Raw genomic sequence first — 56333 nt, forward strand, 5'->3', positions numbered from 1 at the left:
CCGGCCCTTCCGTCCGGCCCTTCCGTCCGGCCCTTCCGTCCGGCCCTTCCGTCCGGCCCTTCCGTCCGGCCCTTCCGTCCGGCCCTTCCGTCCGGCCCTTCCGTCCGGCTGGCGAGGGCGGGACGGAGACCGGGGCGGCAAGGGTCACCGGCTGGCGGGAGTGGAACGGGAACCGGGGCGGCAAGGGTCAGCGGCTGGCCAGGTTGAGGCGGGGGCGGGAGGCGGCGTTCTGGAGGAGGGCGCGGCAGAGGTCGCCGAGGTCCTGGCCCGCAGCTTCCGCTGCCATCGGCAGAAGGGAGGTCTCCGTCATGCCCGGGGCGACGTTCACCTCCAGGAAATAAGGCGTGCCGGTGGCGTCGACGATGAGGTCGGTGCGGGAGATGTCGCGCAGGCCCAGCGCCGTGTGGGCCGTGACGGCAGTTTCGGCGCAGGCGGCCGCGGCGGCGGGGGAGAGGCGGGCGGGGGAGAAGAACTCGGTGTGGCCGGCCGTGTAGCGCGCGGCGTAGTCGTACACGCCCTCGTCGGGGACGATCTCCACGGCCGGGAGCGCGACGGGACCGTCGCCCACGTCCACGACGGAGACCGCGACCTCGACCCCTTCGATGTACCGCTCGATGAGGGCGGTGTCGCCGTACGCGAAACAGCCGACCATCGCGGCCGGGAGCTCTTCGGCGGTACGGACGATGGACGCGCCGAGGGCGGAGCCGCCGCGGGCGGGCTTGACGAAGAGGGGGAGGCCGAGCTGGTCGACGATGCGGCCGAGGACGGCCGTCGCGCCGAGGTCGTGGAACGTCTCCTTGGGCAGCGTGATCGAGGCCGGGGTGCGCAGGCCGACGGAGCGGACGACGGCCTTGGCGGTGGGCTTGTCGAAGGCGACCCGGCAGGCGTCGGGGTCGGCTCCCACGTACGGGACGTCGAGGAGCTCCAGCACCGAGCGGATCGCGCCGTCCTCGCCGGCGCCGCCGTGCAGCGTCACGAACACGGCGTCCGGCGGGTCGGCCAGGATCGACGGGACCAGGGACGCGTCGGTGTCGCGGGCCTCCACATCCATGCCCGTCGCCCTGAGCACCTCGCTGACCCGGCGGCCGGAGCGCAGGGACACCTCACGCTCGTAGGACAGGCCCCCGGCCAGCACGAGCACGTGGCCCAGGTCGCTCATCTCGTCTCCTCCACCGATCACCGTGGGACAGCGGCCGTGGTCAGCCGTCGTTCGGGCATGGTCCAAAGTGGTCCGGCCTGGTCCAACCGTACCGGCGAGAAGGGGCGATGGGGTACGACGGGCGACACGCGACCTGAGGGTGGGTTGGGCCCTTCGAGGGCGCGGGTCAGGTCACGTCCCGGCATGTCGACGTGGCTCCGAGCGTTGCCCGATCCCCCAGACAGCGAAGGCAGGCGGCTCGACGGACACGGGGCGTTCGACGGCGCGGGTCAGAGCAAGTCTCGCGTGTCGACGCCAGCGTGGCTCCGAGCGGACGGGTGCCCCTGGATGACGAAAAGCAGGCGTCTGGACGGCCGCCCACTCCTCGAAGTCACGGGCCGGCGTCCATAGACACGGCCCGGGCGAAGCCGGTGCCCCTGCACGACGAAAGGCCGGCGCCTGAAGGGGCGCCGGCCTTTCGGAGGGTCAGGCCAGGTCCGGGCCCGGCGTGTCGACGCCGGCGTGGCCCCGGGTGGAGCCGGTGCCGAACGTGTCGCGCAGTTGCATTTCCTGCTCGATGACGCCCGCCAACCGGCGGACGCCTTCACGGATGCGGTCGGGCTGCGGGTAGCAGAACGAGAGCCGCATGTGCCGGGACCCGCTGCCGTCGGCGAAGAAGCCGGTACCGGGCACGAACGCCACCCGCTCGGCCACGGCACGCGGCAGGATCGCCTTGGAGTCGAGCCCTTCCGGGAGGGTCGCCCAGACGAAGAACCCGCCTGCGGGCCGGGTCCAGGTGACCTCGGGAGGCATCAGCGATTCGAGGGCGTCGAGCATGGCGTCGCGGCGCTCGCGGTAGAGCTCCTTGAACGTCTTGATCTGCTCGCGCCACGGCTGGGTGGTGAGGTACTGGCCGACGGCCAGCTGGGTGAACGACGAGTGCGACAGCACGGCCGACTCCATGGCCAGCACGAGCTTGTCGCGGATGGCGTGCGGGGCGAGGGCCCAGCCGACGCGGAATCCCGGGGCGAGCGTTTTGGAGAACGACCCGAGATAGACCACGCCGTCGGGGTTGTCCGCGCGGAGCGCGCGCATCGGCTCGCCGTCGAAGCCGAGCAGCCCGTACGGGTTGTCCTCGACGATGAGCACCCCGGCGCGCTGGCAGATGTCGAGCACCTGCTGGCGTCGCGCGGCGTTGAGCGTGACGCCGCCGGGGTTGTGGAAGGTCGGAATGGTGTACAGGAACTTGATCGGAGCTCCCGCCGTTTCCAGGGCGTAGATCGTCTGGGCGAGGGATTCGGGCACGATGCCCTGATCATCCATGGCGATATGCACCACTTTGGCCTCGTATGCGGCGAAAGTGCCGAGGGCGCCCACGTACGAGGGCCCCTCCGCCAGGATCACATCGCCCGGGTCGATGAAGATCCGCGTGATCAGGTCGAGCGCCTGCTGTGAACCGACGGTGACGACCACGTCGTTGCCGCCGGCCTGGATCCCTTCCAGCGCCATGACCTCGCAGATCTGCTCACGCAGATGCGGGTCGCCCTGGCCGGAGCCGTACTGGAGCGCGACGGGCCCGCGCCTGGTCACGAGATCCGAGACCAGCTCGCCGACCATGTCGAGGGGAAGCGCCGTGACGTACGGCATGCCGCCGGCGAGCGAGACCACCTCGGGCCTCGACGCGACGGCGAAGAGAGCTCGGATCTCGGAGGCGACCATCCCGGTAGCTCGCGCGGCGTACCGGTCGACGTAGGCGTCGATGCGCGACCCTTGGGTCGCGGGCGTCTGACCGTGATCCTGCTCTTCTGTCACGGCCCACCTCCTAGGTGTATATCGATCCGAGACTCCAGGTTACGCCAGTCGGACATGTCGCCCGTGACGGGGCCAGACGGCCGTGGTGCCCGCTGATGGCGCTATCCCTGGGCTACGATGCCAGCTGGGGACGCGGTTTTCCCGCGCTTTTCCGGGTCTACGATTGGGGCCGTAGTTGTCGCGTCGGCTGGTCAATATCACCCTGGACAATGTGGAAGATCTTCCCAGGCGCTGCCGCCAGTGCGTTTTCTGGGAGCTCGACCCCGTCAGCGGGGAGCGGGCGGTGAAGACGGGTGACCCGGGCCTGGAGAAGGAAGCCTGGATCTCCGGCACGCTGCTCGAATGGGGCAGCTGCGGGAAGATCGTCTACGTCGACGGCGTGCCCGCGGGCTTCGTGCTCTACAGTCCTCCGCTCTACAGCCCGCGTTCGGTGGCCTTCCCCACGTCACCGGTCAGCGCCGACGCCGTTTTGCTGATGACGGCGCACATCGTGCCCGAGTTCTCCGGTGGCGGGCTGGGGCGGATGCTCATTCAAGGGGTGGCGAAGGACCTCACGCGTCGCGGCGTGAAAGCGATCGAGGCCTTCGGGGATCTCAAATGGGAGGAGCCGAGTTGCGTGGTTCCTGCCGAATATCTGCTTTCTGTGGGTTTTAAGACCGTACGTCCGCATTTGCGATTTCCGCGGCTACGGCTGGAATTGAAGACCGCCGTCTCGTGGCGCGAGGACGTGGAGGTCGCCCTGGAGCGGCTCCTGGGCTCCATGAGCCCGGAACGCGCCCTCCGCCCGGTCTGACCCCACCTGACCCCGTACGAGCCTTCCCAGGGCCCTTCAGAGCCCTTCTATGACCGCGCGGTCGATGTCCGGCATCCACTGGCGCGCCGGGTCGAACGGCCGGAACCCGTCCGCGACGAACTCGACCAGCGCGGCCAGCATCGGGTGACGGTTCTGCCGGTGGTAGAGCAGCGAGCACGGGTAGACCGGCACGGGGTCGATCACCGGCAGCCGGACGACCCCCGCGTGCCAGGGCAGCCGGCAGCCCTCGCCGACGAACCCGGCCCGTTCACCGGAGGCGATCTCCGCCACGAAGTGCTCCCAGCCGAAGTCCGGCCCCGACGCGTCGATCCGTAGGTCGAACGCGTCGCCCAGGAGCCGGTAGAACTCGGCCCACTCGCTGCCGGGCGCGTTGCCGGGCATCCAGACCGTCGATCCCGAGAGCCGTTCCACCTGCACGGCCCGCAACCCGGCGAGCGGGTGGTCACGGCTGACCAGCAGGTGCACCGGGTCGAGATAGGCGGGCACATGCCGCAGATCCTCCTCCGGCGCCCCGCCGACCCGGGCCGATCCCGGCGTCCCGCCGACGCGGGCCGACCCCGGCGTCCCGCCGACCCGGGCCGACCCTGGTGCCCCGCCGACCCTGACCGACCCCGACTCCCCACTTACGCGGGCGAAGGCGGCGTCGACCGATCCCTCGGCGAGCGCGCCGCGGGCTGACCTGAGCCCGTTGGAGGTGGTGACGTCGACGTGGACGTCTCCGGCGGCCTGATGGAACGCGCGGACCAGCTCGACGGAGGCCAGCCGTGTGTCGAGCACGTCCACCCGGAGCGAGCGCAGCCGTCCGCGCAGCACGCCGAGCGCCTGGTCCGCGATGCCGACCAGGCTCCGCGCGTAGTGCAGGAAAGCCCGGCCGTCCGCGGTGAGCCCGGCCCCGGTGCGCGAGCGGTAGAACAGCCGCACGCCGAGGTCCGACTCCAGCTTGGCGATCCGTTTCGACACGGCCTGCTGGCTGATCTCCAGCCGGGCGGCGGCTTCGCTGAAGGAGCGGTCCTCGGTGACGGCGACGAAGGCCCGGATCGTACCGAGGTCGAGATCCACAACCGGTGAGTGTGGCGGATCGGCGTGTCGGTTGTTGGACAACCCTGCTGCCTCTCGGGTCGAATGCTCGAGTTCGCGGGCGATCCTACAACCAGGAGGCGTGGTGTCCTTCGTCCATCTGCATGTGCATACGGAGTACAGCATGCTCGACGGCGCCGCCAAGGTCGGTCTGTTGATGGACGAGGTCGCCCGCCAGGGGATGCCCGCCGTGGCGATGAGCGACCACGGCAACGTGTACGGGGCGTACGAGTTCTTCCGGAAGGCGCGCGCCACGGGCGTCAGGCCGATCATCGGCATCGAGGGCTACGTCGCCCCGGCCTCCCGGCGTCACCGGCAGCCGGTGTACTACAGCGACGACCTGGCGTTGCGGCGGTCCGACGACGAGACCGGCACGGGCGGCGACGTCTCGGGGCGCGGGCTCTACACCCACATGACCATGTGGGCGACCGGGGCCGACGGGCTGCGCAACCTGTTCCGGTTGCAGTCGCGGGCCTGGCTGGAGGGGCATGTCCAGAAATATCCGCGCATGGATGATGAGCTGCTGGCCGAACACGCCCCCGGCCTCATCGCCACCACCGGCTGCCCGTCCGGCCAGGTGCAGACCAGGCTCCGCCTCGGCCAGTACGAGCAGGCCGTCGAGGCCGCCGCCCGCTACCGCGACCTGTTCGGCCCCGACAACTACTTCCTGGAGCTGATGGACCACGGCCTGGCCGTCGAACGCCGGGTCCGGGAAGACCTGCTGCGGCTCGGCAGGCGGCTCGGGCTGCCGCCCCTGGCCACCAACGACTCCCACTACGTCACGGAGGACCAGGCCGGGGCGCATGACGCGCTGCTCTGCGTGGGCACCGGCAAGCGCCTGGCCGACGCCGACCGCTTCCGCTTCGGCGGCAGCGGCTACTTCATCAAGTCACCCGCCGAGATGCGCGCGCTGTGGGACGCCGAAGTGCCCGGCGCGTGCGACAACACGCTCCTGATCGCGGAGCGGGTCGGCGACTACGACGAGGTGTTCGCCCACCGTGACCTGACGCCGCGCTTCCCCGTACCCGAGGGCGAGACCGAGTCCAGCTGGCTGCGCGCGGAGACGCTCGCGGGCGCGCGCCGCCGCTACGGCGGCCACCCGCCGCGGGACGTGCTCGACCGCATCGACTACGAGCTGTCTGTCATCGACGCGATGGGCTTCCCCGGCTACTTCCTGGTCGTCGCCGACATCTGCCGGTACGCGCGAGAGAACGGCATCGGCCTGGGCCCCGGCCGCGGCTCGGCCACCGGCTCGATGGTCGCGTACTGCACGGGCATCACCCAGCTCGACCCGATCGAGCACCGGCTCATCTTCGAACGCTTCCTCAACCCCGAGCGCGTCACGATGCCGGACGTCGACCTGGACTTCGACGACCGGCGGCGGGACGAGATGATCGACTACGTCACCCGTACGTACGGCGACGACCGGGTCTGCCAGATCGTCACCTTCAGCACCATCAAGGCCAAGGCCGCCATCAAGGACTCCTGCCGGGTCCTGGGCCTGCCGTACGCGCTCGGCGACCGCATCACCAAGGCCTTCCCGGCTGCGGACGGCGGCAAGGAGATCCCGCTCGCCGCCATCCACGACCCCGGCCACCCGCGGCACGGCGAGGCGAGCGAGCTGCGCCAGATGTACGAGCGGGATCCCGACGTCAGACGGGTGATCGACGCCGCGGTCGGCATCGAGGGGCTCACCCGGGGCACCGGTGTCCACGCCGCGGGCGTGATCCTCTCCAGCGAGCCCCTGATCGACGTGATCCCGCTGGCCAAGCCCAAGGCCGACGGCCCGGTCATCACCGGTTTCCCGTTCACCCAGGCCGAGGACATGGGCCTGCTGAAGATGGACTTCCTCGGCCTGCGCAACCTCACCGTCATCGGTGACGCGATCGCGGGCGTCCGCGCCAACAAGGGCGTCGACCTCGACATCCTGGAGATCCCGCTGGACGACGCGGCCACGTACGAGCTGCTGGCGCGCGGCGACACGCTCGGCGTCTTCCAGCTCGACAGCGGCGGGATGCGGGTGCTGCTGAGGCTGATGCGGCCCACCACGTTCACCGACATCGCCGCGGTGAACGCGCTCTACCGTCCGGGCCCGATGGAGATGAACGCGCACACCAACTACGCGCTTCGCAAAACCGGCCGGCAGGCGGTCGAGCCCATCCACCCCGAGCTGGAAGGGGCCTTGGAGCCCATCCTGGGCGACACCTACCACCTGGTCGTCTTCCAGGAGCAGGTCATGGCCATCGCCCAGCAGCTGGCCGGCTACTCCCTGGGCGCCGCCGACATGCTGCGCCGGGCCATGGGCAAGAAGAAGAAAGAGGTCCTGGACGCCGAGTGGGGGCGCTTCTCCGCGGGGATGCGCGAGCGCGGCTTCTCCGGCGAGGCGGTCGAAGCGGTCTGGGACGTGCTGGTGCCGTTCAGCGGCTACGGCTTCAACAAGTCGCACACCGCTGGATACGGCCTGGTCTCCTACTGGACCGCCTACCTGAAGGCCAACCACCCGCAGGAGTATCTCGCGGCCCTGCTCACCTCCGTCGGCGACGACAAGGACAAGATGGCGGTCTACCTGGCCGACTGCCGCCGGCTGGGCATCAAGGTGCTGCCGCCCGACGTCAACGCCAGCCGGCTGGACTTCGCCGCCGTCGGCTCCGACATCCGCTTCGGGCTGGGCGCCGTCCGCAACGTCGGCGCCGGCGCCGTGGACGCGATCGTCGCCGCCCGGGAGACGGCGGGGCCCTACGCCGACTTCGACGACTTCCTGGCCAAGGTCCCCGCCGCCGTCTGCAACAAGCGGGTCATCGAGTCGCTGGCCAAGTCCGGCGCCTTCGACAGCCTCGGCCATCACCGCAAGGCCCTGGTCGAGGTGCACGAGCAGGCCGTCGACCTGGTCGCCGACGTCAAACGGAACGAGGCGCGCGGCCAGGACTCACTCTTCGGGGAACGGGGCACGAGCGCGGCGTTCTCCATCACGATCCCGGAGGGGGAGTGGGACAAGGCCACGCTGCTGGCCTTCGAGCGCGAGATGCTCGGCCTCTACGTCTCCAGCCACCCGCTCGACGGCGCCGAACACGTCCTGGACGCCCACCGCGACACCACGATCGCCGAGCTGCTGGCCTCCGGACGGCAGGACGGGGCGGCCAGGGTCAGCGGCATCGTCTCCGGCCTGCAGCGCAAGGTCACCAAACAGGGCAGCCCGTGGGCGATCGTCACGCTGGAGGACCACGACGCGGCCGTCGAGTGCCTGGTCTTCCCCAAGACCTACCTCCTGTACGAGGAGACGCTGGCCCAGGACCGGGTGATCTCCGTACGCGGGCGGGTCAACGTGCGCGACGAGACGACGAGCGTCTACGCCGAGGACATCATCCTGCTCGACGTCTCCCTGACGGACACCGAGCCACCCGTGGTGATCTCGATCAGGGAGAGCCGGCTGAACCCGCGGCTGGTCCGGGAGTTCAAGCACATCCTGACCGCCCATCCCGGCGGGGCGCCGGTGCACGTGCGGGTGCGCCGCCGCGGCGCCGGGACCGTCCTGCTGGACCTCCGGCCGTTCCGGGTCGCCGCCGACCCCGCCTTCTACGGCGACGTCAAGGCGCTGCTCGGCGCCGACGCGATCGGCGGGTCATGACGCCGGCCTGCCCCCGGTGCCGCACCGGCGAGGTCCTGGCCGTGCTGCGCCTGCCGCACGCCTGGACGAACGCCTCGGGGAAGGAGGTCAGGGTCGTCAGCGAGGTGCTCCTGTGCGCCCGCTGCGACGCGGGCCACCCTCTCGTCGCGTCCTTCGCACCTCCGTACGATCCGGACCGGTTCGTACGGGCCCTGACCGCCTGGATCGCCGGGGCGCCGTCCCCGGAACCGGACGAGAGGGCACTGAGAGCCGAGGCCGACGCCTGGTACCGGGGTGAGCTGTGAAAACGCGAAAGCCCTCCGCACCAGGGCGGAGGGCTTTCGGCGGACGGGCCTAGATGATGCCGTCGAGCTCCCGCAGCAGCATGGCCTTCGGCTTGGCGCCGATGATCTGCTTGACGAGCTCGCCGCCCTTGTAGACGTTCATCGTCGGGATCTGGAGGACACCCGCCTGGCGGGGCACCTCGGGGTTCTCGTCGATGTTGAGCTTGACGATCTCGAGCTTGTCGCCGTGCTCGTTGGCGATCTCCTGGAGAATGGGCGCGACCTGCCGGCACGGGCCGCACCACTCGGCCCAGAAGTCGACCAGAACGGGCTTGTCGCTCTTGAGGACCTCGGCCTCGAACGTGGCGTCGGTAACTGCCTTCACGGATGCGCTCCCTTACTTCTCGTTTGAGGCGAGCCAGCGCTCGGAGTCGAGCGAGGCCGAGCAGCCGGTGCCCGCCGCGGTGATCGCCTGACGGTAGATGTGGTCGACGACGTCGCCCGCGGCGAACACGCCGTCGATGTTGGTGGCGGTGCTCGGGTGGGCGACCTTGATGTAGCCCTCGTCGTCCAGGTCGATCTGGCCCTTGACCAGGTCGGTGCGCGGATCGTGGCCGATCGCCAGGAACAGCGCGTCGGTGGCCAGCTCGCACTCCTCGCCCGTCTTGACGTTGCGGAGCTTGACGGCCTCCACCTTGGTGTCGCCGAGGACGTCCACGACCTCGCTGTCCCAGATGAAGCGGATCTTGTCGTTGGCGAACGCCCGATCCTGCATGATCTTGCTGGCCCGCAGCTGGTCGCGGCGGTGCACGACGGTCACCATGCGGCCGAAGCGGGTCAGGAACGTCGCCTCTTCCATGGCGGTGTCGCCGCCGCCCACGACCACGATGTCCTTGTTGCGGAAGAAGAAACCGTCACAGGTGGCGCACCAGGAGACTCCGCGGCCGGACAGGCGCTTCTCGTTCTCCAGGCCGAGCTCGCGGTAGCCGGAGCCCATCGCCAGGATGACCGACTTCGCGTAGTAGGTCTTGTCGTACGTCTTGACGACCTTGGGCTCGGCGTTGAGGTCGACCTCCACCACGTCGTCGGCGATCAGCTCGGCGCCGAACCGCTCGGCCTGCTTGCGCAGGTTGCCCATCAGGTCGGGGCCCATGATGCCGTCGGGGAACCCGGGGAAGTTCTCCACGTCGGTGGTGTTCATGAGCGCGCCGCCGGCGGTCACGGAGCCTTCGAAGACCAGAGGCTTGAGTTCGGCGCGTGCGGAATAGACGGCCGCGGTGTAACCGGCAGGGCCGGAGCCGATGATGATCACGTTCCGAACGTCGTTCAACGCTCCCACGCCTCTCTAGTCTGATGGTGCCGTTGGCGTCAACAGATCCTAAGCCGTCGCCATTCCCGGGCTCACGGCGCACACGCGAAAGAGCCCGCCGAAGCGGGCTCTTCGCAGGTTACGGACTACCAGCGGCCCAATGTGGGCTTGCGGAGGTTCTTGCAGTTGAACGGGTCGACGACGTCGATGCGGAGCCGCTTGGTCTCCTTGTTCTTCCACGACGCCACCAGGATGGCCTCCTGGCCGTTGTACTGACCCTGGTCGACGGCGAAGACCTCCAGCTTGGCCCGGCTGGACACCTTGCCCACACAGTGGTCGACCTGGTCGCCGTCGGAGTCGCCGCCGACGATCGGGGCCGGTGCGAGGAAGTCGCCGAGGTTCTGGCGCAGCTCCTGGTCGCTGTAGTTGTAGCCGCTGTCGGTGAGCGTGTAGGCCCTGGCCCTCGTCTCCTGCCGGGTCGGCTGGCTCGACGCCGCGAGCTGCGACTGCCGGGCCGACGGCTCGCCGCCGCCGCCGGAGGCGAGCAGGCTCGCCGACACCGCGGCGGTGCCCACCACCGCGACCGCGGCCGCGGCCGCCACCGCGGGCATCGCCCACCTGCGCCGCCGGGTCGTGCGCGTCCGCGCCGGGACCACGGTGCCGTCGTCGGAGACCACTCCGAGGCGCACGGGCTCGGGCTCCTGCCGCTCCCATGGAGCGTCACGCATGAGCTCGTCCCAGTCAGGCTCCTCGGCCAGACCGATCCCGCCGCGGCGCGACTCCGCCTCGGCGGCCAGCGCCTTGTCGATGCGCAGTGCGACACCCATCGGCATGGCCGGCGTGGGGGTCGCCGCGAGCACCTCGCGAACCGCCGCCAAGTCGGCCAGCAGCTCCCCGCATGGGGGGCACACCGCGAGATGGTCGCGGATCCGGCCGGCGCTGTCGGCGTTCAGGAGACCCTCGGCGAAATCGGCGAGGGCGTCCAGATCGTAGTGCGTATCACCCGTCACGAAGTTCTGCTCCCTTCGCGGATGAGACGCGACTCAAGTCAGATCGGTTCCGCAGATGCGAAAGAATCGGGGCAAGTTTCGCGCGTCCTCTGGCGCAGCGGCTCTTCACCGTCCCGCTGGGCACCTGCAGCACCTGAGCTGCGTCTTCGACCGAGTAGCCCATCATGTCGACCAGGACGAGGGCCGCCCGCTGGTCGGCGGGGAGCAGTTTGAGCGCGGCCGAAACCTCCATCGACACCTCGCGCTCGACCGTCTGGTCGGGCAGCTGGGCGTCGCGCTCCGCGGCCTCGATCAGCTCGTCGTCGGCCACCGGGCGCACGGACTTGCGGCGCATCCGGTCGAGGCAGGCGTTGACGACGATGCGGTGGAGCCAGGTGGTGACGGCGGCCTCGCCGCGGAACGAGCCGGCCTTGCGGTAGGCGGAGACGAAGGCGTCCTGAACGGCGTCGGCGGCCTCGTCAGGGTCGCCCAGCGTGCGCAGCGCGACGGCCCACATCCGGTCACGGTGCCTCTTGACGATCTCGCTGAAGGCGTGAGGATCCCCCTTGATGTGCGCGGTCAGCAGGTCGGCGTCGCTGACCGCTGGCCGATCCGCTGGCGAGGGGGTCTCGGGTGGAGAGTTCACAAGAGGGGTTCCTGGTTATGCCGATCCTGGAGAGTGCACCACTACTTCATAGATGGTGCCATGAAACTTGCCCGCGTCTGCCGGAAGGCGCGTAAACCAGATCAAAACGTACTGGCCGCTTGCCGCCTGATCAGGCTTGAAGGTCGTCTTCCCAGAAGCGCCCTTCGCCTTGGCCACGGTCTTCAGCGACGAGAGATCGGCCTCGTCGCCGACCTTGAGCTCCACATTGGCGCCCGAGGACTCGCCCAGCGTAGCGACCACGTCGCTGATCTGCATGGACTTGCCCATGTCGAGGAGCAGACCCACCCCGTCCTTGAGGTTGCCCAGCTCGGCGCTGTTGTAGTTGTCGGTCTTCCAGAACGTGCTCGGCTTGCCGTCGATGGTGAGGGCGGCCAGCTCGGCCTTCTCCTCCTTGTCGCCGAGCGGGTCGAACCCGGTCGCCTCCTCGGGCTTGACCTCCTGGACCTGAGCCGGCGCCGAGGTGGCGGGGGTGGTGGGGGAGGCCTGCGCCTCGCGGCCGTCGGGGCTGCCCAGGCTGCGGCCGATCGTCCAGGCGCCGATGCCCACCGCGACGATCACCAGCAGCACCACCGCGGTCATCAGCACCCGGTTGAGCGTGTTGCCGCCGCCCTGCGGGACGGTCTGGAGGACCGGCTGCGCCGCCGGCGGCCTGTGGCGCGCCTCGGTCTCCAGGCCCTCGCTGGGGGAGGCCGACGTCACGGACGGCGGTGAGGACGAGTACGGGATCGAGATCGGCATCGGCCTGGCCACGTCGGCGAGCGCCTCGGCGATCTGGGCCGGGCTGGACAGCGAGCCCTGACCCTTGCGCGACTCGGGAAGGCAGGCCCGGATCGTGACCGTATCGAGATAACCGGGCACGCCCGCGGTCACCTGACGGGGCGTGCAGAAGTGGCCGTCGGTCATCGGCGCGGCCGGGAGCGTGCCCTCTTCCTCGTCACCCGGCCAGTGGCCGGTCAGGCCCGCGTAGAGCAGGCGGCCGAGGCCCTCGGCGTCGTCGAGCGCGGGCTGGTCGGTGGTCAGCCCGTAGAGGGCGGAGTCGACGGCCACGCCCAGCACCTTGACCGTGTTGCCGGTGGTCCACACCAGGTTTCCGGGGCGCAGGCACAGGTGGTAGAGGCCGGCCTCGTGCGCGTGGGCCAGCGCCTCGGCCGCCTCGGCGACCAGCCCGGCGGCCCGCTCCGGCTCCAGGGGGCCGGAGGACAGCAGGTCGGCGAGGGTGTCGCCGGTGACCCACTCGCTGACGACGTAGGCGTGCTCGGCGTCCTCGCCGGCGTCGAAGACCTGGGTGAGGCGGGGGTCGGTGAGCCGGCTCGCGGCCCTGGCGGCGGTGACGACCTCGTGCACCCGCGGAAAGTCGGGCGCGAAGGTCAGGACGGCGACGGGACGGGCGAGGATCTCGTCGATGGCCTTCCAGTAGGTGGCGCCGTCGGACTCGCTGACCCGGTCTTCCAGCCGGAACCGCTGGGCGAGGCGGGTGCCGGGCTCGACTGCCGATGTGCTCACTGGCTCACCCCGCTGGCCCGATCATCCCTGGTCACCGTTGTACGCGCCTGCGTGACGGGGTGGTGCGCAGGCACGCTATGCCGGATGAATCCGCCCACGCCCCTCCTGCTTCCATTCGCGCGTGTCGGCACCATGCTAGTGCCCGGCGAGGTTGCTCCCCCCGCTCTTTAGCGGCGTACCCGCCCGGCGACCATCCCAACGACCGAGCTGACCTCCGGAATGCGCGCGCGGTGGGCGACCCACAGATAAAGGAGCATCCCCACCCCGCCGCCCACGGTCAGGATGATGGCCGAGTTGAGGAAGCCCAGCCCGCCGAAGATCTCCTGCACGGCCCACACCGTCGCCAGGGCCAGCACCGCCGTCGGCAGGGCGGTGAGGTACATCTTGGTCATCGCCATGCCGACCTGCCAGCCGCCCAGCCCGCCGACCCGGCGGCTGGCGAGCATCCAGGCGGCCACCGCGCCGAGCGCGTACGCGATCGCGTAGGCCAGTGCCAGCCCCATGACCGCGTAGCGGGCCGGCAGCAAGGTGTAGAACAGCACCATCAGACCGGCGTTGACCGCGGTGGTGCCGGCGCCCACGAAGACGGGCGTGCGGGTGTCGCCGAAGCTGTAGAAGACCCGCAGCAGCAGCTGGAACACCGCGAACGGCACCAGCGCGAGCCCGTAGACCTGCAGCACGTTGCCGATGTAGATGGCGTTGGCGACGGTGTTGGCGCCGTGACCGTACAACGGCACGGTGATCGCCGGCCCGAGGACCATGAGCAGCAGCGACACCGGCACCATCACCGCGCCGATGAGCCGCACGCCGGAGCTGAACTCCGTGCGCACCTCGTCGAAGCGCCCGGCGGTCACGGCCCTGCTCATCCTGGGCAGCATCGCGGTGATCACCGAGACGCCAACGACCCCGTACGGGAGCTGGAAGAGCTGGAACGCCAGGGTGTAGGGGGAGATGCCGTGGCCGGGCACCTCGTCGCCGGCGGCGCTGGAGAGGTTGGTGGTGAGCAGGAACCCGAGCTGGGTCACGACCACGTAGCCGATCGTCCAGACACCGGCCCTGGCCATCTCGCCGAGGCGGGCGTTGCGCAGGTCGAAGCGGGCGACGAAGCGGAACCCCGCCCGCTTGAGCGCGATGACCAGCACGGTGGCCTGGGCGATGATGCCGGCCGTGGTGCCGAGGCCGAGCAGGGCCAGCTCGCCGTTGGAGACGCTGTCGAGGTCGGAGCCGTCGGTGACGATGATCGCGTAGGCCACCAGGACGCAGATGACGACCAGGTTGTTGACCACCGGCGCCCACATCGGGGCGGCGAACCGGTCGCGGGTGTTGAGGATCGCCCCGGCCACCGCGCCGATGCCGAAGAAGGCGAGCTGCGGCAGGATGAACTGCGCCAGCCGGACGGCGACCTCGAACTTTTTCTCGCCGCGGTCCCAGCCGGTGTAGAGGTCGATGAGCAGCGGGGCGGCCAGCACGGCCAGCGCGGCCACGACGATCAGCGTGATGGTGGCGATCGTCAGCAGCCGCTGCTCGTAGGCGCGGCCGCCGTCGGGGTCGTTCTGCTGCGCCTTGACGATCATCGGCACCACGACGCTGCTGAGCACGCCGAGCAGCAGCAGGTCGAGGATGCTGTAGGGGATGGCGTAGGCGGCGTTGTAGGCGTCGCCGAGGAAGGCCGTGCCGATGGCGTAGGCCAGCACCATGGTCCGGATGAACCCGGTGACGCGCGACACCATCGTGCCTGCGGCCATGATGGCGCTGGCCCGCAGCAGGCGGCTCATACGGTCTCACTTTCACGAGTCCTGGCGGCCCGTGCGCCGCGTCGCTGCGACCTGCGCCGGAGTATCCGGGTCACCACCGCCGCCAGCATGACGGTCAGCGCGCCGCCCACGATGACGAGCGCGATGCCGGTGTAGCCGGTGGTGCGCACGATCAGCTTGACCGGCTCGCCGTAGGGCCGGCCGTCGAGGGTCATCAACTGGACGGTCAGGGAGGCGTCGCCGCCGCCGGGGGATGTCACGGTCATGGGGATCTGGACGGTGCCGCTCTGCTCGCCGTCGATCTGCAGCGGGTGCCGGAAGTCGCTCTCCAGCAGGTCGGGGTCGTCCGACTTGGCCTGGACGAGCAGCGAGACGGGAGTGGCGAGCTCGTTGCGCACGCTGATCGGGACCTCGCCGTCGCTGCCCGCGAGCGTGCGCGGCCGGTCGGGGCCGGCGCCGGTGATCGACACCAGCCGCGTCCGGCTCTCGACCGCGTCGCTCACCTCTTCGACGACGGCGCGCCCGGCCTTGGTGTTGCCCCGCCAGGCCGAGGAGGTGAGCCTGAGCACCGCGGCGTCGAAGGACGACTGCTGCTGACCGGTGATGCGGGCGGTCAGCTCGGCCTGCGCGGCGACCTCCCGCACGGGTTCGAGGTATTTACCGCTGAGCTCCTGCTTGCGGTCCTTGTCGGAGTAGGTCAGCCCGGCGCGCGGCACCTGGGAGCCGGGCGCCTTGAGCGCGTCGAGAGGGGTGAGCGACAGCCACGGCAGCGTGCCGGCGGTCTTCAGCAGCGTCGAGACGATCGTCGGGCTGGGGTTCCAGCGCCGGGACGGGGCCACGACCAGGGACCGCGCCCGGGTCTGGCCCGGCTCGGCGGAGATCGTCGCAGTCTCCGCGATGAACCGCTGCTTGCTCAGCAGGGTCGCGCCGCGGGTGCCGGGGGCGGGCTCCAGGACGCGGCTCAGCTCGGCGTCGGCCACCAGCGCGGTGACGGGGCCCATGACGGTGTCGAGGGTGGTGGCGGCGTCGGGGGTGGCGGTGGCGAGCGTGGCGGCGGCCGCGGCGGTGTCTTGCGCCGTCGGCAGGCTGGCCGGGTCGAGCAGCACCTTGTCGACGCGGGTGCCGCCGGCCGTGCCGACCGCGAGCAGGTCGAGCGCGTCGGCGTCGAGCACGCCGCCGACCGGCCAGTAGGTCGTGGCCGGCACGTCGTTCTTGATGAGCGAGGACTTCTGCCGGGTCAGCTCCAGGGCGCGGGCCGGCAGCCGGTCGAGGCCCCGGTGGGCCAGCGCGGTCACGTCGGGGTCGGCGTACGGGGTGGCGATGACGGCGTTGTCGGCCAGCGCCGCGCGCATCGAGGTGAGCCACTGGGAGGCGGCGGGCTCGGCGGGCCGCTCGTCGGTCTTGTCGCCGTCCTTGACCCGGAACGGCTTGGTCATGGCCTCGACGTCGTCGAAGAGCGCCGGGTCGACGACCCAGGTGACGCTCTCCGGCGCGATCTCGGCGATACGCGCCAGGTCGGCCAGCCGGCCCTTGCCGGTCAGCGCGGCGCCCAGCTTGTCGTCGACGAACGTGCCGTCGTCGGCCCGGCGCGGCTGGTCGATCACCGGGAGCACGAACGACAGCCGGTTGCGCACCGGTTGCGGCTGCGCGGTCGCGGGCGCGTACGTGAGGAAGGTGCGCTGGGAGGCGAGCTGCACGGCGTCCCACTGCACCACCTCGACGGCGAGCGGGTAGGCGCCGAACGAGGTCAGCCCGAACTGGGCGGGCGACATGGTCAGCTCGAACGGGACGGAGGAGCCGGCGGCCATCTCGGGGATGACCATGCTCGACTGGGTCGAGACGTTGGACGGCTGGGTGGCGGTCGTGGTGTCGCCGGCGAACGTGCTCATCGCGGCCCGGTCGGTGAAGCGCTGGGAGGAGTAGCGCACCCTGACCCGCAGGCCCGGCAGCGGGGCGGAGCCGCCGTTGCGCACGGTGCCGGTGACCTTGATCTCGGTCGCCCGCTCGGTGGCGTAGTCGGGCGTGACGGAGGTGAGGGTCAGGTCGACGCCCTGCCTGGTCGCGGTGCTCGCGGCAGCCGCGCCCGGCGCGGCCGCCACCGTGCAGGGGGCGAGCAGCGCGGCCGAGAGCACGGCGAGCAGCGTGGCCTTTCCGATCACGCTTCTGCCCGGGCTGGAGTACGACGCACGCCCGCAATGGTACGGGCTCAGTGCCCCGGCGCGACCGCCTCCAGGGTTCCCCGGGGGCTCGGCACCCGGAGGTCGACGGTCTTCCCTGACAGGAGCGCGAGCAGGTCCAGGGCGCGCATGGTGAGCACCGCGTGACGTTCGCCGGTGGCGGAGAACACCGGATCGGTGTCGGCGCTGAACCTGTCGTCGATGAACAGCGGCAGCTCTTCCGGCAGCAGCAGCGGGCCGACCAGCCCGGCCGCGTAGTCTGTGGCCTCGTTGACCAGGTGCGCGGGCGCGGCGCGCACCGTGCGGACGCCGAGCAGGCCTCCGACGGCCCCCGGCCGCGGAGGAGTGGCGAGCGTGTGGACGACGGCGACGACGAACTCGCGCCCTATCCTCGGAGCGACCTCGAACACCGTGACCGTCACGCACCGCTCGGGTGCGGCGGAGATCGTCTCGGGAAGCTCGTCCGCGCAAGTGATGGGGCGCGGAAGGCGTACGATCTCATGGTGGACCTGGTGTGCGAGGAGCCAGCGGTGGATCGCGAGGGCGTCCTTCATAAGACCTCCTTGCCTCGTTCCATCGCGCCGTCGGTCCCCTGACCGAAGGTAACCCGGACCCGGTGTGGCTCGGGGGATATGTTCCGGAATCGAAGGACCTACCCAGCTTGTCCGACTCAAATCTGACCGAAAACCAGCAGCGGGCCATGCGTGACCTGTTCCGCAAGATCGCCCCCGTGGCCGACGAGCTCGGCCGCCTGTTCGCCGACGGCGGCCACGAGCTGGCCCTCGTCGGCGGCCCCGTGCGCGACCTCTTGCTCGGCCGGGTCGGCAAGGACCTCGACCTCACCACCGACGCCCGCCCCGAACGGGTGCTCGACCTCGTGCGCGACTGGGCCGACTCCGTCTGGACCATCGGCATCGACTTCGGCACGGTCGGGTTGCGCAAGGGCGGCTGGCTGATCGAGATCACGACCTACCGCAGCGAGAGCTACGACCCCAAGTCGCGCAAGCCGGAGGTCATGTACGGCGACACCCTGGAGGCCGACCTGGAGCGGCGCGACTTCGCGGTCAACGCGATGGCGATCCGGCTGCCCTCCCACGAGTTCGTCGACCCCTACGGCGGCCTGACCGACCTGGCCGCCAAGCGGCTGCGCACCCCCGGCCCGCCCGAGCGGTCGTTCGACGACGACCCGCTGCGCATGCTCCGCGCGACCAGGTTCGCCTCGCAGCTCGGCTTCACCGTCGACCAGGCGGCGGTCACCGCGATGACCGAGATGGCCGAGCGCATCGAGATCGTCTCGGCCGAGCGCATCCGCGACGAGCTCGACAAGCTGGTCTGCGGCGGCCGCCCGCGTGACGGGCTGCGCCTGCTCGTCGACACCGGCCTGGCCGCCCACGTGCTGCCCGAGCTGCCCAAGCTGCGCCTGGAGATCGACGAGCACCACCGCCACAAGGACGTCTACGAGCACACGCTGACCGTGCTCGACCAGGCGATCGCCCAGGAGGACGACGGCCAGCCCGACCGCATCCTGCGCTGGGCGGCGCTCATGCACGACGTCGGCAAGCCCAAGACCCGCCGCCACGAGCAGGGCGGCCGGGTGTCCTTCCACCACCACGAGGTGGTGGGCGCGCAGCTGACCAAGAAGCGGATGACCGAGCTGCGCTTCCCCAAGGACGTGGTGGCCGACGTGTCGCGCCTGGTGGAGCTCCACCTGCGCTTCCACGGCTACGGCACCGGCGAGTGGACCGACAGCGCCGTGCGCCGCTACGTGCGCGACGCCGGCCACCTGCTGGCCCGGCTCCACAAGCTGACCAGGGCCGACTGCACCACGCGCAACAAGCGCAAGGCGGCCGCCCTGTCGCGCACCTACGACCAGCTGGAGGAGCGCATCGCCCGGCTGGCCGAGGAGGAAGAGCTGGCCAAGATCCGCCCGGAGCTCGACGGCAACGAGATCCAGCGGGTGCTCGGCGTCGGCCCGGGGCCGGTGGTGGGCAAGGCCTACAAGTTCCTGCTCGACCTGCGGCTCGACAAGGGCGTGATCGGCAAGGAGGCGGCCACCGAGGCGCTGCGCGACTGGGCCCGCGCCAACGTCACCGGCTGACGGGCTCCCGCGACCGGGTGATCATCGCGTAGGCCAGGGCGCTCAGCAGGTAGCCCGCCGTGATGATCACCACGGCGGTGTAGGACTTGCCGTTCGCCGGCAGGATGGCCGCCGACAGGGCCGCCGCGAGCACGTACATGCCGTTGAAGAGCATGTCGTAGACGGAGAACGCGCGGCCCAGGTAGGCGTCGTCGAGGTCGCGCTGCACCGTCGTGTCGGCGCAGATCTTGACGCTCTGCCCGGCCAGGCCGAGCACGAACCCCGCCACCGGCAGCCCCCACTCCTGGAACGGGGCCACCAGCACCCCCGCCAGCAGCCCGGCCGCGACCAGCGCCATCGGCACCCAACGGGTGATCGTGAACCGCTCGGTCGCGTACGGGGTGATGATCACGGCGAGGAAGTAGCCCACCCCGGAAGTGGCCACCACCAGGCTGGCCCCGCTCAGCGCCGCCTCCGGGTCGCCGTCGGTGAAGTAGTAGCGGTAGAGGATGATGCCCAGCGCGGTGGCCATGCCGTAGAAGAAGCGGTGGGCGGCCATGGCGCCCATCGTGGCGGCGGCCACCCGGTGCCCGACCAGGTGGCGGGCGCCGTCGGCCAGCCCGGCCACCACGTTGCGCAGCGCCTCGCGCGTCTGCGGCCGGTCGGGGTCGTGCACGGGGCCGAGCAGCGAGCGCTCCATCGTGCGCGCGATCAGCGCGCTGAACCCGAACACCACGCCGGAGGTCGCCAGCAGCAGCGCCACCCCCGCGTCGCCGCTGCCGAACAGCCCGCGCAGCAGGAACCCCGCCCCCACGCCGACGAAGGTGACGACGGTGCCGGAGGTCGGGGTGACCGCGTTGGCGGCCATCAGCCGGTCTCTCGGCACCACGTGCGGCAGCGAGGCGCCCAGCGCCGCCAGGAAGAACCGGTTGACGCCCAGCACGGCCAGCGCCGCCACGTAGAACACCGGGTCGGGCACATCGGCCGCCACCAGCGCCGCCGCGCCGAGCAGCAGGCCGCCGCGGACGATCGGCGCGATCATCAGGATCTGCCGCCGCGACCAGCGGTCGATGAACACCCCGACGAACGGCCCGAGGACGCTGTACGGCAGCAGCAGGACGGCCAGGCCGGCCGCCACGCCCAGGGCGGTGGTCTGGCTCTCCGGGTTGAAGAAGGCGAACCCCAGGACGCCGAACTGGAAGATCCCGTCGGAGAACTGGGAGACCAGACGCGTGCCGAAGAGCCGTCGGAAATCGCGCCCCTGGAGGACCACGCGCAGATCGGCGACGAAAGACACCTCGCCAGCCTAGCCCGCGCCCGCACGCGCGGAGACGGGAGAGGTTGGCGCATCAGGTGGGCGTTCGGGTTCTGGTGACGCACATGATCACGTACGCTTCATAGCGTGACGACTGTGGAACACGTGGTACTCGTGGACGGCTCCGGCCATGCGCTCGGCACCGCGCCCAAACTGTCCGTGCACGGCCGGGAGACTCCGCTGCACCTGGCCTTCTCCAGCTACGCCTTCGACCGCGCGGGCCGCGTGCTGCTGACCAGGCGCGCCGGTCACAAGCTCACCTGGCCGGGGGTGTGGACCAACAGCTGCTGCGGCCACCCGCTGCCGGGCGAGCGGCTCGACCAGGCGGTCCTGCGCCGGCTCTCCTTCGAGCTGGGTCTGACCGTCGAGCGGGCCGACCTGGTGCTGCCCGGCTTCTCCTACCGCGCGGTCATGGGCAACGGCATCGTCGAGCACGAGCTGTGCCCCGTCTACCGCGTCCTGGTCGACGGCTCCGCCAGCCCCAACCCCGACGAGGTGGGGGAGACGCGGTGGATGCCGTGGCCCGAGTTCGCTGAGGGCGTGCTCAGCGGCCACATCTCCATCTCGCCGTGGTGCCGCGAACAGGTGCCGCTCCTGTCCGCCCTCGGCCCCGACCCCCTCCGATGGCCGACGGCCCCCCTCGCCGATCTCCCCCCGGCCGCCCGCCAGCCGTACAACCCATAGAAAGCGCCGCCGTACGGCGCGCAGCACCGTCAAGGCAGGGTGAGGGTCGGGCCGCCGCACGGGGCGCAGCACCGTCAAGGCGGTGGGTGTGAGACGCGCCGTCGTACGAGGTGCGGCGGCGTCAAGGCAGGGTGAGGGTCGGGCCGCCGTACGGGGCGCAGCACCGTCCAAGGGGTGTGAGACGCGTCGTCGTACGGGATGCGGCGCCCGTCGGGGCGGGGGTGTGAGGCCCGCTGCCGCGGGTGGGCGGGTCAGATTCGCGACGCCGCCGTACGTGGTGCGGCGCGGTTGAGCCGGGGGCGAACGCGGCGATGCCGCCGCACCGGGGTGCAGGGCCGTGAGGGGGAGGCCGATCGCGCGACGGCGCCGCAGGGAGTGCGGCCCTGTCACGACGGGACCCCGGACGCGTGACGGCGTTGCACGGGGTGCGGGCCGTGAGGGCGGGGGTTCGAACGCGCGACGGCGCCGCACGCGGGGTGCGGCGCCGTGAAGGCGGGGTCAGATGCGACGGCGCCGCAGGGTGCGGCGCCGTCGGGGTGGGGAGGTCAGCGGTCGACCTCGCCGCGGATGAACTTCTCGACCTGCGCGTGGGCCTCGTCGTCGGAGTACTGGACGGGCGGCGACTTCATGAAGTACGACGAAGCGCTCAGGAGCGGGCCCCCGATGCCGCGGTCGAGGGCGATCTTGGCCGCGCGGACGGCGTCGATGATGATGCCGGCCGAGTTCGGCGAGTCCCACACCTCGAGCTTGTACTCCAGGTTGAGCGGGGTGTCGCCGAAGGAGCGGCCCTCGAGGCGCACGTAGGCCCACTTGCGGTCGTCGAGCCACGGCACGTGGTCGGACGGGCCGATGTGCACGTCGGGCTTGGCCATCTCGTGCGGGATCTGCGAGGTCACCGACTGCGTCTTGGAGATCTTCTTCGACTGGAGGCGCTTGCGCTCCAGCATGTTCATGAAGTCCATGTTGCCGCCGAAGTTGAGCTGGTAGGTGCGCAGCAGCTCGACCCCGCGGTCCTCGAACAGCTTGGCCATGACGCGGTGCGTGATGGTGGCGCCGACCTGCGACTTGATGTCGTCGCCGACGATCGGCAGGCCCGCCTTGGTGAACTTCTCGGCCCACTCGGGGTCGGAGGCGATGAACACCGGCAGCGCGTTGACGAACGCCACCCCGGCGTCGAGTGCGCACTGCGCGTAGAAGCGGGCGGCATCCTCGGAGCCCACCGGCAGGTAGGAGACGAGCACGTCGACCTGGTTGTCGCGGAGCACCTGGACCACGTCGGCGGGGGCCTCGTCGGACTCCTCGATGATCTCACGGTAGTACTCGCCCAGGCCGTCGTAGGTGTGGCCACGCTGGACGATCACCCCGGTCGGGGGCACATCCGTGATCTTGATCGTGTTGTTCTCGCTGGCGACGATCGCCTCCGAGAGGTCGCGGCCGACCTTCTTGGCATCCACGTCGAAAGCCGCGACGAACTCGACGTCACCCACGTGGTAGTCGCCGAACGTCACGTGCATCAGGCCCGGCACACGCACCGCCGGGTCAGCGTCCCTGTAGTAGTGGACGCCCTGGACCAGTGACGCCGCGCAGTTGCCGACACCGACAATGGCCACGCGAACCGAACCCATCGCACTCGCTCCCTTACTCATTATGTGACGTCGTATCTGTTGCGGGGCCCTCCTGGGAGGCCCGTCTCTCGGTGGCGATCAGCTCGTTGAGCCAGCGGACCTCGCGCTCGACGGACTCGAGCCCGTGCCGCTGGAGTTCGAGGGTGTAGCTGTCGAGCCGCTCCCTGGTGCGGGCCAGGGCGGTGCGCACGCCTTCGAGTCGCTCCTCCAGGCGGCTGCGGCGGCCTTCGAGGATGCGCAGGCGGACTTCGGCCTCGGTGTGACGGAAGAACGCGAAGTGGACGCCGAAGCTCTCGTCTTCCCAGGCGGACGGACCGGCCTGGGTCAGCAGCTCCTGCAGTCGCTCCTTGCCCTCCGCGGTGAGCTTGTAGACGATCTTCGATCGGCCGCCCACGATCGTGGGCTGGGCCGGCTGCTCCTCCGCGATGAGCCCCTGCTCCAGCAGCGAGCGGAGGCACGGGTACAGGGACCCGTAGGAGAACGCGCGGAACATACCCAGTAGCGTGTTGAGCCGTTTGCGCAGCTCATAGCCATGAAGCGGCGTCTCGTGCAGCGACCCGAGCACGGCCAGTTCCAGCACCCTGCGTTGTCCGCCGGCCATGGGAACCGCCCTCCTCTCGCGTCGATGTATCGAGCCGATACATCCAGAGGATACGTCGTGCCGCTATATCGAGCAATCGACGACTTCCCCAAGTCGTTGGGATCAATCGGAAAAAAGCCGTAGTCTGGCGCCCATGTGGTCACAGCGAAGGGTGGTGGATTACGGCCTCGCGAAGCGGGCGGTGGTTCACGCCGTGCGCGCCGGGCGGACTCCGCCTGGCGACGTCTGTGACGCACAGCCGTACCTCCTCCGGGCAGCCCGCCACTTCGGCGAGCCGACCGACCGCCCCTGCCCTGTGTGCGAGCGGGGGAACGTCACCAACGTGACCTATGTGTACGGGGACTCTCTCGGGCGTCATGCCGGTCAGGCAAAGGCCGCGTCAGAGCTGGCCGAGATGGCTCATGATTACGAGGAGTTCCGGGTCTACGTGGTCGAGGTCTGCCAAGGTTGTTCCTGGAATCACCTGACGGTCTCGTTCGTCCTCGGGAACGGGCCGCCGGACACTGTCGGCCAGAGCTGAGCAAGCGGCCGCACAACACAACCCGAGGACGGCGAGGAGTCACGCCCCAATCCGCCGTGATATCCGACGACGATGCGAGGACGCGTGAGTTACAGCAGCAATGAAGGGACGGCCCGCCAGGGAAGGCGCCGCCGCTCCGGCTCAACTCGTTCCGTGCCCCAGGAGCCTCCGCCGCAAACCGGCGAATCCAGCTGGGACGGGTCGTCGCCCGCCCGTCGTCCCGAGGCCGCGTACGAGCAGACCGGCGCCATGGCCGCGCAGCCGTACAACGAGCCGCCCGCCCGCACCCCGCGCCAGCCGCCCGCCCGGGGCGGCTACCCGGTCGAGCCGGGCCCGCGGCCAGGCCCCCAGCCGAGCCCTCCCGGACAGCGCCCCGCCCAGCAGCCGGGCCCGCAGCCGGGTCAGCACCCCGGCCCGCAGCCAGGTCCGTACCCCGGCCAGCCCGGCCCCCAGCCTGGACAGCCAGGCCCGCAGCCGGGCCAGCAACCGGGTCAGCCCGGTCAGCCCGGGCGCCGGCGCGCGCCCGGCTCCCGGCGCCGGGCCGCCGACCAGGAGACCCGCGCCCGCAGCAACGAGGAGACGGCCGTCAGCGACGGCCCGCGGCGCTCGCGGCGGGCCGGCGGCGGTCCCGGTGGCCCAGGTGGTCCAGGTGGCCCCGGCGGTCCGGGCGGTCCCTCCGAGCCGCCCGGCGGCCCCGGCAAGCCCGGTGACGAGCGGCCCAAGTGGCGGCGCTTCCTGCCGAGCTGGAAGATCGTCGTGGCCAGCTTCGTGGTGCTGTCCGCCGGTCTCTTCGGCATGATCGCGGTCGCGTACGCCAACACGCCCGTCCCCACCCAGGACCAGGTCCAGGACGGCGTGGAGGACCAGGAGAGCGTCATCGTCGACCGGCACGGCACGGAGCTGGCCAGGCTCGGCACCAAGCGCATCCCGATCACCTACGACCAGGTGCCGCGCGCGGTGCAGGACGCGGTCATCGCGGCCGAGAACGACACCTTCCGTGAGGACTCCGGCATCTCCTTCAGCGGCATGGTCCGCTCCCTGTGGAACACGGTCAGCGGTCAGCAGGTGCAGGGCGCGTCCACCATCACCCAGCAGATGGCCCGCGCCTACTACGACGGCCTCTCCCAGGAAAGGACGATCCAGCGGAAGGTCAAGGAGATCTTCGTCGCGGTCAAGCTGAGCGACAAGATCTCCAAGGAGCAGATCCTGGAGCAGTACCTCAACACCATCTACTTCGGCCGCGGCGCGCACGGCATCGGCGCGGCCGCCGAGGCGTTCTTCGGCAAGAAGGTGGAGAAGCTCACGCCCGAGCAGGGCGCCTACCTCGCGGGCCGCATCCAGAACCCCGACCGCTTCGACCGTGAGGAGAAGGCCGGCGACCTCGGCCCGACCGAGTTCCGCTACGACTACGTGATCGAGCAGATGGCCAAGCTCGACCCGAAGGCGTACGGTCAGCTCGCCGCCAAGACGCCCACGGCTCCCAAGCGCGTCAAGTTCAAGCCGAAGAACCCGTTCAACGGCATCAAGGGCTACATGGTCCAGGTGATCCTGGACGAGCTGGAGTCGCTCGACATCCCCAGGGAGGACGTCGAGAAGGGCGGCTACCGCATCAAGTCGTCGCTCGACCTCAAGCTCATGCGCGCCGCCAAGGCCGCGGTCGACAAGCACACCGGCGGTCTCGACCCCGAGATCAACTCCACGCTGGCGGCCGTCGACCCGCGCAACGGGCAGGTCCTCGCCTTCTACGCCGGCGACGACTACGCCAAGGACCAGTGGATCGACGCCTTCCAGTCGCAGAAGCAGGCCGCGTCGGCGTTCAAGCCGTACGTGCTCGCCGCGTGGCTCGACTCCGGCTACAGCCTGCGCAGCTACGTGCCGACCAAGGGCCCGGTCAAGCTGCCCGGCACCACCCCGATCGACAACGACCACGCGTTCAAGACCTCGGCCGTCGACGTGGTGGCCGCCACCGCCAGCTCCGTCAACACCGCCTACGCGAAGATGGGGGAGAAGGTCGGCCTCGACAAGGTCATCGAGGTCGCCTCCAAGGCGGGGCTGAACGAGAGCCGGCTGAAGGACGCCAGGGACCGCCACCACTACCTGATCACCATCGGCAGTAGCCAGGTGACGGCCGTGGAGCAGGCGGGCGGCTACTCGATCTTCGCCAACCAGGGCAGGCACTACGAGAACCACGTCGTCGTCGAGGTGAAGGACAAGAACGGCGACACCGTCCTGTCGGAGAAGAAGTCCTACAACCAGGTCATCTCGCCGGAGGCCGCCGCCGACGCCGTCACCGCCCTGGAGGCCGTGGTCAAGCAGGGCACCGGCCGCAACGCCGCGCTCTACGACCGCCCGGTGGCCGGCAAGACCGGCACCAACAACGAGAACAAGGAAGCGTGGTTCGTCGGGTTCACCCCGCAGGTGTCGACCGCGGTCGGCATGTTCAGGCAGCAGTGTCGTACCGCCAGCGGCAAGGTCGTCAAGCCGGTGAACGACAACTGCCCCTGGGCCAGGGGCAAGAGCAAGAAGTACACCATGCAGAACCCGTACTCCAAGCCGTACGAGATCCCGCTGGGCAGCGCGTTCCAGGGCGCGACCTATCCCGCGGCGATCTGGAAGACGTTCATGACCGAGGCGACCAAGGGTCAGAAGGTCGTGCCGTTCCCGGATCGGGCCGACACCGGCGTGGCCGAGAACATCGTGCCCAAGCCGACGCCCACCCCGTCGCCGACGCCGGACGACTCGCTGGAGCTGGAGACGGGCGACCCGGACGACCAGGACACCAGCGTCAACGACGACTGTCTCGTCGGGCCGTGCGACGGCGAGGACGACAACGTCTCGGTCGACCCGAACCAGGACGACTTCGAGGTCGACGACGGCTTCACGCAGGGCGGCCGTGACGGCGACTGGGGCTCCCCGCCGGGCAGGCGCGAAGAGTGATGACGATCCTGGGGCGCGGCCCGTTCTTGTCGCGGGCCGTGCCGTATCTCCCCCTGGGGCTGTTCGCGGCCCTGGGGGCGACGCTCGCGTACGTCGTCAGGCTGCCGTGCCGGACCGGTGGCTGGAACGACCAGGTCACCGTCTACACGAACTTCTGCTACACCGACATCTTCCCGCTCTACTTCGACCGGCAGCTCGCCACCCAGAACCCGTACTTCGCCGAGGTCGTCTTCGACAAGCACGTCGAGTACCCGGTGGTGCTCGGCGAGGTGATGCAGGTCGTCGCGTGGATCGCGCGGTGGCTGGAGCCGGGCGTGACCCATGAGGCGATAGCGGCACAGGCCGTGCGCTTCTACGACATCACGGTCGTGCTCATGGGCCTCTGCCTGGTGGCCGGCGTGCTGCTGATGGCCGCCGCCGCCGGGCCGACCCGCCGCTGGGACGCCCTGTGGTACGCGCTCGCGCCCGCGGTGGTGCTGGCCGCCTACATCAACTGGGACCTGGTGGCCGGCGCGCTGTCCATGGGCACGCTGCTGGCCTGGGCGCGCAAGCGCCAGGTGCTGGCCGGGGTGCTGCTCGGGCTGGCCATCGCCACGAAGTTCTACCCGCTGATGTTCGTCGGCGCGCTGTTCCTGCTCACGCTGCGCACCGCCCGCTGGCGGCCGTTCCTGGTCAGCATGGGCTCGGCGGCGGCCGCGTGGCTGGTGGTCAACCTGCCGTTCATGGTGCTCGCCTGGGACGGCTGGCGCCGGTTCTACGTGTTCTCCCAGGAACGCGGCGTCGACTGGGGCTCGCCCTGGCTGTTCTTCCAGTCCAAGGGCTGGCCGGTGCTCGGCGAGGTCGACGTCAGCACGCTCGGCATGGTGTCGCTGGCGCTGCTCTGCCTCGGCATCGCGGTGCTCACGATCGGCGCGCCGCGCCGGCCCCGGCTGGCTCAGATCTGCTTCCTGGCGCTGGCCGCGTTCATGATGACGAACAAGGTGTGGTCGCCGCAGTTCGTGCTGTGGCTGGTGCCGCTCGCGGTGCTGGCCAGGCCGAACTGGAAGCCGCTGGCGCTGTGGCAGGTGGCCGAGGTCTGGTACTTCTTCGCGATCTGGCTCTACCTGCTCAACCAGGCGCCGCTGTCGCGCACCGACCTGGGCATCGGGGACGACACGTACTTCACCGCCGTGTGGGGCCGGATCATCACCATCGCCATCATGATGGCGTTCGTGGTACGCGACATCCTGCGGCCGGACAAGGACGTGGTCCGTCAGGGAGGCGTGGACGACCAGATCGGCGGGGTGTTCGACGAGGCGCCCGACCGGTTCACGCTGCGGAGCGCCGGCTACCGATGATCACCCGATCGGCGGGCCGGGACGCGCTGCTGATCTGGTTCGGCTGGCGGGCCGGCCTGCTGGTGACGACCCTGCTCGGGGTGGCGCTGCACGAGTATCTCGGCCGGTGGGACCGGTGGGACGCGCACCTGTTCGTCACCATCGCGCGGTTCGGCTACGACGGCGACCCGGCCCAGCCGGTCGACGACGGGCTGCCCGCGTTCTTCCCCGGCCTGCCCGCGGCGCTGCGCCTGGTGCACTGGGTGGTGCCCGACTGGTCGGCCGCCGGGCTGATCGTCTCGCTCGTCTCCGGGGCGGTCGCCGCGATGGCGCTGGCCAGGCTGGCCGAGCACGAGGGCGCGAACGGCTGGATGGCGGTGCTCGGGCTGGTGCTCTTCCCCATGGCGGTGTTCCTGGCGGCGGGCTACAGCGAGTCGCTGTTCCTCGCTTTCGCGATCCCCGCCTGGCTGGCCGCCCGGCAGGGCAACTGGCCGGCCGCCGCCGCCCTGGCCGCAGGCGCCTCGTGCGTGCGCATCACCGGGTTGTTCCTGGCCCTGGCGCTGATCGTGGAGTTCGCCGCGGGGCGGGCGCCGCTGCGCCGGGCGCCCTGGCTGGCGGTGCCGTTCCTGCCGCTGATCGGCTACTCCTTCTACCACTACACGCGGACCGGCGACTGGCTGGCGTGGAAGCACGCCCAGGAGGCCGGGTGGGGACGCGAGATGGTCTGGCCCTGGGAGGCGTGGGCGGTCACCTGGGACAACGCGATGAGCACCGGCGACATGGCGCCGGCCTTCCGGATGGAGATCGCCGGCGCCGTGCTGGCCGTGCTCGGACTGGTCTGGCTGCTGGCGCTGCGCAGGTGGAGCGAGGCCGTCTACACGGGGCTGCAGGCGGGCGCGCTCATGACGTCGGCGTACTACCTGTCGCTGCCGCGCTCGCTGCTGCTGTGGTTTCCGCTCTGGGTGGCGCTGGCGCGGCTCGCCACCCGCAGGCGGTGGGTGATCGTGGCGTACGCGCTCGTGTCGGGGCCGCTCATGGTGCTGAACACGGCGCGGTTCCTGGAAGGCGCCTGGGCAGGATGATCTCCATACCCGTTCTACGGCATCGGTAATCCAGGGAAGTTATCCACAGGCTGTGTATTTTCCCTAGAGATTCTTCCTCAGGAAGGCGATGTCGTCGGCCTGGCCCTCCGCCGGGGTCTCGACCACGATCGGGGCGCCGGCCGCCCGGCACACCTCCAGGATCAGCTCCGAGTCGATCCGCCCGCCGCCGAGGTTGGCGTGACGGTCGGCGCCCGAGCCGAAGTCGTCGCGCGAGTCGTTGCAGTGGACCAGGTCGATCCGGCCGGTGATGGCCTTGACCCGGTCGACCAGGCCGAGCAGCTCCTCGCCGCCCGCGTGTGCGTGGCAGGTGTCGAGGCAGAACCCGACGTCGAAGCCGTCGAGCGCGTCCCACAACCGGGCGATGCTCTCCAGCCGGCGGGCCATCGCGTTGTCGCCGCCCGCGGTGTTCTCGATCAGCACCGGGATCGGGCACTCCATGCGCTCGAACACCTTGCGCCAGTTGTCGAAGCCGACCTGGGGGTCGTCGTCCTTGCCGAGGTGGCCGCCGTGCACGATCAGGCCCTTGGCCCCGATGCTCGCCGCCGCCTCCAGGTGCTGGGCGAGCAGCTTGCGGCTGGGGATCCTGATCCGGTTGTTGGTCGTGGCGACGTTGACCAGATAAGGGGCGTGGATGTAGATGTCGACGCCCTCGACCGGCTTGTCGGGCAGGACGGGCTTCTTGTAACCCTGGGGGTTGCCGAGGAAGAACTGCACGACCTCGGCGCCGACGGCCTCGGCGTGGGCCGTGATGTCGTCCTGATGGACATGAGCTCCGATTCGGACCATGTCAGGGAGCCTATCCGTTTGATTGACCTGGGGTGGGGCATGCGATGTGGGCCCCCTACCCCAAGGAGAAGACATGAGCCGCTGGCGCTGGCGGTCGCTGATCCTGCTCGTTTACGTGGTCATCGGCATCTATATCGCGTGGGTGTACGACTACATCACCCCGGCCATTCTGAGGGACGTCGCCGAGGCGTTGCTCGCCATTTTCCTCTGGTTCCTGGTCCTGCTGGGCGTGGACCTGCACATCGGAGGATGACCATATAGAGGAGCGGCCCCGGTCCTGCCGGGGCCGTTTCTCACGGCAGGAAGCCGCCGCCCGCGATGCCGAGCGCGACGCCGAGGAACGAGCCGACCAGGCCGACGATGTTGAGCGTGCGCTGCGGGGTGGTGGCCGAGACGTACTGCGAGTAGAGGCCCACGCCGAAGCCGAGCGTGCCCACCCACGAGGCGATGACGTGCCCGCCGGGGAAGAACAGGGACACGAACGCGACGATCCCGCACACCACGGAGGTGATGGCGAGGGCGTTCTCCACCGGATGCCGATGGCCGTCCGAGTTGAGCGTGAGCCGGAACCGCTGGCCCTCCGTGGGCTGGAGGAAGTGTGGCATGCGGAGCACCCCCTTGCTTTCTGTCAGGCTTTCCCATCGATGAGCTGCTGGTAACCTGGACGGGCTGCGTTGTGATGGGAGACCCGTCACCCCGGAGTGCCGAAAGGGGCGCCCGGGCCCAGCGTCAGCGTCCTCCTGTCACGGCAGAGTGTCGTGACCGCAACAGTCCAGAGGAGGTAGGAGTCCCGCATGCGTCGTTACGAAGTAATGGTCATTCTGGACCCTTCGCTCGATGAGCGCACTGTGGCGCCGTCCCTCGACCAGTTCCTCACCGTGGTCCGCAACGACGGCGGCACCGTGGAGAAGGTCGACGTCTGGGGCCGTCGCCGTCTTGCCTACGACATCAACAAGAAGTCCGAGGGCATCTACGCCGTCATCGACCTGTCCGCCGAGCCGGCGACGGTGAAGGAGCTCGACCGGCAGATGAACCTCAACGAGGGGATTCTGCGCACCAAGGTCCTGCGTCCGGACGTCCACTGAAGCAGCCGCTCGTAGCCCGGCGTTTCTGTCGGGCCGCGACCGTAGTCTGAGCCGTAACCCAAAGCGAAGACGTGCAGGAAGGCGAGCGTTAGCCATGGCAGCAGGCGACACCGTAATCACCCTCGTCGGCAACCTCGTCGACGACCCCGAGCTGCGCTTCACCCCCACGGGGCAAGCGGTGGCTCGATTCCGCATCGCGTCCACTCCGCGCTTCATGGACCGCCAGACCAACGAGTGGAAAGACGGCGAAAGCCTCTTCCTCACCTGCAACGTCTGGCGCCAGGCGGCCGAGAACGCCGCCGAGAGCCTGCAGCGCGGGATGCGGGTCATCGTCCAGGGGCGGCTCAAGCAGCGGTCCTACGAGACCAAGGAAGGCGAGAAGCGCACCGTCTACGAGGTCGAGGTCGACGAGGTCGGCCCGTCCCTGCGCAACGCCACCGCCAAGGTCAACCGCACCTCCCGGCAGGGTGGCGGCGGTGGCGGCTTCGGCGGCGGCCCGGCCGACGACCCCTGGGCGTCCGCCACGCCCGCCCCGCCCCAGGGCGGCGGCTTCGGTGGCGGCGGCGGCGGTTACCAGGGCGGCGGCGGCCAGCAGGGCGGCGGTTCCTCCGGCGGCTTCGGCGGCGGCGGCGACTTCAGCGACGAACCGCCTTTCTAACCCATCCGATCCAGTCCGAGTCCATTCCCGCTTCTGACGGCGGGGCTCTGAGAGGAGCACCACGATGGCCAAGCCGGCACTGCGCAAGCCCAAGAAGAAGGTTTGCCTGTTCTGCCACGACAAGATCTCCTACGTCGACTACAAGGACACGGCGCTGCTGCGGAAGTTCATCTCCGACCGCGGCAAGATTCGTGCGCGTCGGGTGACGGGCAACTGCACCCAGCACCAGCGTGACGTGGCGACGGCGATCAAGAACGCCCGTGAGGTGGCTCTGCTGCCCTACACGAGCACCGCGCGCTAAGGAGGTCTGTCGACATGAAGCTCATCCTCACCAACGAGGTCTCCGGCCTCGGCGCCCCTGGCGACATCGTCGAGGTCAAGGACGGCTACGGCCGTAACTACCTCATCCCGCGCGGCTACGCCATGCGCTGGACCCGTGGCGCCGAGCGCCAGATCGAGTCCATCAAGAAGGCCCGCGACGCTCGCGAGATCCGCGACCTCGGCACCGCCAAGGAGGTCGCCGGCCAGCTCGGCGCCCTGCGCGTGCGCCTGGCCACCCGCGCCGGGGAGTCCGGCCGCCTGTTCGGCTCGGTCACCACGGGCGACATCGCCGACGCGGTCAAGGCCGCCGGCGGCCCGATCCTCGACCGCCGCCGCATCGAGATCGTCAACGCGATCAAGAGCACCGGCTCCCACAAGGTCACGGTCAAGCTTCACCCCGAGGTCTCGGCGTCCGTGGACGTCGAGGTCGTCGCGGGCTGACACCAGGCCCCGGCCTCACCGGCCCCCTTCTCGTCCGCGGGAAGGGGGCCAGCCTTTTGTACGGCCCGCTGCTGTCTTGTGCCGGTTCACGGGCCGCGCCTGTCCTGTGCCGCTTCGCGGGTTCCTGCTTGTGCGGGTCTCCGCCTGTTCTGTGCCGCTTCGCGGGTTCCTGCTGTGCGCGGGCCCCCGCCTGTCCTGTGCCGCTTCGCTGGTTCGTGCTTGTGCGGGTCTCCGCCCGTTCTGTGCTGCTTCGTGGGTTCGTACGTGCAGGTGGGGGCTTATTCCCTACAGAATCCGCGTAGAATTTTCCCGTTCTTCCTCTCGCGTTCCCCCTGGAGGCTCCCCATGGCCCGTCCCTCGATGCTGATCGCGCTCGGTGCGCTGGCGGTCGCGGCCGTCGCCTGTGCGCCCGTCGACGACACGGCGACGACGGCGGCGGCCAGTCCGACCGCGTCGACCGGGGCGAGCACGGCTACGGCGTGCACCAAGGACCAGCTCACGCTCATCACCCCGGGCAAGCTGACCATCGGCACCGACAAGCCGGCCTTCGAGCCGTGGTTCAAGGACGACGACCCGAGCAACGGGCAGGGGTTCGAGAGCGCGGTGGCGTACGCCGTAGCGGGTGAGCTGGGCTTCGACCGCGACGAGGTGCAGTGGGAGACGGTCAAGTTCGACACCGCGTTCGCGCCGGGCGAGAAGCGGTTCGACTTCGACATCAACCAGGTCTCGATCACCGCCGACCGGGCCGAGGTCGTCGACTTCAGCAACGGCTACTACACGGTCAAGCAGGCCGTGGTGACGCTGGGCGACGGCAAGTTCGCCGGGGCGTCCTCGCTGTCCGACCTCAAGGACGCCAAGATCGGCGTCCAGGTCGGCACCACCGCGCTCGACGCCGTCAAGGAAGTGGTCCAGCCCGCCGCCGACCCGAACGTCTACAACGAGCAGATCGACTCCATCAACGCGCTGAAGAACGAGCAGATCGACGCCCTGGTGCTCGACCTGCCCACGGCCTTCTACGTGACGGCGGCCCAGGTCGAAGGCTCGAAGATCGTCGGCCAGTTCAGCTCGACCGGCGGCGCCGCCCCCGAGGAGTTCGGCCTGGTCATGGAGAAGGGCAACGGGCTCAAGTCGTGCGTCGACAAGGCCATCGACGCGCTCAAGGCCAACGGTGACCTGGCCAAGATCGAGCAGCAGTGGCTGAGCGAGGCCGCGGGCGCGCCGGAGCTGAAGTGACCGACCCGGTCTGGGTCAAGAGCGAACGGCAACGAGAACGCGAGCGGATCCTCGCGTCACAGGGCCGCCGCACGGCCTCGATCGCGACGATCTCCACGATCCTGTGCGTCGCCCTGATCGTCACCGTCGTCGTCACCGCACCCGGCTGGCCCCGGGTGCAGGAGACGTTCTTCGATCCGGAAATGGTGCTCGAATCGGCGCCGGCGGTCGCCGAGGGCTTCCTGATCAACATCAAGATCTTCCTGATCGCCGAGCCGCTGATCCTGGTCCTGGGCGTGCTCGTGGCGCTGGTCAGGGGCACTACAAAGCCGGTGTTCTTCCCGCTCAGGGCGCTGGCCACGCTCTACGTCGACGTCTTCCGCGGCGTGCCCACGCTGCTGGTCATCCTCATGGTCGGGTTCGGGCTCCCGGCTCTGAAGCTGCAGGGCATCCCGAACGACCTGGTCACCCTCGGCGTCATCGCCCTGACGCTCTCGTACGGGGCGTATGTCGCGGAGGTGTTCAGGTCGGGCATCGATTCGATCCACCCCAGCCAGGTGGCGGCGGCGCGCTCGCTGGGGCTCAGCCACGGCAGGACGATGCGGTTCGTGGTGCTGCCGCAGGCCGCCCGCCGGGTGGTGGTGCCGCTGCTGAACGACTTCATCTCGCTGCAGAAGGACACCTCGCTCGTGGCCACGATCGGCCTCATGGAGGCGGTCCGTCAGGCGCAGATCATCGCCTCACGGCATTTCGACTACACGTCCTATGTGGTGGCGTCGTTGCTGTTCATCCTGCTGACGATCCCGCTGGCCCGGTACACCGACCACCTGTCGGCGAAGGCGCGTAAGAGGCAGGGCTCATGAGCGTGCTGGCCGTCCACAGCCTGTGGAAACGTTTCGGCGACAGCGTCGTGCTGCGCGGCATCGACCTGGAGGTCGAGCAGCACGAGGTGGTGAGCCTGATCGGCGCGTCCGGCTCGGGCAAGTCGACGCTGCTGCGCTGCGTCAACCTGCTGGAGACGCCCGACGACGGCACCATCCATCTCGACGGCGAGGAGATCACCGACCCGCGGGTCGACGTCGACGCGGTGCGCAAGCGCTTGGGCACCGTCTTCCAGGCGTTCAACCTGTTCCCGCACATGACCGTGCTGGACAACATCACGCTGGCCCCGCGCCAGGTCCACCGGGTCGGCCGCGAGCAGGCCGAGCAGGAGGCGCACGACCTGCTGCGGCGGTTCGGGCTGGCGGACAAGGCCGGGGCCTACCCCGACCGGCTCTCCGGCGGTCAGCAGCAGCGGGTGGCCATCATCAGGGCGCTGGCCACCAAGCCGCGGGTGATGCTGCTGGACGAGGTCACCTCGGCGCTCGACCCCATGCTGGTCGTCGAGGTGCTCGCGGTCATCGGGGAGCTCAAGGAGTCGGGCATGACGATGATCCTGACGACCCACGAGATGTCGTTCTGTCGCGACATCTCCGACACCGTGTGCTTCCTGGACGGCGGCGTGCTGCTGGAGAAGGGCCCGCCGGAGAAGATCTTCTCCGAGCCGGAGCACGACCGCACCCGCGCCTTCCTGAGCAGCGTGCTGGAGTCGGGCCGCTTCTAACGCCGGTGCCTGCCCCGGCCGGGCGGCGGCGCGGCGGCCCGGCCGGGGTCGGCCAGCAGGCTCTTGCGTCTCCCGTACGCGAGATAGACCAGCACCCCGAAGGCCATCCACAGCGCGAACCACGCCCAGGTGAGCACCTGCAGGTTGACCATGAGCCAGAGCGTGGCGGCCATGGAGAGGATCGGCACCAGCGGCGAGAGCGGCACCCGGAAGCCGCGCTCCAGGTCGGGCATCCGGCGCCGCATCACGATCACGCCGGCCGCCACGAAGCCGAACGCGAACAGCGTCCCCATGACGACCAGTTCCTGCATGGTGAGCACCGGCACGAACTCGGCCAGCACGATCGCGACCAGGCCGATCACCAGCGTCACCCGCGACGGCGTGTGATAGTTCCGGCTGATCACCGCCAGCCCGCGCGGGATGAGCCCGTCGCGCGCCATCGAGAACAGCACCCGGGTCTGCCCCACCAGCAGCACCAGGATCACCGTGGTCAGCCCCAGCACCGCGCCGACGTTGATGACGTGCACCATCCACCCGGCGCCCACCGCCTGGAACGCGCTCGACAACGGCGCGTCCACGGAGATGCGCGTGTACGGGACCATGCCCACCATGACGACGGCCACCGCGATGTAGATCACCGTGGCCACCACGAGGCTGCGGATCATGCCCTTCGGCACCACCGTGCGCGGGTTCACCGTCTCCTCGGCGGCCGTCGCGACGATGTCGAACCCGATGTAGGCGAAGGCGATCACCGGCGCGGCGGCGAACACGCCGAACCAGCCGAACGTCTGGCTCTGGCCGACGAACAGGTCGAGCACGGTCGCCGTCGAGGTGGTGGTGACCGGCTGCGGGTCGGCGTGGAAGTCGCCGAAGTTGGCCACGTCCACGTACACCGCGCCGACCACGATGACGGCTCCGATGGCCAGCAGCTTCGCCGTCACCATCACCCACAGCGCGCGCAGGCCGATCCGCGCGCCGGCCGCCACCACCCCGGTCAGCAGCACGAGGATGACCAGCACGAGGACGTTCTCCACCACTTCGGGCCGGGTCACCCGGATGCCGAAGTCGCCGATGGCGCCCACGGTGATGCGCGCCCACGCCCGCGCCACCACGGCGGCGGCCAGCTGCAGCTCCAGGATCAGCGCCCAGCCGATGATCCACGCCCAGATCTCGCCGAAGATGACGTAGGTGAAGGTGTAGGCGCTGCCGGAGGCCGGCATCGTGGACGACAGCTCGGCGTAGCAGAGGCAGGCCAGCAGGCAGGCGATGCCGGCGATCATGAAGGACAGGATGACGCCGGGGCCGGCCGTCGTCGCGGCCATCTGACCGGCGATGCTGAAGATCCCGGCGCCGATCATCACGCCGAGCCCGAGCACGACCAGGTCGGCCGTGCGGTACACCGGCGCCAGCGCATGCCGTGCGCCGGTGCGGAGTTCGGTCGCCTCGGCGGGCGGCAACCTTCGGGTCATACTGGACAAAGTGTCACACCCCACTCACGGGACGCGCCCACAGTGCCTCATCACTTCAGGTGACAGCAAGCACGGAAGCGTCACGGTGCGATGCCATGAGATGCCCGCGACCGGTCCGGTTACGCGCCCACCACCAGCCAGGCAGAGCCGGCGGCACGGTAGGCCAGGGTGACGAGCCGGGCCACCATCCACACCCCGAGCGCGCACCACAGGGCCACGATGCCCAGCCCCGAGGCGAGCACGGCGGCGGGCAGGTACGCCAGCGTCGTCCACACCCCGGCCCACGCCAGATAGCGCTGGTCACCCGCGCCGATCAGCACGCCGTCGAGCACGAACACCACCCCGCAGATCGGCTGGAACAGCGCCACCGGCCAGAGCACGGCCAGCAGCTGCTCGGTCACCTGCGGGTCGGCGTCGAACACGCCCGGCAGCAACGGACGCGCCGCCAGCACCAGCAGCGCCAGCACCGCGCCCGACCAGACACCCCACGCGACCATCCGCCGGGTGGCCGCCCGGGCGGCCGCGACGTCGCCGGCGCCGAGCGCCCGGCCGGTGATGGCCTGCCCCGCGATGGCGATCGCGTCCAGCGCGAACGCCAGCATCGTCCACACCTGGGTGGCGATCGCGTACGCGGCCAGCTCGGCCTGCCCCATCCTGGTGGCGATCACCATGGCGACCACCAGCACCACCCGCAGGCAGACCGTCCTGATCAGCAGCGCGAACCCGGCCGTGCCCGCCTGCCGGATCCCCGCCGGATGCGGCCGGAGCGGGACGCCCAGCCGCCGCGCACCCCTGACCACGACCGCCACGTACACCGCCGCGCCGACCGTCTGCGCCAGCACGGTGCCCCACGCCGACCCGGCGATGCCCCAGTCGAGGCCGAGCACGAACCAGGCGTTCAGCGCCGCGTTGAGCGCGAACGAGCCGACCGCCACCACCAGCGGCGTCACGGTGTCCTGCAGCCCGCGCAGCACGCCCGTACCGGCCAGCACCACCAGCATGCCCGGGGTGCCGAGCAGGCTGATCCGCAGGTACGTCACGGCCTGCTCCGCCTGCTCGGGAGCGGCTCCGAACAGGTCCACGACCGGCGGCGCGAGCGGCCAGACGACCGCGATCAGCGCCGCGCCGATGGCAAGCGCCAGCCAGATGCCGTCCACGCCGTTGCGCATCGCCCGCTCGTGCCGCCCCGCCCCGGTCTGCCGCGCCACCGACGCGGTCGTGCCGTACGCGAGGAACACGCACAGGTTCACCAGCGTGGTCAGGACCGTGCCGGCCACGCCCAGCGCGCCCACCGCGGTGGTGCCCAGCCCGTGGCCGACGATCGCGTAGTCGGCCAGCAGGAAGAGCGGCTCGGCCACCAGCGCCCCGAAAGCAGGCACGGCCAGCCGCAATATCTCCCTATCTCGGGGCGTAATGGGCATCCACCCATTATGGCCCTTACCGGAAGTGTGGGGCCAACTTTCTTCCCTCCACAGCCGGTGGACAGCATATCCGCAGGTCGGACCGCTTGTGGATGAAGGTGTCCACAGTTATCCCCAGGCTCGTCCACAGGCCTTTCACACCCTGAGGGGCCTGCGTACACAGCTTGACCACAGGGTTGTCCACAGGCCGCGTTGCTGATGCGGCGCGGAGCCGCGAAACTGTCAGACCGGTCGACTACAAGTGGGGGTGGTGCGACCGCTGCGAGCAGTTGAGGGGGCGCGGTGAGCATTGACGAAGAGATCGGTGCGGGCCCGGGTTTCGAGCGCACACCGCCCAACAACATCGAGGCCGAGCAGTCGGTGCTGGGCGGCATGCTGCTGTCCAAGGACGCCATCGCCGACGTCATCGAGATCATCCGCTCCGACGACTTCTACCGTCCCGCCCACCAGATGGTCTTCGACGTCATCACCGACCTCTATGGCCGGGGCGAGCCGGCCGACGCGGTCACCGTCTTCGACGAGCTGCAGAAACGCGGCGAGATGGCGCGCGTGGGCGGCGCCGCCTACCTCCACACCCTCACCGCCGTCGTCCCGACGGCCGCCAACGCCGGCTTCTACGCCAAGATCGTCAGGGAGCAGGCCGTGCTGCGCCGCCTCATCGAGGCCGGCACCCGCATCGTCTCCTACGGCTACGGCGGCCAGAACGAAGAGGTCGACGACCTCGTCGACCGCGCCCAGGCCGAGATCTACAAGGTCACCGAGCGGCGCACGTCCGAAGACTACGCGGCGCTGGCCGACATCATGCCCGGCGCACTCGACGAGCTGGAGGCCATCGGCAGCCGCGGCGGCCAGATGGTCGGCGTCCCGACCGGCTTCGCCGACCTCGACCAGCTCACCAACGGCCTCCACCCGGGCCAGATGATCGTCGTGGCCGCCCGGCCCGCCATCGGCAAGGCGCTCGCGCTCGACACCCCGCTGCCCACGCCCACGGGTTGGACCACCATGGGCGAGGTGCGGGTGGGCGACGAGCTGATCGGGGCCGACGGCAGGCCCACCCGCGTCGTGGCGGCCACCGACGTCCTGCACGGGCGTCCGTGCTACGAGATGGAGTTCAGCGACGGCACCGTGATCGTGGCCGACGCCCGGCACCAGTGGCTGACCGGCACGCCGGCGGGCACGCGGGTGCGGACGACCGAGGAGATCGCCGCCGCGTCGCGGTCCGGGGAGCGGCTCCAGCACACCGTCGGCAACGCCGAGCCGCTCGACCTGCCCGACCGCGAGCTGCCGGTCCATCCCTACGCGCTGGGCGTCAGGCTCGCCGCCGAGCACCCCGAGAGCGCGCTGCTCGCCACCGGCGAGCGGGCTATCAGCCCGCACGGGCCGGTCACGCTTCAGGACCGCCGCGACGACGACAGCCTGGCGACGGAGCCGGTGGAGCCGGTGGAGCCGGTGGAGCACATCCCGGTCGCCTATCTGCGCGCGTCCGCGGGGCAGCGCAGGGCGCTGCTGGCCGGGCTGCTGGAGGGCGGCGGTCACTTCGACGCGAGCTCGCCGGTCCGGTTCGTGGCCCCGAGCCGCCGCCTGGCGGAAGACGTCCGTGAGCTGGTCCTCAGCCTGGGCCACACGGCGTCCTTGACACCGGAGCCCGACCGGGGAAGCCCCGAGTCGACCCGTCACACGATCACGTTCACCCTCGCCGACGCCCGCGACCCCGAGACCGCCCACCGGCGGATCGCCGACGTGCGGCCGGTGCCGTCGGTGCCGGTGCGGTGCGTGGAGGTCGACAACGCCGACCATCTCTACCTCGCGGGCCGGACCTGGATCCCCACCCACAACTCCACGCTCGGCCTCGACTTCGCCCGGTCCGCGGCGATCAAGAACGGCATGACGACCGTCATCTTCTCGCTGGAGATGTCGCGCAACGAGATCACCATGCGACTGCTGTCGGCCGAGGCGCGGGTGGCGCTGCACGCCATGCGCTCGGGCATGATGACCGACGACGACTGGACCCGCCTGGCCCGCCGGATGAGCGAGGTGGCGGAGGCGCCGCTGTTCATCGACGACTCGCCCAACATGTCGATGATGGAGATCCGGGCCAAGTGCCGACGCCTCAAGCAGCGCAACGACCTGCGGTTCGTGGTCATCGACTACCTCCAGCTGATGAGCTCGCCGAAGAAGACCGAGAGCCGTCAGAACGAAGTGTCGGAGATCTCCCGTGCCATCAAGCTGCTGGCCAAGGAGCTCGAGGTCCCGGTCATCGCGATCTCCCAGCTCAACCGAGGTCCCGAGCAACGCACCGACAAGCGTCCCCAGGTCAGCGACCTGCGTGAGTCCGGATGCCTCACCGCGGCCACCCGCGTCATGCGGGCCGACACGGGCGCCGAGGTCTCGCTGGGCGAGCTGCTCGCGTCGGGCGCCCGCGACATCCCGGTCTGGTCGCTCGACGAGCGGCTGAAGCTCGTGCCCCGCACGATGACCCACGTCTTCCCGAGCGGGGTCAAGCAGGTCTACCGGGTACGGCTGCGGTCGGGCAGGGAGGTGGAGGCGACGGCCAACCACCCGTTCCTGACGTACGACGGCTGGCGGGCCCTGGCCGACTGCGCCGCCGGGGCCCGGGTCGCCGTGCCGCGCCACGTGCCCGCCCCTCTCGACCTCGAGCCATGGGACGAGGACGTGCTGATCTCGCTCGCCCAGGTGGCCGGTTCCGCGGGCAGCCTGCCGGAGGGCCTGTTCGCGCTGCCGAAACGGCAGGCCGCGCTCTTCCTGCGGCGGCTGTGGGCCACCGGCGGACACCTGGCCTGGGACGAGCGGGCCGGGGAGGCGTGCGTCTCCTACGCGTCCGCCGACCGGCGCCTCCTCGACGACGTGGCACGACTCCTGCTGCGCTTCAACGTGATGACGCGGGTCGAGGAGGGCCGGGTGGTCGTCCACGGCGCGGAGAACCAGCTGCGCTTCCTCGACGAGATCGCCGGGCACGAGCCGGCCGCCCGCGCGTGCGCCGAGCGCCTGCGGCTGATCACCGGCGAGCCCGACGTCGACGCGGTGCCCGGCGAGGTGTGGACCCGCGTCCGCGCGGCGATGGAGGAACGGGAGACCGCGTTCGCCGCCGCCACGCGTGCTCGCGGGGAGCGCCTGGGCCGGGTCGCCGCGGTGCTCGACTCCTCCGACCTCGATCTCCTCGCCACCAACGACGTCTTCTGGGACGAGATCGCCTCCGTCGAGCCGCTCGGCGAGCAGCCGGTCTACGACGCCACCGTGCTGGGCACGCACAACTTCGTCGCCAACGGCATCAGCCTGCACAACTCCATCGAGCAGGACGCCGACATGGTCATCCTGCTGCACCGGGAGGACGCCTACGAACGCGAGTCACCGCGGGCCGGCGAGGCCGACCTGATCGTGGCCAAGCACCGTAACGGACCGACGGCGACGGTGACCGTGGCGTTCCAGGGTCACTACAGCCGCTTCGTCGACATGGCCCAGCACTAGGCCAGGCGCAGTCCCGCCGGGCGGGCGACGGCGGCGACGAGGGCCTGGACGAGCCGGGTGATGAGGGCTTCGAGGAGCAGGACGGCCGCCTTGGCGAGCACGGAGGCCAGGAAGTCGGACATGGGTTACCTCACGGGGGCATGGTTAGCGTTACCCGCATAATCAACCATAAAAGCCCCAAATGGCTATAGCTGGGATGAACCGGGGCCGAACGATCGATGACTAGCGCGTACGGGAGTGCTCGATCACGACGGCGACCAGCGTGGCCGCGGCCGCGCAGCCGAGCCCGACGCCCCAGCCCGCGGGGCCGACCGGACGGCAGCCGAAGACCTGGCTGAGACCCGGCACGGACACGGTCACGCCGAGTGCGGCCAGCGACGACAGGGAGGCCAGCACGACCAGGCGGTCGCGGTGGCCGAGTGCCAGCGTCTGCATGAGCTGGGCGCCGACCAGGCCGATGAGCCCGACGGTGTCGGCGCGGCCGCGGGTCCCGGTCACCCGGGCGAGCAGCCACGCGGCGGTGGCCGCCCCGGCGGTGGTGGCGGCGCGCAGGTAGATGTCGCGGGTGAGCGCGCTGCCGAGCGAGGCCTCGGGGCCCTCGGCGAGCAGCTTGCCCGGCCCGGCGGCGCTGGGCGGCCGGATGGCCACGGCCATCGCCGGCAGCATGTCGGTGAGCAGGTTGACCAGCAGCAACTGGCGGGCGTTCAGCGCGCTGCGCCTGGTCAGCAGGCTCGACCCGAGGGTGAAGGCGATCTCGCCGACGTTGCCGCCGAGCAGGATCCCGAGCGCGTCCCGTACCGACCCCCACATGGCCCGGCCCTCCACGATCGCGTCGATGATGGTCTCGATGCGGTCGTCCAGGACGACGATGTCGGCGGCCGAGCGGGTCGCCGGGGTGGCTTTGGAGCCGAGCGCGACGCCCACGTCGGCGAGGCGGATGGCGGGCACGTCGTTGGCGCCGTCACCGGTCACGGCGACGACCTCGCCGGCGGCGCGCAGCACGTTGACGATGCGCGCCTTGTGCTCGGGGGTGGTCCTGGCGAAGACGGCGACGTCGGGGAGCAGCGCGCCGAGCCGTTCGTCGTCGACCGCGTCGACCTCGGGCCCGGTCATGACCCGCCGGCCGTTGAGCGCGTCGATCTCGGCCGCGATCGCCTCTGCGGTGCTGGGATGGTCGCCGGTGATCATGACGACCCGGACGCCCGCGCCCATGAGCCGCCGCACGCTCTCCTTCGCCGTGGGCCGGACGTGGTCGGCCAGGCCGAGATACCCGAGGAAGCACAGCCGTTCGATCCGGGACTCGTCCAGGTCGGCGCGGCTGGACGCGGTCCGCTCCGCGACGGCGAGCACCCGGTAACCCTGGCGGGCCAGCCGGTCCACCTCCTGCTCCAGCGCCCGCCTGGTCCGGCCGTTCAGCGGCACGCGACGGCCGTCGCGCAGGACGGTGGAGCACCGGCCCAGCACGACCTCGGGCGCGCCCTTGACGCTCAGCAGGTGTCCGCGCTCGGACCGGCCGAGCACGGCGTGATAGCCGCGGGCGGGTTCGAAGTGCAGCTCGTCCACCCGCTCCCAGGTCCGCAGGCCCTCCTCGGGGGCGATGCCGAGCGCCTGCGCGCCCTCGATGACGGCCCGGTCGGTGGGGTGGGCGATGCGGCGTCCGCCGCCGAACGCCGGACCCGCGCGCAGCGCCGCGCCGACGACCGCGCGCGACTCGGCCGTCAGGGCGTCCGGCGACGCCGAGTGCCGGCCGTCCGACACCTGGCCGAGGCTGATGTGCCCTTCGGTGAGGGTGCCGGTCTTGTCGAAGCAGAGCACGCCGACCCTGCCCAGCGCCTCGATCGTGGACGGGTTGCGGACCAGCGTGTTGCGCCGCGACAGCCGCTTGGCGGAGGCCAGTTCGGCGATGGTGGCCACGAACGGCAGCCCTTCGGGGACCGCCGCCACCATCATGCTCACGGCCGGCCCGAGCGCGGTGGCCAGCGGCGAACCGCGCAGCAGGTCGATGGCCATGAGCAGCACACCGGAGCCCACGGCGGCGGGCAGGATCCGGCTGCTCAGCTCGCGCAGCCGCAGCTCGACGCCGCTCGGCGGCGGCTCCTGCCCGGCCAGCAGGGCGGTCCGGCCCGCCTCGGTGTGCTCGCCGGTGGCGACGACCACGGCGCGGCAACTGCCCGCCGCGATCGTGGTGCCCTGGTACACCATGGAACCGCGCTCGGCGACGGCCGGCGCGGCGGTGGGGGCGGTGGTCTTGGCGACGAGCTGGGACTCCCCGGTGAGCGTCGACTCGTCCACCTCCAGGCCGGACGCCTTGACGAGCCTGGCGTCCGCGGGCACCGCGTCGCCGGCCCGCAGCTCGATCACGTCCCCCGGGACGAGGGTGTCGGCGTCGCAGTCCACGGTGCCGTCAGGGCGGCGCACCCGTACGGTGACCGTGGTGAGGTCGGAGAGCCGGTGCAGCGCGCGGTCGGCGCCGCGCCGCTGCGCGCCGCCGAGGACCGCGTCCGTGACCATCACGCCGCCGATCAGCCCGGCGTCCAGCACCGAGCCGACGACGGCCGACAGCCCCGCGCCGGCGGCGAGCACCGGCGTCAGCGGGTTGGCGAGCTCCCGCACCGCCGCGCCGGCCAGCGACACCGGGCCACCGTCGTGCGCGGCCCTCCCGGTCGTGCGGCGGGCGGCGGCGGCCTTCTCGGTCAGCCCTTTACGCGAGGTGCCGAGCCGGGTGAGCACGTCGGGCACGGCCATGGCGTGCCAGGGCGTGGGGTCCGCCTGGGCGGGCGGCGCGGCCCGCCCGGCGGCCCGGCCCATCGCGTACCCGGTGATCATCGCTATCGTCGACGTGGCATCCCGCGCCCAGCCGGCGCGCTGCGACGCCCCGGCGGACGGGCCGACGAACGCCAGCCCGGTCCCGGCCACCGCGCCGGATGCCGCCAGCCACACCCCCCGGGTGCTCGCCTTCCTGGCCGTCGGCAGGGCGCGCAGCACCAGGTGAACGGCGTCCAGCCCGCCCGCCACGTCGGCGTCCCACGGCACCCTCCGCCCCGGCTCCAGCACACCGATCCCCAGGTCGGCCCGGCTGAGCCCGCGCCGCGACCGATGCGACACCACGGCCACCCCCCGCCCGGCCGCCTGCAACTCCCGCACCAACCCCACCAACCGCCCCTGCCGGTGCCCAGTGGCCTCTCCGCCCCGCCGCCCGTCCACCGGTCCGGCCACGCGCGCCTCTCCGCCCTGCCGCACGGAGGTCGGTGTGGCCGCGCGTGCCTCTACCCCCTGCCGTCCGTTCACCGATCCGGCGGCGCGCCCCTCTCCGCCCCGCCCGTATTCAGGTACGGCGGCGCGCGTCGCTCCGCCTCGCTGTCCGTATCCGGGTACGGCGGCGCGCGTCGTTCCGCCTCGCCGTCCCTCCGTCGCCTCGGTCGGGTCTTCGTCCTGCCATCCGTACGATCCGGGCGCCTCCGCCGTGGGTGGCGCGTCGGGATGGTGGGGGAGGCCGAGGCGACGGGCGAGGGCGGGGTCGTCGCCGGAAAGGATCACCGTGCCCGCGTCCTTGGCCGCCGCGACCAGCGCCGCGGCCATCGGGTGCGGCTCTCTGGCCAGCCCGACCAGCGCGACCACCGTGCCGTCCCTGGACACCGTGACCGGCCGGATCCCCTGGTCAAGCCAGTCCAGTCGCGCGCCGTCCGCGCCGTCCGGGCCGCGTGCCCCGTCCACACCGTCGGGACCGGCCGCGTCGCTCGAGCCGTCCGCGTCGGCAGGGCCATGGGGACCGTCCACGCCTTCCGGGCCGTCGGAACCGTTCACGCCGCTCGGGCTGTTCGGGTCGGTGGGGACGGCGGTCCAGCCGTCCAGTTCGCGGCGCGCTCCCGGGTCGGTGAGGTCGAGCAGGGTGTACAGGCGGGCGTGCAGTTCGTCAGGGTCGACGCCGGGATCGAGGGGTTCGACCCGGTCGATCGTCCATCGGCCGGTGGTGAGCACCGCGGCGTCGAGGACGATCGTGTCGACGCGGTCCATGCGGGACAGCCCGCGCGGGTCGAGCACCAGCGCGCCCCGCTCGGCCAGCGCGGTCGCGACCGCGTTCACGAAGGCGTCCCGGGTGTGCCGGGCGGGCTTGGGGATCCCGGAGATGAGCAGGGGCAGCCCCCGCCGGTGGTCGCGCCCGGCGAGTGCGGCGACGCCGTGGGCGGCGAGCGCGGCCGGGCCGGCGACGTCGGCGTAGCGTTCGAGCGGGCCGCGGGGGAGCGGGGCGGGCCGGGCGGCGGTCTCCGGTCGGATGTGCCGGTAGGCGCCGTCGTGGCGGGCGAGCTCGGTTTCGTGCGCCGCCCAGGCGCGGTGCCCGGCCCGCGCGGCGACGTACCGGCCCGCGGCGGCGACGGAGTCGACGAACAGCGTCACGGGGCGGGCGGCCAGCGTGGTGGAGACGATCTTGGTGGCGCCCAGGATCGCGTCCGCGGCCGGGACGCCGATCCGACGTTCCAGCTCCAGCCGCACCCGGGGGATCTCGTCGGCGAGCGCCACGAAGCTGGGCACCGCCTCGGACAGGCGCGGCACGCGGGCGATCTGGCCGGTCAGGGCGAGGGCCGAGCCGGTGAGCTGGAGCCCGAGGTTCACGGCGGCCTTGGCGTGCTGCTCGGGACCGCCGAGCACCCGGGGGACGCCGGGGTCGGCGCCGGGGCACGCGACGTCGTACTCCTCGACGATCGTGACCAGCTTGTCCACGTCGGTGTCGTCCGGGTCGCAGCCGAGGAAGACGCAGCCGAGCGCGCCGTTCACCTCGGCCCGCCGCACCCCCTGGGCGAGCAGCCGGTCCTCCAGCGCGCGGGCGCGCTCGTCCGTCCCCGGCCCGCCCACGTACCGCAGTTCCACCCGGACCCCGCCGGGGCACGGCCGCACCCGGCGGGCGCGCGGGACGAGGCCGCGTACGGGTTCCGGGAGGATGTCGAGCAAGGTGTCAACGGAGAACAGGCCGAACACCGCTTCACGCCCCCTGTCGCGTCAGCTCGTCCGGCTGCGCTCGACCGCGTCCTTCTGCCGGTTCATGGTGTCCTTGACCGCGGCGGCCTTGCGCTTCGCCGTGGCGGCGGTCGCGGCCTTGGTGGCCGTCTCCTGCCTGCGCTCGGGCGGCTTCGCGGGCGCGCGGTCCTCGTCCCGGTGGCCGTCGCCGTCGCGCCGGGCGCGCTGGGCGATGACGGCGCCCATGCCGATGGCCGCCGCCACGGGCCATTCGACCACGCCGAACACCGCGAGCGCGCCGAGCGCCCCGTAGTAGGCGATCCGCTCGGGCGGCGGCAGGAACGACTTGGCGATGTCGACCGCGTGGCCCATCTCCTGCTTGCTGATGTGCGGCAGGGGGACGTGCGGCAGCTTCATCTCGGGCTTGTGGAGCTGGATGGACACCATGGGCAGGTCCAGCGTGACCGTCTTCGGCTGCTCCGTGGACGGTGGCGTCTGGGTATCGACCATGGTTCCTCCTTGGGCGTGACTCCCGGGTCCTCGTGGGTTCTTTTCCGGGGCCCTTACCCCTAATCCGGACAGGTGTTATTTGACCTTTTTGCCGCCTCTCTACCGACGCCTCTCTACCGACGCCTCTCTACCGACGCCCCGGACGCAGCCGCTCGGCCACGCCCAGCCAGACGGTGACCTCGGCGGCGGTGAAGTGCCGGATGGCCCAGTCCACCTGGCGCAGCGCCATGTGCGCCCAGCAGGCCGGGGTCGTCTCGTCCGGCACCAGCGGCAGCAGCTCAGGAGCCCTGCGCGCCAGGTCGAACCGGAGGGCGACGAGGTCGAACCCGGCGTCCCCGCGCCCGGCCCCGTCCCAGTCGACGACCCCGGTGATCGCGCCGGAGTCGTCGACGAGCACGTTCTCGGGGTGGAAGTCCGCGTGGACCAGATCGTCCCCTTCCAACGTGTCGGGGACCGCCGCGCCGATCTCCTCCACCTGGGCGAGGAGCTTCCGGGTGCGGGCGTCGTACGTGCGCAGGGACCCGTGCAGGCAGAACCCGGGGCCGTCCGTACGCAGATGGAGCGGGAGAGCGGGCGGATCGGGGCGGCCGGCGAACAGCCCACGGGTGCGCCGGTTCAGGGCGACCATGGACCGGATCGTGTCCGCCGAAGGGACTCGGGCGGGCGCCCCGGGCAGCAGCTCCTGGATGACCAGCGGCGGATGGACGGCCTCGTAGCGCGGGGCGGGGATGCCGGCGGCGCGGGCGACGTCCAGGAGGTCACTGACGTCGGGACCACGGGTGAGGACGGAACGGCGCCCGTCGGGCCACCGGACGTAGGCCGCGCCGACCTGGCCGCCGGGGCAGGGACCGTCGTACGTGAGGTCCAGTTCGCGCAGGGCGGAGGCGACGTCGAGACGGGGCACCGGCGGAAGTGTCACGAAAGCCGATCCTCGCGAGTCCTCTACGCATGACTCAAGAGAGAATCGTCCGCGCCGTCGTGATCCTCGCCGGCGCGGTGTTCCTGGTGGCCGGCGTGTGGGCGTTCGGCTGGCCGCGGCACTTCTACGACACGGTCGCCCCGTACCCGCCGTTCAACCTGCACCTGTTCCACGACGCGGGCGCGTTCCAGCTGGGCATCGCGGCGGCCCTGCTGGGCTCGCTGCTCTGGCGGGACGCGCTCTTCGTCGCCCTGCTGGGCGGCTCCGCGGGTACGGTCGTGCACGCGATCTCGCACATCGTGGACCGCGACCTCGGCGGCAACCCGAGCGACCCGTACACGCTGAGCCTGCTGGCGCTGATCGTGGTGGCCGGGGCGGTGCTGCGGTGGCGGTGGAGAGACGGCTAGACGCAGGGGTTGGCGCCGGAGGAGCAGAGGTGGGTGTCGATGCGCCTGGCCCCCGGCCCTTCGGCGCCGAGCCGGTCGTGCGGGTTGGCCAGCAGGCAGCGGTCGAGCGAGAGGCAGCCGCACCCGATGCAGTCGGTGAGGTCGTCGCGGAGCCGCTGGAGCTGCTCGATGCGGTCGTCGAGCTCGCCGCGCCAGGCGGCCGAGAGCCGGGCCCAGTCGTCGCGGTTGGGCGTGCGGCCTTCGGGCAGCTCGGCGAGGGCGTCCTTGATGGTCTTGAGAGGGATGCCGAGGCGCTGGGAGAGCCGGATGAACGCCACTCTGCGCAGCGTGTCGCGGCTGTAGCGGCGTTGGTTGCCGGTCGTGCGGCGGCTGGAGATCAGGCCCTTGGCCTCGTAGAAGTGCAGGGCCGACACGGCCACGCCGCTGCGCTCGGCGAGCTGGCCGACGGTCAGTTCCTTGGAGTTCCAGGCAACCTTGGTCACGACCTGGAGCTTACGTGAGGCTGACAGTCCGGAAGTGGGTGACCAGGTCGTCGCCGTCGAACAGGTGCAGCGCGAACGCGGGTGGCAGCTCGTACGAGATCGGGACCGGTTCGGCGGTCTCCCAGGTCGTGAGGCAGGTCGAGATGACGCCCGGCGCGACGACCAGGGGGAGCCCGGCGAACCTGGCCTGGACGGCGGTGTGCGCGTGACCGGTCAGCACCGCCGCCACGTGCGGGTGGCGGCCCAGCAGCGCGGCGAGCCGCTCCGGCTCACGCAGGCCGATCCCGTCGACGTACGGGATGCCGAGCGGGACGGGCGGATGGTGCAGGCCCACGAAGGCCGGCACCCCCGGCCGCTCGGCGAGCACCTCGTCGAGCCAGGCCAGCGTCTCGTCGGCGAGGAACCCGTACGCCTGGCCCGGCACGCTGGAGTCGGCCAGCGCGAGCGTCGCCCCGTCGAGCCTGAGCACCTGGTCGGCGGGCCCGATCCGCTTGTCGAACTCGGGGACCGAGTCGTGGTTGCCCGGGCAGACGATCAGCGGGGTGCGGACGCGCATCAGCGCGGCGGCGGTGTCGTACTCCTCGGGCAGGGCGTGGTCGGCGATGTCGCCGGTGACCAGGATCGCGTCGAGTCCGAGCGCGTCGACGTGGCGCAGGACGGCGGCGGCCCGCTGCACGCTCTCCGGCGAGCCGCCGATGTGGATGTCACTGATCTGCGCGAAGGTCACCATGGCCACAAGCTACTCCCACTTGAACAGGCGTACGGCGAGCCCGGAGAACAGCACCAGCCCGGCGACCATGACGGCCAGGTGCGGCAGCTGCGGCCAGTCGCCCGCCCAGGTGTCGCGCATCGCGTTGACGAACGGCCCGACCACGGAGTAGTCGCTGATCGTGCGCAGCGTGTCCGGCATGATCTCGCGCGGGATCCACATGCCCGCCACGAACAGCAGCGGGAACATCACCAGCGACCCGATGCCGGGCGCGGCCTTGCTGTTGGGCGCGACGGAGGCGATCACCAGGCCGAGGGCCAGCATCGCGGCGGTGCCGAGCAGGTACACCAGCAGGAAACCGAAGACCTGCTGCGGAATCTGTGAGCCGAGCACCAGCCATCCCGTGAAGATCACCACGACGGCGCTCACGACGACGATGGCCAGATTGAGCAGGAGCTGCGCGCCGAGCAGCCGGGCCGGGTGCATCGGCGTGGTCGACATCCGGCGCAGCACGCCCTGCTCCCGGTAGGCGGCCATCGCGCCGGGCAGCACGGTGAAAGCGGTCGTCAGCAGGGCGAGCAGGATCATCTGGGCAGGTAGCTGGGCGTCGATGAACCGTTCCCCGCCCAGGTTCGGGTCGGCCTTGCGCAGGGCGGGAATCTGCCCCAGGACCACGAGCAGGCTGACGGGGAGCGCGAGGGCGAACAACACGATCTGGAACTCCCGCGCGAGCAGCTTGGTCTCGACCAACAGGATCTTCTTCATGCCAGCTTCCTTCCGGTGAGTGCGAGGAACGCGTCGTCCAGCGTGGCCTGCTCGATCCGCAGGTCGTTGGGGACGATCCGCTGCTCGGCGAGCGCGAGCGTGACGGCGGGGGCCAGGTTGCCGGTGCCGGTGACGACCACCTGGTCGCCGGTGCGCCTGACCTCCGTGACCTCGGGCAGGGCCAGCAGGACGGAGTCGGCCACGGGGGCGGACGGCCGGAACCGCACGGTCTGCGTGCCGCCCATCCCGGCGACGAGCCCGGCGGGGGAGTCGACGGCGGCGACGCGGCCGGAGTCGATGAGCGCCACGCGGTCGCAGAGCCGCTCGGCCTCCTCCATGAAGTGGGTGACGAGCACGATCGTCACGCCGGAGTCGCGCACCTGCTCGATCAGCTCCCAGGTGTCGCGGCGGGCCTGCGGGTCGAGCCCGGTGGTCAGCTCGTCCAACACGGCGATGCGCGGCTTGCCGACGAGCGCGAGCGCGACGGACAGCCGCTGGCGCTGGCCGCCCGAGAGCTTGCCGAACATGGTGTCGCGCTTGGCGTCCAGCCCGACCCGCTCCAGCAGCTCCTGCCAGTCGGCGGGGTCGGGGTAGAAGGACGCGTACAGGTCGAGCGCCTCCCACACCTTGATCTTCTCGGGCAGCGCGGCGCTCTGCAGCTGGGCGCCCAGCACCTTGCGGAGCGCGTCCCTGTCCTGCACCGGGTCGATGCCGGCCACCCGGAGGGTGCCGCCGTCGGGGACGCGCAGCCCCGACACGCACTCGACGGTGGTGGTCTTGCCCGCCCCGTTCGGTCCGAGGATGCCGAAGATCTCTCCGGCCTGTACCTCGAACGACACGTCGTCCACCGCCACGTGGTCCTTGTAGCGCTTGTGGAGGTTCTTCACCTCGATGACGTTCATGGTGAAGACGCTAGGGACGCCGGTTCCGGGGAGGAATCGTGCTGGTTGCCGGGCAAGGGTGTACTTAGGTGCACTGTGCGGGCCTCGGCTGATCCTCCACACTGGAGGCATGGTGCGGAAGTTCGGTCACGTCCTGGGATTGCTGGCGCTCGTCGCCGCCGAGCTGCTGGCCATCGTGTCTTCGTTCCTGAGCCTGGTCCTGTCCTTCGGCCTGGGCATGGTGTTCCTGTTCCCGCCGCAGGTGCGGATGATCAGGTGGGTGACGGCGACGACGCGCCGGCTGGTGGGCGCCTCGTCCGGGATCGTGATCGAGCCGCCCTACCTGCCGCAGCCGCCGCCCCCGCAGCCGCAGGCCGACGGGCTCTACCGGTCGCACCGCACGCTCTACAAGACGCCCCGGATGCCGGCCTGGAACGACCGCTGGAGCTGGCTGGTCACCGACCCGGCGACCTGGCGTGACGCGCTGTGGCTGCTGCTCGACCCGCTGATCAAGGTGATCCTGCTGCCGTTGCTCATCCTGCTGCCGGGGCGCGGCCTGCGCGTGTACGGGCTCTGGTGCGAGCTGCTGCTCGCCGCGACCGCGTCCAGCCGCCTGGTCGGCCAGGTCAACCACCTCAACCGGGTACGCAACCTCGCGGTCGACACGCAGGCCGCCGAGATGCGCAGGATCGAGCGCGACCTGCACGACGGCACGCAGGCCAGGCTGGTGGCGCTCGGCATGACGATCGGCGCCGCCGAGCAGCTCATGGAGTCCGACCCGAAGGCGGCCAGGGCGTTGATGGCCAAGGCCAGGGAGGCTTCGGCGGAGACGCTCACCGAGCTGCGCCGGGTGATCCGCGGCATCCACCCGCCGGTGCTGGCCGAGCGCGGGCTCGGCGACGCGGTGCGGGCGCTGGCCATGGACAGCGCGCTGCGGGTGTCGGTCGAGGTCGACCTGCCGCACCGGCCGGAGGCGCCGGTGGAGGCGGCCGCCTACTTCGCGGTCAGCGAGCTGCTGTCCAACGCCGCCCGGCACGGCGGGGCCGAGTCGGTGGCGATCGACATCAGCAGCAACGGCCCCAATCTCCGCATCACGGTCACCGACGACGGCTGGGGCGGCGCCGACCCGGCCAAGGGCAGCGGGCTGGCCGGGATCGAGACCCGGCTGGCGGCCTTCGACGGCGTGATGGCGTTCAACAGTCCGCCGGGCGGGCCGACCACGGTGACCATGGAGCTGCCGAAGGTGCTGCCCCAGCACTGGGCCGGCGACCTGCCCAAGCTGCCGCGCTGGAAGACGGTCACGGTGGTGACGCTGTGGGCGACGGCCTGGTGCCCGCTGTTCCCGCAGGGGATCGTGGCCGGCATCTTCACCGCGATCGACTTCGAGCACAAGAGCTGGTTCCTCGCGCTGCACCTGCCCGAGGCGTGGCGGTGGCCGGCCGTCGGTTTCATGATCCTGCTCGGTACGGCCATGTACGTGGCCGCGGTGGCCATCCCGGCCCACCACAAGGGAAGTCCGCGGGCGCCCCAGCCGCTTGCCGGGGACATGGGGCTCTGCTGATGAAGAGGGTTCTCGTCGCCGAAGACCTCTACCTGCTCAGGGACGGGCTGGTCCACCTGCTGCAGGCGCACGGGTTCGACGTGGTCGCCGCCGTGGAGAGCGGGCCCGAGCTGCTCAAGGGCCTGGTGGAGCTGCGTCCCGACGTGTCGGTCGTCGACGTGCGGCTGCCGCCGACGTTCACCGACGAGGGGCTGCAGGCGGCTCTCCAGGCGCGCAAGAAGGTGCCGGGGCTGCCGATCCTGGTGCTGTCGCAGCACGTCGAGCAGCTCTACGCGCGCGAGCTGCTGGCCGGCGGCTCCGGCGGCATCGGCTACCTGCTGAAGGACCGGGTGTTCAACGCCGAGCAGTTCGTCGACGCGGTGCGCCGGGTCGCGGCAGGCGGCACCGCGATGGACCCGGAGGTCATCTCGAAGCTGCTGGCCAGCAACGCCAAGAACGAACCGCTGGCCGCGCTCACCCCGCGTGAGCGCGAGGTCCTGGAGCAGATGGCAGAAGGGCGTTCCAACGCCGCGATCTCCCAGCGTCTCTACCTGAGCGAGAGCGCCGTGGCCAAGCACACCGCCGGCATCTTCGGCAAGCTCGGCCTGGCCCCGTCCGACGACGACAACCGCAGGGTGCTGGCGGTCCTGGCCTACCTGAACAGCCGCTGACCGGAGGGCTTTGTCGGTGGCCTCGGATACCTTCTAAGGGCATGCCGAGAAGAAAGGCTCGATCAGGTGAAGATCCGGGTTAACCGTGACGTTCTGGCCGACGCCGTCGCCTGGGCCGCCAGGGTCCTGCCCAGCCGCCCTGTGACCCCGGTGCTGTCCGGCCTGCTGCTGGAGGCGGGCGAGGAGCTGAGCCTGTCCGCGTTCGACTACGACGTCTCGGCCAGGGCCGAGGTCGACGCCCACGTGGCCGAGGCCGGCCGCGTGCTGATCCCCGGCCGCCTGCTCGCCGAGATCAGCCGGAGCCTGCCCGAAGACGATGTGGAGATCGTCACCGAGGGCCAGGAGGCGGTGCTGACCTGCGGCAGCGCCGAGTTCGGCCTGGTGACCATGCCGGTCGAGGACTTTCCGACCATGCCGACGATGCCGCCCGCCATCGGCGCCATCGGCGGCGGCGTGTTCGCCTCGGCCGTGGGCCAGGTGGCGCCTTCGGCCAGCCGCGACGACACGCTGCCCATGCTCACCGGCATCCGGGTCGACGTGGAGGGCGAGTCGGTGACGATGGCCGCCACCGACCGCTACCGCATCGCCGCCCGCGAGTTCGAGTGGCGGCCGGTCAGCCCCGGCACCGCGGTGTCCGCCATGGTGCCCGCCCGGGTGCTGGTGGAGGTGGCCAGGTCGCTGCGCGGCGGCGAGGTGCAGGTCGCGCTCGGCGACGGGGTGGCCGGGTTCGAGAGCGTGGGCCGCAGCACCACCGTGCGCCTGCTCGACGAGCAGTTCATCGACTACCGCGGCCGGCTGGCCGCCCAGTGGTCGATCAGGGCCGACGTGCGCGTGGCCCCGTTCGTGGCGGCCGTCAAGCGGGTGGCGCTGGTGGCCGAGCGCAACACCGCCATCCGGCTGTCGTTCAGTCAGGGCCAGGTGCTCATCCAGGCGGGCGGCGGCGACATCGGCCGCGGCGCCGAGGTGGTGGAGTGCGACCTGCGCGGCGACGACATCCAGATCGCCTTCCAGTCGCAGTTCCTCCTCGACGGGCTCACCGGCATCGAGACCGAGACGGTGGCGATCCACATGGAGTCGCCGACCCGGCCCGCCCTCATCCAGGACGTGCCCGGCGACGCCGACCCCGCCTTCCGCTACCTGGTGATGTCACTCCGCCTGACCTGACTGGCGCGCGGCGACGAGCCGGAAAACCCGCTTGAACACGGCGTAGTCGGCCTCGCCCGCGGCTTCGGCGTGCTGCCGCTCGATGGCGGCCACGACCGCGTCGGAGCGGGCCATCAGGTCCAGGCCCTTGCCGGTCGGCACGATGAGCTTCGCCCGGCGGTCGGCCGGGTCGGGCTCCCGCACGACGTAACCGAGCTCGGCCAGTTCGTCCACCAGGGTGCCGATCACCTGCTTGTGCTGGCCCGACTGGGTGGCGAGGTCGGTGGCCCGGGTGCCCTCCTCGTCGAGGTAGGCGAGCACGGCGCCGTGGCGCGGGCGCAGGTCCGGGTGGCCCTGTTCGGCCAGGGTGGCGAACAGGTCCTTCTGCAGGGCGAACAGGGTGCGGCTGCTCAGGACGCCGAGGTCGGGGTCGATCTTCTTGCACTCGCTCCGGCGCATGCCATCCTCCATTTAGTAACAAATATTGACTGTCACTGATTCTTACTATTAAGCTCACGGAATGACCATGACAGTGGAACTGACGAGATTCCGTGTGGCCCCGGAGCGTACCGCCGAGCTGCTGGCCGCCCGTCCCGGCATGCTGGCAGGCTTCCGGTCCGGTCGCGACGGCTTCCTCGGCGCCCGCCTCGTCCGCCTGCCCGGCGGCGAGTGGCTCGACATCGTGGAGTGGCGCAGCCCCGCCCAGCTGGCCGCCTCGCGCGCCAAGGGCGGCGATCTGCCCGGCATCCGGGCCTTTTTCGACCTGATCGACGAGCTGGTTTCCAGCGAAGAGGGAGAGCTGACATGACCCTGCTGATCACCGGCGCCACCGGCACCGTGTCCGGCGCGCTGCTGCGCGCCCTGCCCGGTACGGACGACGTGCGCGTGCTCGTCCGTGACCAGGCGAGAGCGCCGAGCGGGGTGGACGTCGCGGTGGGCGACCTGCACCGGCCGGAGACGCTCACGGACGCCTTCAAGGGCGTCGACACGTTATGGCTGCTGACCGCGATGGGGCCGGACGCGCCGCACGCCGGCTCCAACGCCGTGTGGGCGGCCCGCCAGGCAGGTGTGCGGCACGTGGTGCGGATGTCGGCTATCGGCGCCGCGCACGACGCGCCCACCCGCAACGGCCGCCTGCACGCGATGTCCGACGTCGAGCTGGCCGCCTCCGGGCTGCACTGGACCGTCATCCGGCCGGGCTTCTTCATGCAGAACCTCTTCGGGTCGGTCAGCGGCGGCACGCTGTACGGCCCGACGGGTGAGGGCGGCATGGGCCTCATCGACGTGCGCGACATCGCCGCCTTCGCCGCCCGGGTGCTCGCTGACCCGAGGCCGCACCACGGCAGGACGTACACCATCACCGGCCCGGAGAGCATCTCCCTGCGCGAGGCCGCCGCCAGGATCGGCGTCGGCTACCAGCCCGTCGCCCCGGAGGACGCCCACCAGGCGATGCTCCAGGCGGGCCTGCCGGAGTGGGACGCGGCGGTCAACGTCGAGTACGCCCGCGCGTACGCGAGCGGCTGGGGAGACTACGCGACCGGCGACTTCGCCGAGGTGATGGGACA

The 56333-nt window shown here is 71.0% G+C and carries 51 protein-coding genes (1 of these 51 cut by a window edge); 24 read left to right on the plus strand and 27 right to left on the minus strand.

From position 1 onward, the window contains the following. Window positions 1-187: 187 nt before the first annotated feature. Complete coding sequence (locus tag ACGFI7_RS35900; RefSeq protein WP_393412663.1) at window positions 188-1159, minus strand: D-alanine--D-alanine ligase; 972 nt, start codon at window positions 1157-1159, stop codon at window positions 188-190. 465 nt (window positions 1160-1624) lie between these two features. Beyond that, window positions 1625-2857, minus strand: a complete 1233-nt coding sequence (locus ACGFI7_RS35905) for a PLP-dependent aminotransferase family protein (RefSeq protein ID WP_393412869.1) — start codon at window positions 2855-2857, stop codon at window positions 1625-1627. A 268-nt stretch (window positions 2858-3125) separates the two neighbouring features. Here ACGFI7_RS35905 and ACGFI7_RS35910 point away from each other — a divergent pair, with 268 nt between their 5' ends. Then, the gene (locus ACGFI7_RS35910) at window positions 3126-3743 is read left to right on the plus strand and encodes a GNAT family N-acetyltransferase (RefSeq protein ID WP_393412665.1); all 618 of its coding nucleotides are present in this window, start codon (window positions 3126-3128) and stop codon (window positions 3741-3743) included. A 36-nt stretch (window positions 3744-3779) separates the two neighbouring features. On the opposite strand, the gene ACGFI7_RS35915 is transcribed toward ACGFI7_RS35910, so the two are convergent. Then, a complete protein-coding gene (locus ACGFI7_RS35915; RefSeq protein ID WP_393412667.1) occupies window positions 3780-4823 on the minus strand; it encodes a LysR family transcriptional regulator in 1044 nt (347 codons plus the stop codon). 103 nt (window positions 4824-4926) lie between these two features. Here ACGFI7_RS35915 and dnaE point away from each other — a divergent pair, with 103 nt between their 5' ends. Beyond that, on the plus strand, window positions 4927-8466 hold the full coding sequence (dnaE, locus tag ACGFI7_RS35920; protein WP_393412669.1) for a DNA polymerase III subunit alpha: 3540 nt from the start codon (window positions 4927-4929) through the stop codon (window positions 8464-8466). After that, window positions 8463-8750 (plus strand): DUF6300 family protein, encoded by a 288-nt coding sequence (locus tag ACGFI7_RS35925; RefSeq protein WP_393412671.1) that lies wholly within the window; start codon window positions 8463-8465, stop codon window positions 8748-8750. Before dnaE ends, ACGFI7_RS35925 begins: the two co-directional genes overlap by 4 nt. A gap of 49 nt (window positions 8751-8799) precedes the next feature. On the opposite strand, the gene trxA is transcribed toward ACGFI7_RS35925, so the two are convergent. From trxA to ACGFI7_RS35965, 8 genes are all read right to left on the minus strand, one after another. Next, window positions 8800-9114 carry a thioredoxin gene (trxA, locus tag ACGFI7_RS35930; protein WP_270154536.1) on the minus strand — a complete coding sequence of 105 codons (315 nt, stop codon included), beginning with the start codon at window positions 9112-9114 and terminating at the stop codon, window positions 8800-8802. Window positions 9115-9126: 12 nt separating this feature from the next. Continuing rightward, complete coding sequence (gene trxB, locus ACGFI7_RS35935) at window positions 9127-10059, minus strand: thioredoxin-disulfide reductase (RefSeq protein WP_393412674.1); 933 nt, start codon at window positions 10057-10059, stop codon at window positions 9127-9129. 125 nt (window positions 10060-10184) lie between these two features. Then, window positions 10185-11048, minus strand: a complete 864-nt coding sequence (locus ACGFI7_RS35940; RefSeq protein WP_393412676.1) for an anti-sigma factor family protein — start codon at window positions 11046-11048, stop codon at window positions 10185-10187. Next, window positions 11038-11673, minus strand: coding sequence for an RNA polymerase sigma factor SigM (gene sigM, locus ACGFI7_RS35945; protein WP_393412678.1), 636 nt, complete (start codon window positions 11671-11673; stop codon window positions 11038-11040). The genes ACGFI7_RS35940 and sigM overlap by 11 nt, the downstream gene beginning before the upstream one ends. A gap of 15 nt (window positions 11674-11688) precedes the next feature. After that, window positions 11689-13197 (minus strand): protein kinase family protein, encoded by a 1509-nt coding sequence (locus tag ACGFI7_RS35950; protein ID WP_393412680.1) that lies wholly within the window; start codon window positions 13195-13197, stop codon window positions 11689-11691. A gap of 167 nt (window positions 13198-13364) precedes the next feature. Beyond that, the gene (gene murJ / locus ACGFI7_RS35955; RefSeq protein ID WP_393412682.1) at window positions 13365-14972 is read right to left on the minus strand and encodes a murein biosynthesis integral membrane protein MurJ; all 1608 of its coding nucleotides are present in this window, start codon (window positions 14970-14972) and stop codon (window positions 13365-13367) included. After that, entirely contained in the window at window positions 14969-17110 is a 2142-nt protein-coding gene (locus ACGFI7_RS35960; RefSeq protein ID WP_393412684.1) for a DUF6049 family protein, read from the minus strand. Before ACGFI7_RS35960 ends, murJ begins: the two co-directional genes overlap by 4 nt. A gap of 47 nt (window positions 17111-17157) precedes the next feature. Beyond that, window positions 17158-17682 carry a YbaK/EbsC family protein gene (locus tag ACGFI7_RS35965; protein WP_393412686.1) on the minus strand — a complete coding sequence of 175 codons (525 nt, stop codon included), beginning with the start codon at window positions 17680-17682 and terminating at the stop codon, window positions 17158-17160. 146 nt (window positions 17683-17828) lie between these two features. Here ACGFI7_RS35965 and ACGFI7_RS35970 point away from each other — a divergent pair, with 146 nt between their 5' ends. Further along, a complete protein-coding gene (locus tag ACGFI7_RS35970) occupies window positions 17829-19226 on the plus strand; it encodes a CCA tRNA nucleotidyltransferase (protein WP_393412688.1) in 1398 nt (465 codons plus the stop codon). Here the strand turns inward: ACGFI7_RS35970 and ACGFI7_RS35975 are convergent. Continuing rightward, entirely contained in the window at window positions 19216-20502 is a 1287-nt protein-coding gene (locus ACGFI7_RS35975) for an MFS transporter (RefSeq protein WP_393412690.1), read from the minus strand. The genes ACGFI7_RS35970 and ACGFI7_RS35975 overlap by 11 nt on opposite strands. 105 nt (window positions 20503-20607) lie before the next feature. On the opposite strand from ACGFI7_RS35975, the gene idi reads away from it, so the two are divergent. Next, window positions 20608-21204: an isopentenyl-diphosphate Delta-isomerase gene (idi, locus tag ACGFI7_RS35980; RefSeq protein WP_393412691.1), complete on the plus strand. Its 597-nt coding sequence runs from the start codon at window positions 20608-20610 to the stop codon at window positions 21202-21204. 545 nt (window positions 21205-21749) lie between these two features. On the opposite strand, the gene ACGFI7_RS35985 is transcribed toward idi, so the two are convergent. Both ACGFI7_RS35985 and ACGFI7_RS35990 read right to left on the minus strand, forming a co-directional pair. After that, a complete protein-coding gene (locus ACGFI7_RS35985) occupies window positions 21750-22829 on the minus strand; it encodes an inositol-3-phosphate synthase (protein WP_393412693.1) in 1080 nt (359 codons plus the stop codon). Between the two features lie 13 nt (window positions 22830-22842). Next, complete coding sequence (locus tag ACGFI7_RS35990; protein WP_393412695.1) at window positions 22843-23430, minus strand: helix-turn-helix transcriptional regulator; 588 nt, start codon at window positions 23428-23430, stop codon at window positions 22843-22845. Between the two features lie 133 nt (window positions 23431-23563). Between ACGFI7_RS35990 and ACGFI7_RS35995 the strand changes: the two genes are divergently transcribed. From ACGFI7_RS35995 to ACGFI7_RS36010, 4 genes are all read left to right on the plus strand, one after another. Then, complete coding sequence (locus tag ACGFI7_RS35995) at window positions 23564-23950, plus strand: DUF5318 family protein (RefSeq protein WP_393412697.1); 387 nt, start codon at window positions 23564-23566, stop codon at window positions 23948-23950. Between the two features lie 153 nt (window positions 23951-24103). Continuing rightward, the gene (locus ACGFI7_RS36000; RefSeq protein ID WP_393412699.1) at window positions 24104-26887 is read left to right on the plus strand and encodes a transglycosylase domain-containing protein; all 2784 of its coding nucleotides are present in this window, start codon (window positions 24104-24106) and stop codon (window positions 26885-26887) included. Further along, entirely contained in the window at window positions 26887-28224 is a 1338-nt protein-coding gene (locus ACGFI7_RS36005) for a glycosyltransferase family 87 protein (protein WP_393412701.1), read from the plus strand. The genes ACGFI7_RS36000 and ACGFI7_RS36005 overlap by 1 nt, the downstream gene beginning before the upstream one ends. Continuing rightward, window positions 28221-29285, plus strand: coding sequence for a mannosyltransferase family protein (locus ACGFI7_RS36010; protein WP_393412703.1), 1065 nt, complete (start codon window positions 28221-28223; stop codon window positions 29283-29285). The genes ACGFI7_RS36005 and ACGFI7_RS36010 overlap by 4 nt, the downstream gene beginning before the upstream one ends. A gap of 63 nt (window positions 29286-29348) precedes the next feature. On the opposite strand, the gene ACGFI7_RS36015 is transcribed toward ACGFI7_RS36010, so the two are convergent. Continuing rightward, window positions 29349-30092, minus strand: a complete 744-nt coding sequence (locus ACGFI7_RS36015) for a deoxyribonuclease IV (protein WP_393412705.1) — start codon at window positions 30090-30092, stop codon at window positions 29349-29351. A gap of 73 nt (window positions 30093-30165) precedes the next feature. Between ACGFI7_RS36015 and ACGFI7_RS36020 the strand changes: the two genes are divergently transcribed. Further along, entirely contained in the window at window positions 30166-30345 is a 180-nt protein-coding gene (locus ACGFI7_RS36020) for a hypothetical protein (protein WP_393412707.1), read from the plus strand. A 40-nt stretch (window positions 30346-30385) separates the two neighbouring features. Here ACGFI7_RS36020 and ACGFI7_RS36025 read toward each other — a convergent pair whose 3' ends face one another. After that, complete coding sequence (locus tag ACGFI7_RS36025) at window positions 30386-30697, minus strand: hypothetical protein (RefSeq protein WP_393412709.1); 312 nt, start codon at window positions 30695-30697, stop codon at window positions 30386-30388. Window positions 30698-30886: 189 nt separating this feature from the next. Between ACGFI7_RS36025 and rpsF the strand changes: the two genes are divergently transcribed. From rpsF to ACGFI7_RS36060, 7 genes are all read left to right on the plus strand, one after another. Beyond that, the gene (gene rpsF / locus ACGFI7_RS36030) at window positions 30887-31177 is read left to right on the plus strand and encodes a 30S ribosomal protein S6 (RefSeq protein WP_055504125.1); all 291 of its coding nucleotides are present in this window, start codon (window positions 30887-30889) and stop codon (window positions 31175-31177) included. 94 nt (window positions 31178-31271) lie between these two features. After that, window positions 31272-31835 (plus strand): single-stranded DNA-binding protein, encoded by a 564-nt coding sequence (locus ACGFI7_RS36035; RefSeq protein ID WP_393412711.1) that lies wholly within the window; start codon window positions 31272-31274, stop codon window positions 31833-31835. A 64-nt stretch (window positions 31836-31899) separates the two neighbouring features. Beyond that, the gene (rpsR, locus tag ACGFI7_RS36040; protein ID WP_020543048.1) at window positions 31900-32136 is read left to right on the plus strand and encodes a 30S ribosomal protein S18; all 237 of its coding nucleotides are present in this window, start codon (window positions 31900-31902) and stop codon (window positions 32134-32136) included. Window positions 32137-32150: 14 nt separating this feature from the next. After that, complete coding sequence (rplI, locus tag ACGFI7_RS36045; protein WP_393412713.1) at window positions 32151-32597, plus strand: 50S ribosomal protein L9; 447 nt, start codon at window positions 32151-32153, stop codon at window positions 32595-32597. 345 nt (window positions 32598-32942) lie between these two features. Continuing rightward, window positions 32943-33830: an ABC transporter substrate-binding protein gene (locus ACGFI7_RS36050; RefSeq protein ID WP_393412715.1), complete on the plus strand. Its 888-nt coding sequence runs from the start codon at window positions 32943-32945 to the stop codon at window positions 33828-33830. Continuing rightward, window positions 33827-34672 carry an amino acid ABC transporter permease gene (locus ACGFI7_RS36055; RefSeq protein WP_393412717.1) on the plus strand — a complete coding sequence of 282 codons (846 nt, stop codon included), beginning with the start codon at window positions 33827-33829 and terminating at the stop codon, window positions 34670-34672. The genes ACGFI7_RS36050 and ACGFI7_RS36055 overlap by 4 nt, the downstream gene beginning before the upstream one ends. Beyond that, window positions 34669-35412 (plus strand): amino acid ABC transporter ATP-binding protein, encoded by a 744-nt coding sequence (locus ACGFI7_RS36060; RefSeq protein WP_393412719.1) that lies wholly within the window; start codon window positions 34669-34671, stop codon window positions 35410-35412. Before ACGFI7_RS36055 ends, ACGFI7_RS36060 begins: the two co-directional genes overlap by 4 nt. On the opposite strand, the gene ACGFI7_RS36065 is transcribed toward ACGFI7_RS36060, so the two are convergent. Beyond that, a complete protein-coding gene (locus ACGFI7_RS36065) occupies window positions 35409-36881 on the minus strand; it encodes an APC family permease (RefSeq protein WP_393412721.1) in 1473 nt (490 codons plus the stop codon). The genes ACGFI7_RS36060 and ACGFI7_RS36065 overlap by 4 nt on opposite strands. A 119-nt stretch (window positions 36882-37000) precedes the next feature. Beyond that, window positions 37001-38302 carry an MATE family efflux transporter gene (locus ACGFI7_RS36070; protein WP_393412723.1) on the minus strand — a complete coding sequence of 434 codons (1302 nt, stop codon included), beginning with the start codon at window positions 38300-38302 and terminating at the stop codon, window positions 37001-37003. A 282-nt stretch (window positions 38303-38584) separates the two neighbouring features. Here ACGFI7_RS36070 and dnaB point away from each other — a divergent pair, with 282 nt between their 5' ends. Next, window positions 38585-41788: a replicative DNA helicase gene (gene dnaB, locus ACGFI7_RS36075; RefSeq protein WP_393412725.1), complete on the plus strand. Its 3204-nt coding sequence runs from the start codon at window positions 38585-38587 to the stop codon at window positions 41786-41788. Here the strand turns inward: dnaB and ACGFI7_RS36080 are convergent. The 4 genes from ACGFI7_RS36080 to ACGFI7_RS36095 all read right to left on the minus strand — a co-directional run bounded on the left by ACGFI7_RS36080 (window position 41785) and on the right by ACGFI7_RS36095 (window position 48170). Next, entirely contained in the window at window positions 41785-41910 is a 126-nt protein-coding gene (locus tag ACGFI7_RS36080; protein ID WP_393412727.1) for a hypothetical protein, read from the minus strand. The genes dnaB and ACGFI7_RS36080 overlap by 4 nt on opposite strands. Window positions 41911-42010: 100 nt before the next feature. Beyond that, entirely contained in the window at window positions 42011-46735 is a 4725-nt protein-coding gene (locus ACGFI7_RS36085) for an HAD-IC family P-type ATPase (RefSeq protein ID WP_393412729.1), read from the minus strand. A 48-nt stretch (window positions 46736-46783) separates the two neighbouring features. Beyond that, window positions 46784-47251, minus strand: a complete 468-nt coding sequence (locus ACGFI7_RS36090; protein ID WP_393412731.1) for a hypothetical protein — start codon at window positions 47249-47251, stop codon at window positions 46784-46786. A 127-nt stretch (window positions 47252-47378) separates the two neighbouring features. Continuing rightward, window positions 47379-48170 carry an aminoglycoside phosphotransferase family protein gene (locus ACGFI7_RS36095; RefSeq protein ID WP_393412732.1) on the minus strand — a complete coding sequence of 264 codons (792 nt, stop codon included), beginning with the start codon at window positions 48168-48170 and terminating at the stop codon, window positions 47379-47381. Window positions 48171-48199: 29 nt separating this feature from the next. On the opposite strand from ACGFI7_RS36095, the gene ACGFI7_RS36100 reads away from it, so the two are divergent. After that, entirely contained in the window at window positions 48200-48577 is a 378-nt protein-coding gene (locus tag ACGFI7_RS36100) for a hypothetical protein (protein ID WP_393412734.1), read from the plus strand. Here ACGFI7_RS36100 and soxR read toward each other — a convergent pair. The 4 genes from soxR to ACGFI7_RS36120 are packed head-to-tail and all read right to left on the minus strand — an operon-like array spanning window position 48574 to window position 51435. After that, complete coding sequence (gene soxR, locus ACGFI7_RS36105; protein WP_393412736.1) at window positions 48574-49059, minus strand: redox-sensitive transcriptional activator SoxR; 486 nt, start codon at window positions 49057-49059, stop codon at window positions 48574-48576. The genes ACGFI7_RS36100 and soxR overlap by 4 nt on opposite strands. 10 nt (window positions 49060-49069) lie before the next feature. Next, the gene (locus tag ACGFI7_RS36110) at window positions 49070-49789 is read right to left on the minus strand and encodes a metallophosphoesterase (RefSeq protein WP_393412738.1); all 720 of its coding nucleotides are present in this window, start codon (window positions 49787-49789) and stop codon (window positions 49070-49072) included. A gap of 9 nt (window positions 49790-49798) precedes the next feature. Beyond that, complete coding sequence (locus ACGFI7_RS36115) at window positions 49799-50533, minus strand: ABC transporter permease (RefSeq protein WP_393412740.1); 735 nt, start codon at window positions 50531-50533, stop codon at window positions 49799-49801. Continuing rightward, window positions 50530-51435 carry an ABC transporter ATP-binding protein gene (locus ACGFI7_RS36120; RefSeq protein ID WP_393412742.1) on the minus strand — a complete coding sequence of 302 codons (906 nt, stop codon included), beginning with the start codon at window positions 51433-51435 and terminating at the stop codon, window positions 50530-50532. The genes ACGFI7_RS36115 and ACGFI7_RS36120 overlap by 4 nt, the downstream gene beginning before the upstream one ends. Window positions 51436-51544: 109 nt before the next feature. On the opposite strand from ACGFI7_RS36120, the gene ACGFI7_RS36125 reads away from it, so the two are divergent. From ACGFI7_RS36125 to dnaN, 3 genes are all read left to right on the plus strand, one after another. Beyond that, window positions 51545-52975: a sensor histidine kinase gene (locus ACGFI7_RS36125; RefSeq protein WP_393412744.1), complete on the plus strand. Its 1431-nt coding sequence runs from the start codon at window positions 51545-51547 to the stop codon at window positions 52973-52975. Continuing rightward, a complete protein-coding gene (locus ACGFI7_RS36130) occupies window positions 52975-53625 on the plus strand; it encodes a response regulator (RefSeq protein ID WP_393412746.1) in 651 nt (216 codons plus the stop codon). Before ACGFI7_RS36125 ends, ACGFI7_RS36130 begins: the two co-directional genes overlap by 1 nt. A 66-nt stretch (window positions 53626-53691) precedes the next feature. Next, entirely contained in the window at window positions 53692-54789 is a 1098-nt protein-coding gene (dnaN, locus tag ACGFI7_RS36135) for a DNA polymerase III subunit beta (protein ID WP_393412747.1), read from the plus strand. On the opposite strand, the gene ACGFI7_RS36140 is transcribed toward dnaN, so the two are convergent. Further along, entirely contained in the window at window positions 54772-55227 is a 456-nt protein-coding gene (locus ACGFI7_RS36140; protein ID WP_393412749.1) for a MarR family winged helix-turn-helix transcriptional regulator, read from the minus strand. The genes dnaN and ACGFI7_RS36140 overlap by 18 nt on opposite strands. 61 nt (window positions 55228-55288) lie before the next feature. Here ACGFI7_RS36140 and ACGFI7_RS36145 point away from each other — a divergent pair, with 61 nt between their 5' ends. Together ACGFI7_RS36145 and ACGFI7_RS36150 are read left to right on the plus strand one after the other, a co-directional pair. Further along, window positions 55289-55576 carry an antibiotic biosynthesis monooxygenase family protein gene (locus ACGFI7_RS36145; RefSeq protein WP_393412751.1) on the plus strand — a complete coding sequence of 96 codons (288 nt, stop codon included), beginning with the start codon at window positions 55289-55291 and terminating at the stop codon, window positions 55574-55576. Next, on the plus strand, window positions 55573-56333 hold the 5' portion of the coding sequence (locus ACGFI7_RS36150; protein WP_393412753.1) for an NAD(P)H-binding protein. It continues 67 nt past the right edge of the window; only the first 761 of its 828 coding nucleotides appear in the window; the start codon lies at window positions 55573-55575; its stop codon lies off the right edge, out of view. Before ACGFI7_RS36145 ends, ACGFI7_RS36150 begins: the two co-directional genes overlap by 4 nt.

Source organism: Nonomuraea sp. NPDC048826, assembly GCF_043198225.1.
Classification (GTDB): Bacteria; Actinomycetota; Actinomycetes; order Streptosporangiales; family Streptosporangiaceae; genus Nonomuraea.

What these genes read in the sequence shown, in the direction of transcription:
- ACGFI7_RS35900 (WP_393412663.1), bottom strand. Translation starts at nt 1,159, where the DNA reads ATGAGCGACCTGGGCCACGTGCTCGTGCTGGCCGGGGGCCTGTCCTAC.
- ACGFI7_RS35905 (WP_393412869.1), bottom strand. Translation starts at nt 2,857, where the DNA reads ATGGTCGCCTCCGAGATCCGAGCTCTCTTCGCCGTCGCGTCGAGGCCC.
- ACGFI7_RS35925 (WP_393412671.1), top strand. Translation starts at nt 8,463, where the DNA reads ATGACGCCGGCCTGCCCCCGGTGCCGCACCGGCGAGGTCCTGGCCGTG.
- murJ (WP_393412682.1), bottom strand. Translation starts at nt 14,972, where the DNA reads ATGAGCCGCCTGCTGCGGGCCAGCGCCATCATGGCCGCAGGCACGATG.
- ACGFI7_RS35965 (WP_393412686.1), bottom strand. Translation starts at nt 17,682, where the DNA reads ATGAAGGACGCCCTCGCGATCCACCGCTGGCTCCTCGCACACCAGGTC.
- ACGFI7_RS35970 (WP_393412688.1), top strand. Translation starts at nt 17,829, where the DNA reads ATGCGTGACCTGTTCCGCAAGATCGCCCCCGTGGCCGACGAGCTCGGC.
- ACGFI7_RS35985 (WP_393412693.1), bottom strand. Translation starts at nt 22,829, where the DNA reads ATGGGTTCGGTTCGCGTGGCCATTGTCGGTGTCGGCAACTGCGCGGCG.
- ACGFI7_RS35990 (WP_393412695.1), bottom strand. Translation starts at nt 23,430, where the DNA reads ATGGCCGGCGGACAACGCAGGGTGCTGGAACTGGCCGTGCTCGGGTCG.
- ACGFI7_RS35995 (WP_393412697.1), top strand. Translation starts at nt 23,564, where the DNA reads ATGTGGTCACAGCGAAGGGTGGTGGATTACGGCCTCGCGAAGCGGGCG.
- ACGFI7_RS36005 (WP_393412701.1), top strand. Translation starts at nt 26,887, where the DNA reads ATGACGATCCTGGGGCGCGGCCCGTTCTTGTCGCGGGCCGTGCCGTAT.
- ACGFI7_RS36010 (WP_393412703.1), top strand. Translation starts at nt 28,221, where the DNA reads ATGATCACCCGATCGGCGGGCCGGGACGCGCTGCTGATCTGGTTCGGC.
- ACGFI7_RS36015 (WP_393412705.1), bottom strand. Translation starts at nt 30,092, where the DNA reads ATGGTCCGAATCGGAGCTCATGTCCATCAGGACGACATCACGGCCCAC.
- ACGFI7_RS36020 (WP_393412707.1), top strand. Translation starts at nt 30,166, where the DNA reads ATGAGCCGCTGGCGCTGGCGGTCGCTGATCCTGCTCGTTTACGTGGTC.
- ACGFI7_RS36025 (WP_393412709.1), bottom strand. Translation starts at nt 30,697, where the DNA reads ATGCCACACTTCCTCCAGCCCACGGAGGGCCAGCGGTTCCGGCTCACG.
- rpsF (WP_055504125.1), top strand. Translation starts at nt 30,887, where the DNA reads ATGCGTCGTTACGAAGTAATGGTCATTCTGGACCCTTCGCTCGATGAG.
- ACGFI7_RS36035 (WP_393412711.1), top strand. Translation starts at nt 31,272, where the DNA reads ATGGCAGCAGGCGACACCGTAATCACCCTCGTCGGCAACCTCGTCGAC.
- rpsR (WP_020543048.1), top strand. Translation starts at nt 31,900, where the DNA reads ATGGCCAAGCCGGCACTGCGCAAGCCCAAGAAGAAGGTTTGCCTGTTC.
- rplI (WP_393412713.1), top strand. Translation starts at nt 32,151, where the DNA reads ATGAAGCTCATCCTCACCAACGAGGTCTCCGGCCTCGGCGCCCCTGGC.
- ACGFI7_RS36050 (WP_393412715.1), top strand. Translation starts at nt 32,943, where the DNA reads ATGGCCCGTCCCTCGATGCTGATCGCGCTCGGTGCGCTGGCGGTCGCG.
- ACGFI7_RS36060 (WP_393412719.1), top strand. Translation starts at nt 34,669, where the DNA reads ATGAGCGTGCTGGCCGTCCACAGCCTGTGGAAACGTTTCGGCGACAGC.
- ACGFI7_RS36065 (WP_393412721.1), bottom strand. Translation starts at nt 36,881, where the DNA reads ATGACCCGAAGGTTGCCGCCCGCCGAGGCGACCGAACTCCGCACCGGC.
- ACGFI7_RS36070 (WP_393412723.1), bottom strand. Translation starts at nt 38,302, where the DNA reads ATGCCCATTACGCCCCGAGATAGGGAGATATTGCGGCTGGCCGTGCCT.
- ACGFI7_RS36080 (WP_393412727.1), bottom strand. Translation starts at nt 41,910, where the DNA reads ATGTCCGACTTCCTGGCCTCCGTGCTCGCCAAGGCGGCCGTCCTGCTC.
- ACGFI7_RS36090 (WP_393412731.1), bottom strand. Translation starts at nt 47,251, where the DNA reads ATGGTCGATACCCAGACGCCACCGTCCACGGAGCAGCCGAAGACGGTC.
- ACGFI7_RS36100 (WP_393412734.1), top strand. Translation starts at nt 48,200, where the DNA reads ATGACTCAAGAGAGAATCGTCCGCGCCGTCGTGATCCTCGCCGGCGCG.
- ACGFI7_RS36110 (WP_393412738.1), bottom strand. Translation starts at nt 49,789, where the DNA reads ATGGTGACCTTCGCGCAGATCAGTGACATCCACATCGGCGGCTCGCCG.
- ACGFI7_RS36115 (WP_393412740.1), bottom strand. Translation starts at nt 50,533, where the DNA reads ATGAAGAAGATCCTGTTGGTCGAGACCAAGCTGCTCGCGCGGGAGTTC.
- ACGFI7_RS36120 (WP_393412742.1), bottom strand. Translation starts at nt 51,435, where the DNA reads ATGAACGTCATCGAGGTGAAGAACCTCCACAAGCGCTACAAGGACCAC.
- ACGFI7_RS36125 (WP_393412744.1), top strand. Translation starts at nt 51,545, where the DNA reads ATGGTGCGGAAGTTCGGTCACGTCCTGGGATTGCTGGCGCTCGTCGCC.
- ACGFI7_RS36130 (WP_393412746.1), top strand. Translation starts at nt 52,975, where the DNA reads ATGAAGAGGGTTCTCGTCGCCGAAGACCTCTACCTGCTCAGGGACGGG.
- ACGFI7_RS36140 (WP_393412749.1), bottom strand. Translation starts at nt 55,227, where the DNA reads ATGCGCCGGAGCGAGTGCAAGAAGATCGACCCCGACCTCGGCGTCCTG.
- ACGFI7_RS36145 (WP_393412751.1), top strand. Translation starts at nt 55,289, where the DNA reads ATGACCATGACAGTGGAACTGACGAGATTCCGTGTGGCCCCGGAGCGT.